Here is a 57,671-nt window from a genome sequence, read left to right on the forward strand (position 1 = left end):
TATTTTAGAACAAAATCAGCCTTTAACGAATTTGGATATTTCCAACGGTTTAAAACAAGCTTTAAATAAGGGGATTAGCCAAGAAGTTAGCAAATTAACTCAGAAAAGAGGTTTTTATAACAATCAATTGGTAAGAATTGCATTGCCAGACGAGCTAAAGAAAGTAGACGAAACACTACGAAAGTTTGGTTTGGGGAATTTAGCAGATAAAGGATTAATTGCTTTAAACGCTACTGCAGAGGATGCTGTTAAAACAGCTACTCCTATTTTTGTAGATGCTATAAAAGGAATGACATTTACAGATGCCAAAAACATTTTAATGGGGAATAACAATGCTGCTACTACTTATTTAACAAATAGCACAAATACCAAGTTATATGCATCTTTTAATCCAGTCATTAAAAAGTCTTTTGATAAGGTAGGAGCTGCTGAGATTTGGAGTCAGTTAATTACGAGATACAATCAGATTCCTTTTATTAAAAAAGTAAATCCAGACTTAACAGATTATGTAACGCAAAAAGCTTTAGATGGTGTTTACACAATGATTGCTATTGAAGAGAAAAAAATTAGAACCGATCTTAAGGAACGTACTACAGGTTTGTTGCAGAAAGTATTTGCTTTGCAGGATAGAAAGTAGTTTTTTTAAAGTATGGCAAAGACAAGTGATTTATAAAATAAACAAAACCCTCAAAGTATTTGCTTTGAGGGTTTTTGCTTACTACTAAAAACTACTATATCAATTATTAAAAAAAACTTTAGTGGTTATTTTCTCTCCATTTTTAGTGACTATAGAAATCAGGTAAATTTTAGAAATGGAAAAATTAAAGTTAAGAGCTTGTCCTGCTTTTATTTTTTGTTGGGTAATAACTTTTCCTAGAACATCAAAAATGATGACTTCAGAATCAGACTTTTTAATGTAAATACCTTCTTTAGAGATAGAAATGTTTTCTTGTAAAACTTTGCTGTTTGATAAAGTGGCATTTTTGTCAAGAACTATATCATCTACGTAAAAAATTGCATCCTGAGTTTCACTAGTTAAGATTAAATAAGCTTCGTCAGAAGTTGTTGAGCTAACTACAGGTGTTGTAATTTGTGTCCAAGAATCTCCAACAGTAGTAAAAACATCATCTCCTTTGTTTTCCGTACCATTTAGCTGTAAAGATGCTTTTACATTAACACTTTCTCCTGTGCTTGCTCTAACATACACAGAACCTTGGTAGTTTTTACCAATTTCTGCCAAATGTCTATATCCGGTTTTGGCATTAAATGTAGATTTTCCGTTGGCTGCAAATACATTGGTAAGTTTTACAGAATAGCTACCGCTATTGGCAAAATCTGTAGAGAGTTCAAAAGGGTTTATTTGATTTTTAGCATAAGGGAATGTTAACCCTTGTGACTGAGTTTGGTGGAAAAAACTAGTTTCGAAATCTCCATTAATAGTTAATGGGTTGGCAGTAACTGTTAACTCATCAAAAGACATGGTTTTATTAGCACCTCCTGGGATGGTTAAGTTGATAGTCCACAAAGAGTCGTCTGCTTGCGTTCCCGATGAAAAAACATTAGAGGAAATTAGTTGCCAAGTTCCCTGTGTTGCCGCTAAATTGATTTGTGCACTGGTATAAATCGCAGATCCGTTATTAGAAACGGTCATTTTTACTTTTTGATTGGCAACAGTAGATTTAACCCAAAGACTTACAATACAATTAGAGTTGTTTGCAATTGTAAAAGTATCGCTTGTTAATAAGTTGGTAGCGTTAGAACCTGCATCTGCTGTAAAGGAAATTGCATTGTTGGTTTGTCCACTAGCATCTATACTTGTTGATGCTGCTGTTGTTGTCCAGTTAGCAGTAGTTTCAAAAGAACTGTTGGTTACTGCAATGTCGGTTTGCGAAAATATGCTTACAGGAATAAGCAAACCTAAGAGTAATTTTGTTTTCATATGATGGTGTTTTAAAGGATTAAATCCCCTCTCATAAATAGTTATGAGAGGGGAAAGGAATTAAGGCCTAAGATTTACAGCTTTAATTGTAATGTTATCTAAATAGATTTCTACAGGTTGTACAGGACCAAATACATTGTTACGTACTCTTAATATTAGTTTAGCAGAATCACTACTAAAGCTTGCAATAACGCTACCGTATACCCATGTGTTTGTTGGGGTTGTAGAGTTTAAAATAAGCGAAGCAAAACCTGGGTCTATTGCACCAGCACCAGCATTGCTAAACGTTCTAATATTAATTTGGCTAGGTCCAAAATTATGAGTGTCTGGGATGTATGCCCATAGCCCAATTTCGTACGATTGACCACTTACAATAGGGTATTCTATATCTGTACCAGATGTAGTTGTGTTTAAAAGTGCAGCTACACCACCCTGTTGTACTGTTAATTTTAAAGATTGATTTCCTGTTTTTGCTTGTGCAGTAGAATATTCATAAGCACTGTTAGCTTCTACACAAGGACCACAAAAAGTAGTATTTCTTCTCCAGTTTTCTAAGCCTGTTCCAGATTTTTCAAAATCGAAATCATAGTCAGTACCCTCTAAAATATTAGTACCTCCTGTAAGTGCTTCTATATCTGTTAAGTTTTCTAGCAATACTCCGTCTGTAGTAGCAAAAGTTCCTTTTGTATATGTAACTGTAGCTGTATCATCGTCGTATACGGTTTCTCCGTCTAAGGTAATGTCTACTAAAGTTGCATCATCGGCTTGCACCGCTACGTTTAAGATAGGAGAAGAGATTACATTGTTGTTTTTGTCTTTTAACGTTACCGTAAAGTCGTTTTTGTCAAGTGTAGAAGCTTCCATTTCTCTACTAAATGCCAATGTAATTTTTCCGTTGTTAACAGTTGTGTTGTCTAGACTCACTGGCTCTACAGAACCTACTACAGAAATTAGATTTGTAAATTCAATACTACCACTACCAACAGGATTTAATCTAGAAGCTGTAATAGCAACACCGTAATTTTTTACTTTACTGTATTTAACATCAATAGATGCTGTATTGTTTTCTACATCTATGTTTACACTTCCTTCTACGCTGTTAGCATCACCAGAAACAGCTGTAACAGTTCCAGGTTGTCCAATTACATCAAAAGAATATCGTACTGTTTTACCTGCACTTACTTCATTTAAAGCATCGTTTGCTATGGTTAAAGTAGTCTCAGGGTTACCATCTCTATCTAAAATAGTTGCTGCTAAATTAGATAGTTCAATAGTTTTTAAAACTTCAAATACAATAGTTTCGGTAAACTCTTTTTCTCCTGAATTTACAGTGTTGTCAACTCCAACATAAGCATTTTCTTTAAAAACCTGTTGTAACGTTATTTCTTGATTACCAGCTTGTAAAAAACGGAAGTTTAAGACAGGTGCTGTAGATTCAGTATCGTTGTCAGAATCTATAATATCTGCTACTCCTTCTTGAATGGTCCATTTTCTAGTTGCTAATCCTGTAGAAATGTCTCCTAAAGAAACTTTAGTTCCAATTTCCACTCTATTCTCGTTACGTGCTGTTGAGTTTAGCAATACTTTATGACTGGGAATAGAGATAATACTGTCTTCTTTACATGCAGTGGCTATAAGCACGAAACTTAATAAGAACCACTTAAAATATTTTATGTTCATAATTGTACTATTTTGTGTTTTATGGCCTTGTTTATAGAGCACTGTTGTTTTGTAATTCTCTGTTAGGTATTGGCCAATAATTTTTAGAAGCACTGTAATTTCTTACTGCATCTTCGTAATGTCTTTGCGGTGCATTTCTAAAGAAAAATGGAGCAACATTTGTAGCAACAGGATATTTAGCAACCAGTTTTTCTTCTTGATCATCGGCATTAGCTAATGCATCTGTAACAATACCCCATCTTACTAAATCTTTCCATCTATGTCCCTCGTAACATAGTTCTAAAGGTCTTTCTACAAACTGTAAGTGTGTAAGAATAGCATTAGCATCTACAGTTACCAAAGGGAATTCTGTTAAATCGTTTGCGTGTAAACTTGTGTGTAATTCTGGAATTTTATTTCCATTGTCTGCTCTGTATGTTGCTAAAGTTTTAACACCAGCTCTTGTTCTAACCTGATCAATTAATGCAATAGCTTGGTCTACGTTTCCATTATTTGTACCTCCTTCTAACAACGCTTCTGCGTACATTAATAAAACATCGGCATAACGAATGTGTCTAAAGTTAATTCCCGACCTACTTAATTGAGGTTCTTGATCTAAATGATACCAGTTAGAGTGTTTTTTAACATAGGCACTATTTCCATAAGCATTGTAGCTTGGCGGAGCTAAATTTTCCAAATCAGACAAGTAGTAGTTTCCTTCAAAATTACTTGGAGAAATACTTGCAGATAATCTGTCTGAGTGTCCTCCGCTTCCGTCTGCTCTTTCATCGTTTACCATTAACTCGTGTAGGTAGTACGAAGCAAATATTTGGTTAAATCCATTGTTACCTTGTTTTCCAATAGGACCAGATAGCGCACTTGCTTCTGTACCTGATGCAAATTGATTGTCGTCTACATTGTTTCCTCCAATACCAGGGCTTAAATCAAAAGAAAAGTTGGTTTCTAAAATAGACTCTTCGTTGTATTCATTTAAATGTGTAAAGTTGTCCATTGGGTCTGCAACCAAACTGTATACTCCAGAATCTACTACTTTAGCAAACTCAGCAGCTGCTAAACTCCATTCTTCATCGTACAAATACACTTTTCCTAATAGGCTACTTGCAGCACCAGAAGTAATTCTACCCACATTGGTACCTGTCCAAGAACCTCTAACGTTTTCTTGAGCAAATTTTAAGTCTGGAATAATTACGCTGTTGGTAATTTCTTCCATTGTAGAAAGTCCTTTAATAGCTTCCGAGTCGCTAGCAATAGTTTCTGTATGAAGTATACCTTGTCCGTAAGTATGAACCAATTGAAAATAGAAAAATGCTCTTAAAAATCGGGCTTGTCCTTCTATTTCATTTTTGTCAAAATTGGTAAACAAAGATTCGTCTGCTGTTGCAATGTTGTTAATTACCTGATTAGCTCTATTGATACCAATGTATAATTCATTCCACTTGTTAGTTACAGAGATATCTGTATCGTTAAAGCTTAAGCTTAAGAACTGTGGAGTAAAAGGAGCAAATGTAGTTGTAATTGCTAAGTCTCCTTGTGCCATTTCTGATACGATCTGTCTACCACTTACACTAGAGAATTGTAAAGCTCCATAAACAGTAGTTAGTCCTGCATTAAAATCGTTTTCTGTTTTCCAGAATAGAGCAGAATCATAAGCGTTTGGAGTTAACTCCTCTAAGAAACTGTCCTCGTCACACCCAACTAAACCTACAAATAGGGCTAGGAGTGCATATATTTTATAGTTAAAAAATTTCATAATTATTTCTTCTTTTAAGGATTAAAAATTAGCTTGAATACCTAATAAGAATTGTCTTGTAATAGGGTAGTTACCTCTATCAACACCTCTTGTTAAAAGACCGTCTCCTCCAACTTCTGGATCGTAACCTGTGTACTTTGTAAACGTAAATGGGTTTACAGAGGTTAAGTAAACTCTTGCTTTACGTACCTTTAATTTTTGTAAGCCAGGTATGGTGTATCCAAGTGTAAGGTTTCTAATTCTTAAGTAGGTTCCGTCTTCTAAAAAGTAATCCGAACGAGATCTTACGTTTTCACTAGAAACGGTTCTTTCTGTAGGGATGTTAGAGTTAGAGTTTTGAGGAGTCCACATAGAATATAAATCTTGATGTCTTCTAGCTCTGTAAGCAAAAAGTTTTGCTCCATTGTAGATTTCAGCTCCATGTGAGTAGTAGGTTTGCGCATTAAAATCGAAATTTTTGTAATTCAATCCAATGTTCAATCCAGATTCAAAATCAGCTTGTCCAGAACCACTATATACTAGGTCATTGTCATCAATTTGAGAATCTCCATTTTGATCCTTGTACATTAAATCTCCTAATTGTGCGTTGCTGTTAATTGTTTTGTAAGCATCTAATTGCTCTTGAGTTTTAATAACTCCCTGATTTTCTAATAAGAAAAACGCTCCAGCTTCATGTCCTATAGCATAGTAGGTGGTATTATCAGCATTCTGATTTCCTTCTGTAAAAGGAACTCCACCACCGTAACCTCTTTGTAATCCGTCTAGGTTGGTTACTTCGTTTACGTTTTTAGTAAGGGTAAAAGAGATGTTGTATTTAAGGTCGTTGATTCTGTTTTTGTAGTTCAAAGCAAATTCAAAACCTTTGTTACTCATGTTACCAGCATTTACGGCAACTACACCGTATTGATTGATGGCTCCAGTTGCACTAGTACCAGCAGAACCAGGAAGTTCTTTAAGTAATAACATGTCTTCTTTTTCGTTTTGGTAGAAATCGAAATTCATGCTTAACTTATTTTTGAACAAGGCAAGATCAATACCAATGTTTTTAGAAATGGTAGTTTCCCATTTTAAGTTTTCATTTGTAATACGTCTTTGAATACTACCAACTCCTAAGCTTTCTGATGTAGCAAAAGGGTAGTTGATTCCAGATTCTACAATAGAACTTGTTGCGTAGTCTCTAGTACTTTGGTTACCTACTTCTGCATAACTAGCTCTTAATTTTAAGTTAGAAATTGCATCTATATCTTTTAAGAAGTTTTCTTCATGAATGTTCCAACCAGCAGACAATCCAAAGAAGTTTCCGAATTTGTTATCTCCTTGAAATCTTGAAGAACCATCACGTCTAATACTTCCAGAGAATAAATATTTCTCATTGTAGTTGTATTGAGCTCTTAAAAGTTTACCACTAAGTGTTCTGTTTATGTTGTTTCCAGTAGGTTTAATAGCTTCTGCTCCTCCACTTAAGACCTGAACATTATTGTTGGGTACATTTTCATCAAAAATAGCTCCAGTACCAGAGGTTTGACTTTCGAATTTTTCATAAGAAAGCACTGCCAATAAACCAAGTTTGTGTTGTTTCTTACTACCAAAAGTAGTGTTGTAATTTAAGATGTTTTCTATAGATTGTCTTTTAGAAGTAATATGGTCTTCTAACAATCTTGCATTTAACACAGAACTTGCGTTTATTTCTCCTTGCGAGTTAAAAGATAAGAACCTTGGGAAAAATCTTTTTTGAAAAGAATTAAGATTGTTTTGCCCTAAATTTACTTTGTAAGTTAAGCCTTTAAGTATTTCATACTCTAAGTTTAAAGCTAAGTTTACACGTTTTCTTTCTGTTTTGTTTGTGTTTCCAAAAAGAGAAGCAAATACACTTACAATTCCATCACCATCACCATCAATAATGGTAATATCGCTTGGGTCTGATAAAGGTCTACCATATGGCATTTGCTTAATAGCTTGCTCGTAAATGTTAAAAGGTTCTCTATCTCTCGTTTCTGTATTAAATCCTAAAGAGGTAAACATTTTAAACTTACCCTTTTTGTACTGTGCCGTTAAACGATTTGCCAATCTGTTAAAACCAGAACCTTTAAGCACACCATTTTGATTGAAGTAAGTAGTGTTAAAATTTAAATTTACCTCTTTGGTTCCTCCAGAAACATTTAGGGAATAGTTTTCGATAATGGCATTATCATTCTGAATAGACTCAATAAAGTTTGTGTTAAAGTCTAAAGCATCTGGATTTAAACTAAATGGATCAAAAGAAGTATTGTTTAAAATATTCCTTTGTTCAATTTGATACAATTGTTGGCTTGTATTCATTAAAGGAGTTCCAGAAGTAATGTTTTGCAGTCCTACATAACTAGAGAAATTAATTCTTGTTTTTCCGGCTTCTCCTTTTTTAGTAGTAATTAAAATTACTCCATTAGAAGCTCTTGTTCCATAAATAGCGGCAGAAGCACCATCTTTAAGAATATCGATAGACTGAATATGCTCAGGAGAAATATTAGGATTGTCTTCGTAAGGAATTCCATCAACTACATATAAAGGTCCTAACGCATCTGCCGTTAAAGAACCAACACCTCTAATTTGGATGTTTGCAGGTTCTCCTGGACTACCATTCTGTGCTTGAATGTTTACACCGGCTACTTTACCTTGTATAGCCGTTCCAATATCTGAGGTAGCTGTTTTGGTAATTTCATCTGCGGTAACATTTGCTACTGCTCCAGTTATTTCTTTTTTCTTTTGTTTACCATAACCTACTAATTGTACAGCTTCTAAAGATTGCACGTCTTTTTCTAGTACAATTTTAATAAGACCTGGTTTCTCGTTTGCTAGAATTACCTCTTTTGTAAGATAACCTAAATAGGAAATAACAAGTGTTTTGTTTTTTGTAGTGACGATTTCAAAATTTCCATCGAAATCTGTAATAGTTCCTTTTTGTGCACCTTTAATATTTATTTGTGCACCTAAAAGAGGTCCTTCGGTATCCGATACAATACCTTTGTAAGTGTTTTGTTGGGCATTTGCAGAAACAATGTTTAGTAGCAATACTAAAAAAGCTAGTAAACATTGTCTCTTACTGCCTAAGCGTAAGTTAATTTTCATTTGAATATAAAAGTTTTAATTGATTCACAAATTTCAATTAAAACCAAGGCAGCATGCGGGGTGTTAGGATAGACATATCCTGACAGTGCTTTTTTTTAGGGTAGACTAATACTGGGTAAACGGGGTTTCTCTCAACTTTTGTCTAGATATGGCATTAGAGTTAAAACGCTTTTGTTTTTGTGATATGCTTATAAAATGGGGTTTTTCTATATGGAATTGATAAAATAACTAAGACTTTGTTCTTTTTCTAAACCTAGCTTCTTTCTTAGTCTATATCTAGATGTATGTACACTCTCTACCGAGATTCCCATTAGAGAAGACATCTCTTTACTCGTGAAATTTAGCTTTATTAAAGCACATATTTTTAGATCTGTTTGGCTTAGGTTTGGAAATTTCTCTCGTAAGTCTTTGTAGAAATTTTGGTTGATGAGCGTAAAACGAGTTTCAAATTCTTTCCAATTACTGTTAGGGTTTCCTTGGATGGTATTGATCATTTTACTTACAACTTTGGTGTTAACACTTTCGTTTTGTTTGTTTAGTTTGTGCTGTAAGCTCTTTAGGAATTCTTCTTTCTCTATTAGTTGTAATGCAGATGTGGTTAATTCTTTGTTTTTAAGCTCTAGAATTTCGTTCTTTTTTTCTAATTCCAAACGTTGTCTTTCTTCTAGGTTTTGTTTCTCTGTTTTGTGTTTTCTTCTAATGTTAAGAATAAACACAAAAACGACAATAAGTGCAGAAACAGCTATAGTTATTGTAATAAAAAGTTTTAGAAAGGAGATGTATTTTCCTTGTTCTAAAAGTTGGATTTTACGTTTGCTTTCTAGTTTTTCTTGGGCTTCTTTGGTGGTTCTAAAGGTGTCTTTAAGTAATAATAAACCTTGGTTGCTTTCGGTTTTACTACCAAAAATTTTATCGTTCATTTCTTTAGATTTCTCAAGATAGTAGAACGCCTTTTTGTAATCGTTTTTAATCTTGTATACTTCTACTAGGTCGTCATACGTCATTATTTTATAGTCTGAATGACAGTGGTATTGATTGGAAAGAAGCAGAGATTTGTTGTAAGCATCTATGCTCTTTTTATAATCTCCCATAGCTTTGTAGGCCTTTCCTAGTAGGTGTTCTACTACTACTAGGTAGGTTTTGCTTTCTTCTGTAAAATAATCCTTGGCATTGTTTAATTTCTTAATTGCTAAACTGTATTTTTTTTCACGCATTAGCTTATAACCAAGTTCGGCTTCTAGGTAGTAGTTTTTATGGAGTCCTTGTATGTTGTTTTTTACATATAAACAGCTATCAATGTACTTTACATACATTTCATAGTCGTCACTAATTCGATAAAAGCTTGCAAAACTAAAGTAGTCGCTAAAAATGTAAATAGAGGGAACAAGGTTCTTTTTGTACAGTCCCTTGCTTATTTCTAATGAGGAATTTAAGAGTTTTAGTGCTTCTTCTTTACGATTAAAAAAACCGTATAATAGCCCTAGTTCTTGATATATTCTCCCTTGAAGCATTTTTTTATTGTGTTTGTCTGCTAATAGGAGTGCTTCCCATAAGTGATCGTAAGCTTTGCTATAGGCCACGTTGTGACTGTAAGTTTTACCTATTTCTAATAAACCCCTAATGGCTCTAGTTGTGTCCTTTTCTTTTAATGCGTCCTTGTAGTATTTAGTGTAAAGACTTATAGATTGTTCAGGATTGATAAATTTTAAATTGTAGGCTTTTGTGAATAAAGAATCTATGGGCTGTAAGTCTTGTCCGTAAGAAAAGATAGTGTTAAATAATAAGACAATAAGAAAATTTGTAAAGGCTTTTTTGCTCATTTTAAAATGTGTTTTAAATGCTTTTTAATCAAGGGATTTCTCTAAAATAAGGAATTATTAAATAGACAGAACGAGTTCTTAGGTCTTTGTTTACAAGTGTCTAGTATTGGTATTGCTATGCGAATTGTATAAGGATGTGTTTGGTGGTATTTATACGAATTTGTATAGTATGTCTAGCATCTGTCTAGGGGTTGTAAATAGGTTTTTTATGTAGGTAATAAACAGAGTGTAATTTTTTTTTAAAAGAATAAGCAGTGTTGAATGTTGTAGCTTTAATTTTTATTTTATTGTTAATCTTTATAGATTAGCAACATTATCCAATTAATAAAATAAGTTGTTATGAAAAAAATAGTATTGGTGTTTTTAGTGTTGGTTTCAGTTACTTTACAAGCTCAAAAAACACCCACCAAGTTAATAGAGGAATTCTTTGTTTCTTATAAAACCAATCCTAGTAAAGCCGTTAGAGATTTATACAAAACTAACAAGTGGATGGATAGAAAGAAGGATGATGTTGAAAAAGTAATAAGTACTATTAATGGATTTAACAAAGAATATGTTGGTGAATATTATGGTTACGAGCATATAACTACAAAGAAATTTGCTAAAAGTTTCGAATTGGATTCATATTTGGTCAAATACGATCGTCAGCCTATTCGTTTTATTTTTAAATTTTATAAACCAAACAAAGATTGGATTCTGTACGCTTTCTCTTTTGATGACAGTTTTGATGCCGAGATTCAAGAAGCAGCAAAGCTTTATTATTTAGATTTGGAAGATAAGTAAAATACCTAAAACAGGAATTTAATAGTAGTCAAAATAACGTAGAATAGGAGTATAGCTAAAACAATTTATTCATGGCAAGGGTTTCATTATAAATTAATTAATTTAGCCCACGCAAAAATGAATTCTTAAATATAGTTATATGAAAATGTTTTTTTGGATATTGTTATTAGCACCTTTGTTGGGTTCGGCACAGTCTTACAACGAGAAAATTGCGTTAAAAGCATGTGATTGTATTCAAAAAGATATTTCTAAAAAAGACAAAAGAGACGTTGTAGAAAATTGTATTGTTACAGCTAAAATTAAAGTAGACAATCAGAATTATGCTGTGCAAAAAAACAATACAACTGTAGAAAGTATAAGTGTAACCTTTAAAGAGGTGTCTAAGCTTTTAGAAAAGGATTGCTCTTCATTTAAAAGCAATCAAAACAAAGAGAATTAAAAGAAGGACTTTATTATTTCACTATTAGTAGTCTAAATTTTAAAACTTTAGGCCTTGTTATTTCTTGTCTAAAAGGACAAATTCCATGTCGTAAGATTTCCTTAGCCAGCCAGTTACTTTAAATAGTGCTATATAGTTGTCTTCTTTTTTAAGATGGTGTTCTTTGTAGAAATCCTTTATATGCTCGTTGTTGGTAAAAAACTCTAAGGCACTAATGGCCCCACAATCTTGATCGGATAAGAAAAAACGCATTTCGTTTCCTGTTGGCATGGTTAACTTAGCTACTAGGGTGTAATCTGTCATTTTATCATCGTAGGTAATTATATCTTTATAGATGGATGTCTTTTGGGTTTTAGGATCTGTTCTTTTAATTACTTGGCTGTTGTATGAATATGAAGGGAAGTTTTCTTTTAAAATTTTTTTAAAGATTCCCATAGACTTTGTTTGCCCAAAGTATACAATATTTTCTTTCCCAAGCTTAGAGACACTCCACATAGAGACTTGGTTCATCTCAAAAGGATACTTATGTTCTGCCCAAAACTCAGAAATTAATTTAGTGCAATAAGGTGCTGTCCAGCTAAAATATTGATGTCTACTAGCAGTTAGCTTTCCTTTGTGTTCTGGATGTTCTTTTATAAAGACTTCTAGTTCTTTTTCTGAATTTATTTCATAATCCCTAATAGCTCCTATATCTCTAGTGGGTATTTTTCCTTCTATGGTAAAGTAATCTCCAAAAATAACAGTGGTTGGGAATTCGTTTTCCATTAACGATTGCCAAAAATTGTTTACTGGTTTTTTGTAAAAAAAGATAGAAGTAAACAATACAATTGCACCAGCAATCAACATAGAAAGTTTTTTATAAGAAAGAGATTTGGAAGCTTTTTCTATTTTTTGATACTTTCTAAATTGAACAAGGTATTGCCCTTTAGCGATGGTAAATACAATTTCATCAGGAGTTGCGGTACTGTAATATTCCTCTAGTTTTTTTCTTAAATGATACACATATACCCTAACCTTATTGTCCGACTTGATAGGGTCGTATTTAGCACCAAAAAACTCAGTTCCAATGGTTGTTTCTTTAACATCACTTTTTTCCAAAGTAGCGTTGACTAAAAAAGTTAAAAGTCGCACGTTTACTTTGGATCTAGAAAAAGATTTGTTAGAAACAATTCTTTCTAGTTGAATTAATATTTGATCTTTTTTAAAGTCCATTAGAGGGTTTACGTACACAAAAATAAGGAATAACTAGTAAAAGACTACTAGACAAACATAAAAGTATAAATATGATCAATCCTTATAGAGTCTTTTGTTTTACAAGGGGTCTAAGTATCTTTTAAACGGTTAAAAAACGTAAATATGGCTGGTTTAATATTTAAAAGAAGAGGCATGGCGTAAATTAGGATTCACAAAAAATCAGATATAGATTGATAGATTATGAGAAAACAATTTTTAGGTTGGCTTGCTTTTGTTTGTTTGGTAATAACGACTAGTTCGTGTGCTGGAGAAAGTGGATTTTCACTATTAAAAAACGGAAAAGTGGCAAATATTTATGTCGCTACTTCCGAAGCTCCACAAGTAATAAGAGCAGTAAACGATTTGCAAAAAGACATTGAAATGGTAACGGGTTTAAAGCCTGCTATTATTCATTCGTTAGAAAATGTAGACGAGAACACCATTGTAATTGGTACGATAGAAAATATTCAAATTCAGGAGATTCAAAATAAGAATTTAATAGAAGAGGCTTATGGTATAGAAAATCTAAAGCAATCATTTTTATTAAAGACCGTAAAGAATCCAACAAAAACCCTAAAAAGAGCATTGGTTATTGTAGGAAGTGATGCTTTAGGAACCGTGTATGGTATTTATGAACTTTCCGAAAAAGTGGGGGTTTCTCCCTTGTATTGGTGGTGCGATGTTACTCCCAAAAAGAAAAAAGAAATTGTTTTTAAAGACTTAGTAGTGTTGCCTAAAGAACCATCAGTAGAGTTTAGAGGGATTTTTATAAACGATGAGGAGGCTTTAACACAATGGAGTAAAAATACATCTCCCAATAAAACCAATACACACCCAAGTCCGGAGGTGTATAAAAGAGTTTTTGAGTTGTTACTGCGTTTAAAAGCCAATACTATATGGCCTGCAATGATGCATAGGAGCTCTTACTTTTTTGAAGCCAAAGATGAGAGTGGTATTCCAGTGAATCCTAAAAATGCAAAGGAATATGGAATTTGGGTAGGTGCTTCGCACTGTGAGCAAATGGGGCGTAATAACTACGATGAATGGTACGATTGGGCAGCCGCTCATAAAGACATGTACGATGCCAAAGGAGAACCACTTTGGGATTATACAGTAAACCCTAAAGCAATTGAGGCTTATTGGCAAGAAAGATTAGATGAGTCTAAGGATTTTAATATGATTTATACCATGGGGATTAGAGGAGTGCACGATTCTCCTTTCCGATTTGATAATATGGAGAATCCTACATTGGAAAAGAAAGTGAAATTATTGCAAAAGATCATCAATCGTCAGAGAGAGATGATTAAAAATACCTTTGGAGCAGAAGATGCAGTGCCTCAGATTTTTGTTCCCTATGAAGAGACTGGAGAAATCTATAACGGAGAAAGTAAAGATGGTAAAGAAAAATGTGAAGGTGTAGATATGCCAGAAGATATTATGATGGTATGGACAGAAGATAATTTTGCACACGCACGTCAGTTGCCAAATAAGAAAGAACAAAAACGTTCTGGAGGAAATGGTATTTACTATCATATTGCTTACCAAGGTTGGCCAACGTCTTACGATTGGTTGTACACAACCCCAATGACAATAATGCAAGAAGAGTTACGTAAAGTATATGACAATAACGCGCGTAAATTTTGGATTTTAAATGTAGGAGATATAAAACCTTCAGAAATGGGCTTGCAATTTTTTATGTCCTTGGCGTATGATATTGATTCCTATGCAGAGAACGAAACAAAAACATTTTTACAAAAAAGTGCCCAGCAACAATTTGCTGTAAACGAAGCTAAGGCGAAAGAAATAGCAGACTTAATTACCGATTTTCAACAGTTTGCATGGGCTAAAAAGCCAGAGGTATACGTGCCGTTTTGGGATTGGCAATTCAAACCTACTTGGATGTATCAGTTTCATAGTTTGGTAGATTTTGGAGATGAGGCACAGATAAGGTTGCAAAAAATAAAAGCTTTAGAGCAAAAAGCAAAAGAGATTTACGATGGTTTAGATGAGTCGGCGAAAAATACATTTTGGCATTTGGCTTACTACCCAATTCGTTCTACCAACTTAATGTTTCAAAAAGCTACGTATTATCGTAAAAATGTGGCCTATGCAAAACAAGGTCGTTTTGCCAGTGTTAATGCTTATGGAGAATTATCTAAAAAAGCAGAAGAAGCAATTCAGGAAGATTTAAAACAATATAAAGAAATAGTAGACGGAAAGTGGAACGGAATTATGGATCCGTATGCAGATTATAACGATGAAGAACGTGTAATTGATGTTGCTAATATTCCAAACAATTTAGTGTATAATGAAGTTTTCTTAGAAGAAGCTGTAAAAGGAATTGGTTCTGTTTGCGAAGGACAAACGATAGGAGACGAAAAGGTAACATTACGTTTTTCTTCGTTAGAAGACAATCAGCGTTTTATTGATGTTTTTAATAGAGAAGTAGAAGCAAACTCATGGGAGTTGACAAGTACTGCAGATTGGATTCAGTTTACAAAACGTTCTGGAAATGTAAAAGTAGAAGAACGCATTTGGGCTTCTGTCAATTGGGAAAAAGTAAAAGCTGGAAAAAATAAAGCGATAATTACAGTAAAAGATGGCCAAGGTTTTTCAAAATCATATCCTGTAGAGGCTACTAAATTAGAAGTTGAGCTTAAAGAGAAAACTTATTTTGAAGGAAATGGTTTCTTAGCGGTAGAAGCAGAAAACTTTAGTGCTAAATTTGATGGAATAGAGAATGCTAAATGGAGTGTTTACAATAACTACGGACATAATGGAGCTTCTGTATTTGTAAAAGGAGGTAAGAAGGTGGCAAATGTAAAAGAATACGGTGCAAGACTAGAGTACAATGTGTATTTTGAAAGCACTGGAACTTTCTTTGGAGAACTGTATAGGTTACCTACCTTAAACGAAGGAAAAGGAAAAACATGTGAGGTAGCTTTTGGTTTAGACGATGCTGAACCAAAAGTGCTGTCGGGAGTTCGTAATAAAGGAGGTCGTAAATCTTTAAAATTATCTTCGGGTAAAACAGTGCAATGGAGTTGGTATAAAAATGTATTGGCTTTAATGGAGCGTATTCCTTTTGAAATTACGGTAGATAAACCAGGATATCATACCATTAAAATTTATCAGGTAAATACAGATATAGGAATTGATCGTTTTGTAATTTGTACAGATGCACACGCTACAAAAACACAAATGAATAGTTTGTTAGGTACAACAGAGAGTTTTAATACATTCAATTTTACAAAAGAAGCTCCTGTTAAGAGTCCAACTTTTACTGGAGATGATGTAGCGGTTAAGGCATATCCTAAACCAGCTCCTTTAACAGAGGCTAAGTTGAATTTTGCTTTGTATGCTATGGTCGACGATCATGGATTTACACCTGTGAATCAAAGGCATGTGTTTGATCCAAATAAAAATCAGTTTGGATGGAGGGCACAAGATGTAAAGCGTTTGGGAGTTCATCATGACGAGTCTAGCAATCGTGTACCGTTTTGGCAGCGTGATGGTTTAACAGGTAAAAAAGAAGCTAAGTTCTATGTGAAGTTAAAGAAAGGAACCTATAATGTAAAGTACTATATGGGAGACTCGCGTAACCGTGAGGAAGAGATTTATAGCAAAGCGAAAAAGTTTACTGTTACCTTTAAAATAAACGGTAAAACGTTGTTGAATAATGAGGATACGGTTCCAGGTATTGGTCAACAAATTATTAAAACGACTTCTGTAAATGTAGGAGAAGATGAATTATTAGAGGTGGTGATATCTGGTAAATGGATTTTAAATGCGTTAGAAATAACACGTAAATAATTTTAGAACAAGAAGTATGAAAAAAACAATAGCAACGGTTATCCTTTTAATACTGACTATTTTCCAAGTCAAAGCACAAGAGGTGTATTTAGGACAAGGAATAATGGCAGGAGAGGTAACTCCTACATCGGTTATTTTACAATCCAGATTAACTGCTTCAACCCAAAAGGTGAATGGAGATGTAAAAGGTATTACTGGTATAGGGAGTTTTGAATTGGCATTGGATACGTCTTTTCAGAATCCTATATCAACTGAATGGATTCAAGCAGTACCTAAAAACGATTATATTGTAAAGATTCAGGTGGATGAATTAGTACCTGGTGAAAAATATTTCTATCGTTTAAAATATGGTCAGAATAAAAAAGATGTGAAAACAAGTACTGTTGGTTCATTTCAAACTTTATATGGAGCAGAAAAAGAAGGTGATATTTCACTTGCATTGACAACTTGTATCAACTACTATTTTTATTATTATGGTAAGTACAATGCTAAAAAGGCATATAAAGGAAAGGATAAAGAGTTGGGTTATCCGGCTTTGGAAGTGATTAAAAATAGAAAGCCTGATTATTTTATTGGAAATGGAGACAATGTGTATTTCGATCATCCAAACAATGCGGGTTACCAAAGAGCTTTAAAAAAAGGAAAGAACCCACATCCAGGAGATTTTGGTGGGAAAGAAGTAACCGATGAAGCAGGTATGAGAAAGAAGTACCATCAACAGTTTGCCTTTCCAAGGTTTCGTAGCTTACTGAAAGAAGTTGGATCTTATTGGACAAAGGATGATCATGACTACAGAGCTAATGATGCAGATACAGTAATGAAATTTCCAATTTCTCATCAACTGGGAATTAAAAATTTTAAAGAGCAATTACCAGTAACCAACCCATTAGAAGTTAATCAGAAAACCTACCGTACGTTGCGTATGAGTAAAGATTTACAACTTTGGTTTTTAGAAGGTAGAGATCATAGAAGTCCTAATAGACAAAAACCAGGACCTAAGAAAACAATGTTGGGAGCTAAGCAAGTGGAATGGTTAAAGACTACTTTGTTAGAAAGTGATGCAGCGTTTAAATTGATTATTTCTCCAACTCCAATTGTAGGGCCAGACGATGGTTATAAGAACGATAATTTAGTGAATGATAAAGGGTTTAGGTACGAAGGAGAAGCGTTGATGAAGTGGTTTGCTGATACAGGTTTGTTAAAGAAAAATTTGTATTGGATTACTGGAGATAGACATTGGCAATACCATGCAAAACATCCAGGTGGTTTAGAAGAATTCTGTTCAGGAGCCTTAGACGATAACAATGCTCGTGCTGGTCGCTTGGCTGGAGATCCTAAATCTTCGGACCCTAACGCATTGGTAAAGCAATATTACATACAAGCTGACAGTAAATCTGTAACAGGTGGTTTCTTAATGATTAAGGTGAAGAGAAAAAAGAACAAGCCAGTAGCTTTTTTTGAATATTACGATGATGAGGGGAGATTGCTGTATAAAGTAAAAAAGAAAGCTAAAAAATAAACGATGTCTAGGATTTTATTCAATATAAAAAAGAGCCTATTTGTAGCAGGAATGTTACTCTCTATTTTGTCTTTTGGGCAGGAAAAAGTAAAGGTGCAAGTAAACCTTAATGTAAAACATACCGTAGGTGGAATCGCTGAATTTGATAGGTCTAAATTTATCACTATTCATGCAGGTATCACAGAAGGAGAATGGGAGGGCGATAATTTCACCAGTGATTTAAGAAGTGATTTTCTAGAAAAATACGATGTGTATTTGGGAAGAGCTACTGGGGGAATTTCTAGCACGTTAAGGAACGCAAAAGAGGATGCTAGTAGAAAAGGCTTTGTGGATCCTATCTATATAAGAAGCAAGGGGGAATATTCTAAAAAGAGGTATGCGACTAAGCCAGAACTTCAGGGTTTTGAATATAGAACTAAGAACTTTATTATAGCTGCTCAGTTACACCCTTTTTGGACAGGTGAAAGTCAGAAACCGACTCGTAAGGGTTGGAAGGTTGGCAGCCCAACTGCTTCTGGAGAATATATGGGAAGGTTTATAAACTCTTTTTATGGAGGAGATGGTTTACCAACACCAGAATGGGTAGAGGTAATTAATGAACCTGCGTACGAAGCTTTAGGAGGAAAGAATAATTATACCAATTCGTTACAAGAAATAGCAGATTTTCATGTAGAAGTAGCAGATGCAGTTAAAGCTCAGAATCCAAAACTAAAAATAGGAGGATACACGGTTGCTTTTCCAGATTTTGAAACTGGAAATTTCCAACGTTGGATTAATAGAGATAAGCTTTTTATAGATGTAGCTGGGGAGAAAATGGACTTTTGGTCTTGGCATTTGTATGATTTTCCTGCCATTGGAAAGAGAGTTGATTTACGTTCTGGGAGTAACTTAGAGGCTACATTTGATATGAACGATCAATATAGTATGATGAAATTAGGGCATACCAAACCTTATGTAATTTCCGAGTACGGAGCACAAGTTCATAACTACAAAAAGAAGCCTTATTCATCTTATAGAGATTGGTTGTTTTTACGAGCTCAAAACGGGATGCTAATGTCGTTTTTAGAAAGACCACAGAGTATTGCCATAGCATTGCCGTATACCATGTTAAAGCAAGGATGGGCTTTTAATAAAAAACTAAATATCCCATCAGGATCAAGGTTGTTAAGAAGGGAGAACGAACCAGAAAGTAACACAGGTCAGTGGGTGTATACAGAACGAGTTAAGTTTTATCAACTTTGGAAAAATGTAAATGGTACAAGAGTAGATTCTTATGCTAATGATCCAGACATTCAAGTAGATGCTTATGTAGATGGTAAAAAAGGATATGTAATTATCAATAATTTAGAGTTTCAATCTAAAAAGATTCAGTTAGATGTATTAGGGCTTAAAAAAAATAAGGTTACTAAAATTATTAAAAAGCATTTGTGGCTGAATGATAAGACCAAAGTTCCGGTTTTAGACAATGAGGTGCTAGATGATTCAATTTCGGAGATTGAAATAGGGGCAGGTGCGACTATGATTTTGGAATACAAATTCAAGAAAAAAGCTAAAGTAAATGAAATAGAAGAAGAGGTGAAATACTTTGCGGATTCTTACTTAAAACCGATTGAGGCAAATAAAGAGGTCATGTTTCATATCAATAAGGTTGCTAAACAAAGCGAGTTTGGGGAGGTAGTTCTTAGAGTGAGTATAGGGAGAGACCATGGAAGTGTATTGCAACCAAAAGTAACTTTTAACAATACGGAAATTGATGTGCCAGATGATTATAGAGGATATGATCAAAAGGGGAAACATCGCTTTTTTGGAACCTTAGAAATACCTATTTCATATGATTTACTAAAAGAGAATAATGAGGTGAAAGTTTCTTTTCCAGATGCTGGTGGTCATGTAAGTAGTGTTACCATGCAGGTGTTTAGTTTTAGTAAAAGAATTTTAAGAAACAAATAAAGTATGAAGCAGGTATATTTAATGTGTTTCATGCTGTTAGGAATAGCTGTAAACGCACAAAAAAAGAACATCGTTTTTTTATTTGCTGATGATTCAGGCTATCATGATTTTGGTTTTCAGGGGAGTAAAACCTTTAAAACCCCTAACCTAGACAAGTTAGCATCAGAAGGTGTTGTCTGTACACAAGCTTATACAACAGCAGCTGTGTGTGGCCCTTCTAGAGCAGGATTGTTAACAGGAATGTATCAGCAACGTTTTGGTTTTGAAGAAAACAATATAAACGCTGGAGGGCAGTATATGAGTAATTCTTCTGGTCAGTTAGGGAGCGATATGGGTTTGCCTACACATTTAAAGACAATCGCCGATTACTTACATCCATTAGGCTATAAATCTATTGTTTTAGGAAAGTGGCATATGGGGCACGATGATAAATACCATCCGTTAAAAAGAGGTTTTGATGAGTTTTATGGTTTTAGAAGTGGTGCTCGTAAATATTTTAAAATGACTCAGAAAGAAGCTGCAGATCATCCTAGCCATAGAATGGAAAGAGGTTTGGGGAATTTTAAAGAACCAGAAAAATATGTAACAGATAAATTAGCAGATGAGGCTTGTGATTTTATTGAAAGAAATAAAAATAAACCTTTCTTCGCCTATGTGTCTTTCAATGCAGTGCATGGCCCATTAATGGCTACCAAAGAAGATTTAGCAAAAGTGGAGCATTTAACAGGTAAACGAAAGATATTGGCTGCAATGGCAATTAGTTTGGATAGAGCTTGTGGTCAGATTTTAGATAAATTAAAAGAATTAGGTTTGGAGGAAAATACCTTAGTAGTGTTTTCTAATGACAATGGAGGTCCTCATACAACCAAGTCGTGTAATTATCCGTTGAGCGGATGTAAGGCGACACATTTGGAAGGAGGGATTAGGGTGCCTTTTATTTTTAAAATGCCTAATGAAATTCAACCAAATACTAAGTACGACTACCCTGTTAGTATGTTAGATATGTTACCAACGTTTGTAAACGCAGCAGGAGGAAATGCTACTAAAATAAAAGACTTAGATGGGGTTGATTTAATGCCTTATTTAACCAATAAGAATAAAAATAGGCCGCATGAAATGCTGTTTTGGAAAAAAGAAAACAGGGGTGTAGTACGTAAAGGAGATTGGAAGTTGATTCGTTATCCAGATCGTCCAGCAGAATTGTACAATATTGTTAAAGATGCTTCTGAGAGCAAGAATTTGGCATTCAAATACCCAGAGAAGGTAAAAGAAATGTTTAAGCTGCTTTTTAAATGGGAAGGAACTTTAGAGAGACCCAAATGGATGTTACAGCGTAAGTATGAAACCAGAGCATTAAAAATGTTAGATACGTACAGGACTCCTGTTTTGGATGAAGTAAATAAGTAGTTATTGTTAAATTTGATAAGTTTATAAAAGGCATTGGGAATTTTTTCTTGATGCCTTTTTTGGCTGTGTATTTGGAATTTTATAAAATAAAACCCCCAAAGCAAAACTTTGAGGGCTACTAAAACTAACTACAAAACTTAAACACTTAAGGCCTTAAGTTTATTTCTTTAACAGAAATATCATCAATATAAATGTCTATAGCTTCTGGGTTGAATTCATTAAATCCTCTAATCATAAAAGAGGTTGCTCCAGTTTCAGAAAAAGTCTGAGTAGAGGTACCGTAGACCCATTCTCCAGTAGTGTAATCAGAGCCATATGTGTGAGCTGCTGAGATAGACCAGTCTGTTTGTGTACTGGTGTAGAATCTTAAATCTGGTTGGTTGTTAGCTTCGGGAGTACTACCTACATTGTTGGCATACGACCATACACCAATCTGGTAAGATTTACCTTCTTCTACATTAAATGTGTAATAGTTCCCAAAATCGCTTGCTACTTGATGCCCAAAAATTGCTCCACCGTTAGCTTCCATTGATAATTTAAAAGATTTATCTCCAGAGTGAGCCATATCTCTAGAAATTTCACTGGTGTATTTTTCCCAAGTACCACCCCACCAAAGGTATACCCAGTTGTCTGCTGTTGAGGTTTCAAAAGTATAATCGTAAGAACTACCTTCTAATAAATTTGGTTTCCCAGATAGATCTACAATGGCTTCAGCATCAGTAATATCTTCAGAGAATACTCCATCAGAAGTAGCTAAAGTTCCAGCAGTATATCCAACATAGATAGTATCGTTGTCATAAATAGTTTCATCAGCTTCTATAACAAGTACATTATTTTCGTTAGTATCAACAGAAATTTTAGTAATGTTTGGAGTTGCAGAATAATCACCGTTTTTAATTCGTACAGAAAATTGTTCTGTTCTAATAGATGCAGCATCCATATCTCTACTAAAGTCTAAACGAACCAAACCATTCACGGTAGTTTGTTTGTCTAAGGTTACTGGCTGAGAAGATTTAATTACTTTGATGAAGTTTTTAATGTTTACAGCTCCGTATCCTGCGGGTCTGGCTCTAGAGGCTTCGAATAAGAAATCGTAGTTTCCTAGAGATTTGTATTTAATATCTGCGTATTGATTTTCTGTATCTTCTACCTCAATACTAGCTCCGTCAACATCGTAGGCTATTTCTTTAGGTTCTCCTGTAACGGTATAACTATATCTAATAATATTTCCTGCTTCTACTTCGTTTAGGGCTTCGTCTTCTAAGTTTAGAGCATCACCTAAAGAACCATCGGGGTTTAAGAAGTTAGCAGTCATTACAGGTTTAATAGAGTCTAGAATCTGAATGGTAATAATCGTATCTAGTTCTTTCCCTTTTAAAGTGGTGCCTACATAGGCATCCTTATAATAAACCTGACTTAGTGATATTTGATGCGTTCCAACTGTTTTAGCAATAGTTTGTACTACTGAACTAGTGGAGATTGTGTCGTTATTTGTGTTTATTATATCAAATGCATCTTTAGGGAAATTCCATGCTCTGGATACAACCCCTGCGGAATTGTCTCCAAAAGTAATAGAGCCATTTATTTGTACTTGATTTTGAAAGTCCATCTCAGAGTTAAAAACGGCTCTGTGACTTGGTTCTATTCGGTCTACTTCTTCTTTTTCGCATGCAGTAAAAAATACTGCTGTAGCCAAGAAAAATGTATATATATGTTTTTTCATAATGGTAATATTTTAGTTTTGTAACTCTTGGTTAGCCTGTGTTTCTTGAATTGGAATTGGAAAATAATCGTGCTGAGAAGAATTGTAATTAGCTGCTGCTAATGAAAAATCAGGACGAATTCTTTCTGCAATAAATAGAGGAGCTATACCAGGTCCAGTAAGGTCTAACGAAGCTTCATTTGCAAATCTCCAATCTTCATCAGATTTTAAATCGTCAAAAACCTCTCTTACAATTCCCCAACGTACTAAGTCTTTCCATCGGTGTCCTTCGTAACATAGTTCTAAAGGTCTTTCTACTCTTTGAATGTGGGTAAGAATTGTTTCTTTGCTTGGAGTAACCAATGGATGTGGTGTTCCTGTAACTTGTGAACTAATATGTAGTTGTGGGAATTGACCCGCGTTGTCGTCTAGGTATTGTTGAATGGTTTTAACACCAGCTCTAGCTCTAATTTGATCTATATAAGTAATTGCTGAACTAAAGTCTCCTGTGTCGTTTAAAATAGCTTCTGCATACATTAACAATACATCTGCATAACGAATGTGTCTAAAGTTAATTCCAGAACGGTTGTTGTTGTCTTCTGCAGAGTCGTTTAGCCAGTTGGCGTGCTTTTTAATGTAAGCACTTTGTCCATAAGCCCATCCTGGTTTCTCGTTAATAGGTAACCCGTAGTATAATCCCTCTCCGTTTATTGGAACGATAGAAGCTGTCATACGTTTAGATTGTGCATTTCCATCGTTTACAATGTTATTATTGTCCACTTCGTCGTTTACAAATAATTCATGTAAAAAATACGTAACTAGAACGGTGTTGTATCCTCCAAAACTTAATTGTCCAACTTGCCTACCCATAGTACTCGCCTCAGAACCTTGTCCAAAATTTCCTCCTGGTACACCAGGTGCAATTTCAGAAGAGTAGTTTACTTCGAAAATAGATTCTTGATTGAATTCATTTTCTTTAGAGAAGTTATCTATAATATTAGGAGTTAACGCGTATACGCCTGAGTCAATCACTTTTTTAAATTCAGCTGCTGCTGCTGTCCATTGCTCATCGTATAGGTACACTTTTCCTAATAAACTTGAAGCAGATCCGCTTGTTACTCTTGCTTTTTCGTCTTCTGACCAAGTTAAAGGCAAGTTTTCTTGCGCAAACTGTAAATCGGGAATTATAATACTGTTAGTAATCTCTTCTAGAGTAGACATTGGTTGGTTGTAATCTGCTTCTCCTTGGGGATCAATTACCTGAATAATTCCTTTTCCATAAGTGTGTACTAGTTCAAAATAGTAGAATGCTCTTAAAAAACGAGCTTGCCCTTCTATGTAGGCTCTTTCGTTGTCTCCAAAAGTGCTTTCGTTTACCTTAGAATCGTCTGCAATGCGCGCAATTACCTGATTGGTTCTAAAGATACCTGTATATAGGTTGTTCCATTTACCTGTAACATAAGGACTGGCATCATTATAGGTTAGGTTTCTAAAAGAAGCATGAATTCCGTACCAAGATTCCGTTCCTCCTTCGTCTGAGCGTTGAAATTCGTTCGCCAATTCTCCACCACTAATATTCTGTAATTGAGCAGCTCCGTATGCAGAGGCTAAACCAGAGTTAAATTGGTCTTTGGTTTCCCAAAAAGTTTCTTTGGTTGTTGCATTTGGGTTAATTTCTGTTAAGAACTCCTCTTCGTTACAACTAGTTGTTAGTAAGGCAGCTGAGCTTAACAATATGATTGATATTTTATTGAAGTATTTCATAATGTAATAATCTTAAGTTGTTAATTAGAAGCTTAATTGTAATCCTAACATAAATTGACGTGTAACAGGGTAATTACCTCTATCTACACCTCGGTAGAATAACCCGTCACCTCCAACTTCAGGATCGTACCCAGAGTATTTAGTAAATGTGAATGGGTTAACAGATGTTGCGTAAATTCTAGCTTTGTTAATTTTTAACTTTTCGGTTAATGTGTTAGGCAAAGTGTATCCAATAATTAAGTTTCTTATTCTAAAATAAGTTCCGTCTTCTAAATATTGATCAGACCTTGCTCTTACATTATTGTGAGAAGAGTTTCTTCTAAAAGTTGGAATGTCTGAATCGGAATTCTGTGGAGACCACTGGTAATAAATATCTTCGTGTCTACCATTTCTGTAAGCAAAATATTTAGAACCGTTAAATATTTCGGCCCCGTAAGAGTAGTAAGTTTGGATGTTTACATCGAAGTTCTTATAGTTTAAAGCAAGGTTTAAACCGGCGTTAAAATCTGCCTGACCAGAACCCATATAAATACGATCGTTTTCGTCAATTTGACTGTTTCCATCTTGATCAACATACATCATGTCTCCCAATTGAGCTCCACCATCAATAGCTTTGTAAGTATCTAATTGTTCTTGTGTTTTAATAACTCCCGCAGTTTTAACTAAGAAAAAAGCACCAGCCTCGTAACCTTCTGCTAAGAATGTTAGGTTGTCTGCACCCCAAGTAGGAGAACCATTAGCGTAACCTCTATCAATTCCATTTAAGTCGGTAATTTTGTTTTTGTTTTGAGTAAATGTTAACCCTACATTGTATTTAAAACCTCCCTTAGTTTCATCTTTGTAGTTAACTGCTAATTCAAAACCTTTGTTGGTCATGTCTCCAGCATTTAAGGTTAATGGAGTAAATACTCCAGTAGATGCTGGTAAGTTTACACCTAATAACATATTTTCTTTGTCATTTTGGTAATATTCAGCACTAATGTTTAATCTGTTTTTAAACATAGCTATGTCTAAACCAAGGTTTCTACTAATGGCAGATTCCCAAACAATATTTTCGTTTGCATAAGCGGTTTGTGTAAAACCTACTTGTAGATTCTCATCTGCACCAGAAGTAAAAGGGTAGTTAATATTTGAAGCCAAAACAGATTGGTAAGCGTAATCTGGAATATTTTGATTTCCTAATTCAGCGTAACTAACTCTTAGTTTTAAGCTGTTAATAGCATCAATGTTAAGGTTTCTAAAGAAACGCTCTTTGTGAATGTTCCAACCTGCTGATACTCCAAAGAAATCACTGTATCTATTGTCTTTAGAAAATCTAGAAGAACCATCTCTTCTATAAGAAGCAGAAAGTAAATACTTTTCATCAAACCCGTATTGAGCCCTAAAGAGTTTTCCTGCCAAGGTGTTTGTAGCAATAAAGCTACCAGGTCTTATCGCATCGCTACCAGAACCTAAACCTTGTAAGTCGTTGCTGGTAGTTTCTGCAAATAGAGTACCGAAATTACGATTGTGTGTTTCGTACTTTTCGTAAGATATAACACCTAATAAACCTATTTTGTGTCTTCCTAGTTTTACATCGTAGTTAATGATGTTTTCTAAAGTAGAACTTTCCACTCTATTGATAAACTCTTCTAGTCTAGCGTTCTTTCTTGATGCCAGTTCGCTTAAGCTACCTGTTCTGTCGTAAGCTAAGTACTGTGGTTGGTAGAATTTTCTTACAAAGTTGTAGGTGTTTTTACCGTAGTTTACTTTGTATTTTAACCCTTTTACAATTTCGTATTCTAGATTGATGGCTAAGTTCGTTTTGTCAACTTTTCTTTCGTCTGTATTAACCAGCTGAGAAGATAAGTAGCTGTATTGAATTTCATTTTGTACAGGAAGGTTTACACCGCTATCTCCGTTGCTAGTTAAGCTGCTAATAGCTGGTCTATATGAATTTTGTTGGATGGCTAAGTTGTAGATTTCCCAAGGTTCTACGGTAGAGTTTTCTGTAGTTAACCCTAAAGATAAAAAGGCTTTAAATTTTCCTTTGTTAAACTGACCGTTTAAACGGTGCGCAATTCTATCAAAACCTGAATTTACAACAACACCTTCTTGTTCAAAATAACTAGAGTTAAAGTTAAGGGATAGGTGTTCTGTTCCTCCGTTAATAGATAAGTTGTGATTTTGTACTAATTGATTGTTCTTAGTAATTTCATCAATAAAGTTCGTGTCTGTATGTAATGCATTAGGGTTAAAATAAAGAATGTCGTTAGGTACGTTTAAAGCAGCACCTACCACATCTCTAATATAGAATTCTTGCGCAGTGTTGGTTAAAGGGGTTCCAGAGGTAATGTTTTGGATACCAGCATAACTGTTTAGTTCTACTTTCATTTTCCCTTTTTCTCCTCTTTTGGTAGTAATTAATATTACCCCATTAGAAGCTCTTACACCATATATAGCAGCAGAGGCACCATCTTTTAAAATGTCCATGCTTTCAATTTGGTCTGGTGCAATATTAGGGTTTCCTTGTTGTGGAATTCCGTCTACTACATATAAGGGACCAGAAGCACCAACACTTAAAGAACCTAATCCACGAATTTGAATGTTAGAAGCTTCTCCGGGTCTACCATTTGCTGCTTGTACATCTACTCCTGCAACTTTACCTTGTATGGCCGCTCCTACATCTGCCACAGGTGTTTTAGTAATTTCATCGGACTGTACGTTTGCAACTGCTCCGGTAACTTCTATTTTCTTTTGTTTACCATAACCTACAAGTGTAACAGCATCTAAAGAAAAAGAATCTGTTTCTAGTTGTACTTTAACGTTTGTGTTGTTGGCACTAACTACAATTGTTTTGGTTGTGAAACCAATATAGCTGATTTCAATTTTTTGACCTTGTTTTGCTTTTATTTCAAAATTCCCATCAAAATCAGAAATAGTAGCTTTTTTAGTTTCTATTACGGTAATGTTGGCTCCAGGTAGAGGATCTCCATCACCACTTACATTACCTTGTATGGTAATTTGCTGTGCGTTAACAGCTCCAAAACAAAATAACAGCATAAGTGTTATTTGATGAAGCTTGTTTTTACCACTCTTACATAGTGTAATCTTCATAAGTCTATAATTTAAATTTAGTGGAGACTAAGTTCAGTTAAAGACTTTCGGAAGGGGCTTTTTTATACTAGACGATACATAAACAGGAGTATATTGCAAACTAGACGTGATATAAACTTTTGTCTTGAAAACCTAGGTGTTCTGTTGGTTTATGTGTAATGGACTTCTTTTTTTATTATGAACTTTTTTGTTTTTTGGTCTTTTTTATATGGAATTGATAAATTTAGACAAGCTATCGTTTCTGTTGAGTCCTAGTTTCTTTCTTAGTCTGTATCTAGACGTGTGAACACTCTCTACAGATATTCCTAAAAGAGATGACATTTCTTTACTAGAGAAGTTTAATTTAATTAAAGCACAAATTTTTTGATCTGTTTGCCCAAGGTTCGGAAATTGCTCTTTTAAGTTCTTGTAGAAGCTTTGATTTATTTGTGTAAATCTAGCCTCAAATTCTTTCCAGTTGCTGGTAGGGCTACTTTGAACAGATTTTACCATTCTACTAATGGTTTTTACATCTATAGTGTCTTTTTGTTTGGAAAGCTTTTGGTTTAAGTGAGATAAAAACTCTTCTTTCTCTATTAATTGTAATGCTTGTGCTGTTAGTTCTTTGTTTTTAAGTTCTAAAACCTCATTTTTTCGTTTAAGTTCTAGTTTTTGTTTTTCTTCAATTAATTTTTTCTCTGTAGCGTGTTTCATTCTTAATTGTCTAAAGAATAGAAAACCAAAAATTAATAAAAATGCAATGGAGCTTATTAGGATTACATATTTTAAGAACCAGATATAATCTTCTTGTTCTAGTTCTTTAAGTCGTTGTTCTTGTTTTTCTATTTTTTCTTTTTCTTTAGTAATTCTGTAAGAGTCTTTAAGTTCAAATAGATCATGATTGCTAGTACTTCTACTTCCAAAAACACTATCGTTAAGAGTTTTAGATAGTTTTAAATATTCAAAAGCCTTTTTATAATTATTTTGCCATTTACTTAGTTCAACTAAGCATTCGTAGCTCATTATATTATAATTAGCATGACTAGAAGATTTTTTAGAAAGTTCTATAGAGTAAAGGAATGCTTCTTCACTTTTTTTGTAGTCTTTCATTTTTTTATAAGTGTCCCCTAGTAGGTGATAAACAACAACAAGATAAGATTTGTCATACTGTTCGAAGAACTGTTTTACACTGTCTAATTTGTGCAATGCTTTTTTGAATTGATGTTTACTGGCTAAGTGATATGCGAACTCACCTTCCATGTAATAGTTTTTTCCTTTTACATCAGATATACTTTGCGAGTACATTAAACTATCAAGGTATTTCTCAAACATAGGTAAGTTTCCTCGTCTTCTGTAGAAATTTGTAAAGGAGAAATAATCGCTAGAGACATATTCTATAGGAGCTTCCTTTTTGGCGTATAGATCTTTACTAATTTTTAAAGAGTAGCTAAAGTGTTTAAGGGCTTCATTGTCTCTGTGATAAAAACTATAGAGCCAGCCAAGCTCTTGGTTAATTCGCGCTTTTTGTAGTTGGTCTTTTTGGTTTTCTGCCAACAATAATGCTTTCCAATAATTATCGTATGCTTTAGTATAGTTTACGTTATGGCTATATATATTGGCTAGTTGCATTAAACTTTCAATAGCAATTAAGGTGTCTTTTTGATGAATAGAATGTTGGTAACATTCTGTTAAACTCCTAATCGCTAAATTGGGTTGACTGTATTTGTATTTTATTCCTTTGTTGAGTAGTGTGTTTATATCGTGGTTTTGTGAATAAAACCATTGAGTAGAAAAAAAACAATACATTAATAAAAAGTAACACCTTATAGACATAATATTTCTGAATTTTGGATAGACAAAAAAGAGGTGTTACAATATACGAACTAATTGCTTGTGTTTAGTTTAGGTTTGAGTTGAAAACACGGTGTTTATTGTTTTTATGGTGTGTAAGCCCTTTGTTTACTACTTGTTTAAAAGTTTATGAGTAGTTGATGTTTAATTATTGTCTAGTTGTTAAAAGGTTAAAAAATAGTGGTTTTGTGTGTTTTTTAACCTTTTAATATATTGGTAGTTTTCGTTTTCTGTAAACGTAGTGTTAAGAGTTGAGTGTAAAATATTACAATGCGTTGATAAAAGCTGATAGGTTTTCGTTTCTTTTTAAACCAAGCTTTTTTCTTAATCTATACCTAGATGTATGAACGCTTTCTACAGAAATACCAAGTAAAGAAGCCATGTCTTTACTAGAGAAATTAAGCTTTATTAGTGCACATACTTTCTGGTCTGTTGGCCCAAGATTAGGGAATTGTTCCTTTAAGTTTTTGTAAAAGCTTTGGTTAATTTGAGTAAATCTAGCTTCGAATTCTTTCCAGTTACTAGTAGGATTACCTTGCATAGATTTAACCAATCTACTAACTACTTTGGTGTCTATATTCTCCTTGTGCTTAGAGAGTTTTACAGTTAAGCTTGCTAAGAATTCTTCCTTTTCAATTAATTGTAATGCTTGAGAAGTAAGTTCTTTGTTCTTTAATTCAATAATTTCATTTTTTGTTTTTAGCTCTTGTTTTTGTCTTTCCTTAAGAAGCTTTTTTTCGGTAAAGTGTTTGCTTTTAAGTTGTCTAAAGAATAAGAAACCAAATATGATTAGGAAAATAATAGAGCCTATAAGAATTACATATTTTAAGAACCAAATGTATTCTTCTTGCTCTAATTGTTTTAAGCGTTCTTCTTGTTTAAGCTTTTCTTCTTTCTCTTTGGTAATTCTGTAGTTGTCTTTTAACTCAAATAAATTCTGATTGCTTACACTTTTGATTCCAAATATCTTATTGTTTAAGTCGCTTCCCAAGGTTTTATACTTTAAAGCTTTCTTGTAGTCTTTTTGCATTATGGAAATATCTAAAAGTGCTTCATAGTTCATAATATTGTAATCAGTATGGCTATTCGATTTTTTTGATATTTCTATAGATTTTAAAAAAGCTTCTTCACTCTTTTTGTATTGTTTCATTCTTTTATAAACATCTCCAATTAAGTGGTGAATGACTACTAAATAGAAAGAGTCCTTTTTTTGAAAGAAAAGTTTTGCTTTTTCAAGTTTTGCTAATGCAGGTGTATATTCACCTTCTAAAGCGAGTTTATGCGCAATTTCTCCTTGAAGGTATTGACCGCTAGAAATGTTTTTTTTCTGAGCTTTAAGATTCTCATTCGTAAAACTATCCAAATAAACCTTAAACATGGGTTCGTTTTTCCTTATCCTATAAAAGTTAACAATAGAGAAGTAATCACTACCTACATAATCTTTTAAATAGCTTTTCTTTTTATCGATATCTAAAGATTTGTTGAAATATTTTAATGCCTCATCGTCACGTTTGTAAAAGCTATAAAGCCATCCTAGTCCTTGGTATATTCTTGCTCTACGAAAGTCGTCATTTGTTAAGTCGGCAAGAATTAATGCTTTCCAGTAGTTGTCATAAGCTTTGTTGTAGTTTGTATGATGACTGTATATTTCTGCTAAACTCATTAAACTTTTAATAGCAAGAGTACTGTCTCTTTGGTACAACGAATGTTTGTGGCATTCTTCAAAGTTTTTAATAGCTAAATCTGGTTGTGAGTATTTGTATAGCGTACCTCTTTTAAATAATGCATTAATATCTTTAGTCTGTGCACTTAACACGCTGTTAAAAGTCAGAAAAAATAAAAATAGAATAGAAGAGTATTTTTTTAACATAGAGGATTCTTTATATGTTAGTTACTGAATTACGTTTTACAATATACAAACAATATGGAGTAGTGTACAACCTACTTGCACCTAGATTTAGCTCATATGTTTAGAAAAGAGTTAAAAACAGATTTAATTGGGTCGGTTTAGTTCTTGTCTATGAGGTTTTTAGTCGTGTAAAAGCTCTAACTGCCTATATTTAAGTACTGTTAATAAATAATTAAACGATCATGAGGAAAATAGTTTGTTTGCTACTTTTTGTAACCACCATTACCATTGCACAAGAAAAAGTAAGTGTTCGAGTGAATGTAAACGTAAAACATATTGTTGGTGGTGTGTCAGAATTTGATCGATCAAAATTTATAACCATTCACTCCAATCAGATGGAAAATGAGTGGGATGGAGAAAACTTTACATCTGATTTGAGAGCTGATTTTTTGGAAGGATATGATGTGTATTTAGGAAGAGATACTGGAGGAATTACTTGGAATTTAAATTATATGGAGGAAGATCCTACTAGGCCAGGTTATGCAGATCCTAATAGAATAGTTGTAAAAGGGAGAAACTCAAGAAATAATTATGCTTCAAAATCGCACTTACATAAATACGAGGCAAGAAAAAATCATGTGGTTGGAGCTCAACTACATCCTTTTTGGACTGGAGAAAGTCAAATTGCAACTAGAGGTACAGGTTGGAAACTGGCGAGTCCTACTGCAACGGGTGAGTATATGGGAAGGTATTTTAATGAATTTCATGGAGATAATGGCCAACCGTTACCAAAATGGGTAGAGGTTATTAATGAGCCAGCATACGAAGCTTTGGGTGGAAAGAAGAATTACACAAATTCATTGCAAGAAATTGCAGATTTTCATGTAGAGGTTGCAGATGCAATAAAGGCTCAAAACCCCAATTTAAAAGTAGGGGGGTATACAGTTGCTTTTCCAGATTTTGAAACAGGAGATTTTCAGCGTTGGATAAATAGAGATAAGTTGTTTATTGATGTAGCTGGTGAGAAAATGGATTTTTGGGCATGGCATTTATATGATTTTCCGGCAATTGGGGGTCGAGTAGATTTGCGATCGGGAAGTAATTTGGAGGCTACTTTTGATATGCACGATCAGTATAGTATGTTGCAGCTAGGGCATACCAAACAGTATGTAATATCGGAATATGGAGCACAAACTCACGATTACAATAACCAGCCATGGGGCCCTTATAGAGATTGGTTGTTTCTAAGAGCGCAAAATTCTATGATGATGTCTTTTATGGAAAGGCCACAAGATATTGCAATTGCCATTCCTTTTACCATTGTTAAGGCAGAATGGGGGTTTAATCATGATAAGAATTTACCTTATGGTGCAAGATTAATGAGAAAAACAAATGAGCCCGCAAGTTATACTGGCGAATGGGTTTATACCGAAAGAGTTAAGTTTTACCAGTTATGGAAAAATGTAAAGGGAATGAGGGTCGATTCTTATGCATCCGATTTAGACATTCAGCTAGATGCTTATATAGATGGAAATAAGGGCTATGTAATCCTTAACAATCTGGAGTTTGTAGATAAGGAGATTGAGTTAGATGTATTTGATCATATTGGGGTAAAAGTAAATGCGATTCAGCAAAAGCATTTAAAATTATCTGGAGATGTTCCTGTGCTAGAAGATAAAAGTATTGCAACCAATACTACAAGCCTTACTTTAGGAGCCGGAGCTACGATGATTTTGGAATACGAATTTGAGAATAATATAACATTAAATGAAACTTCTAATGAGGTAAAGTATTATGCGGATAGTTATTTAAAATCAATCGTTGCAAACGAAAAAAATCAATTCAATATTAACAATGTCACTAAACCATCAGATTATGGTGAGGGAGTGCTAAGGGTAAGTATAGGTAGAGATCACGGGAGTGTAATTATTCCTAAAGTGTGGTTAAATGGTGTAGAGTTGGTGGTGCCAGAAGATTATAGGGGGTACAATCAAGCAGATAAGGGAAGGTTTTTTGGAACTTTAGAGATTCCTGTTTCTTACGGCTTGTTAAATACAGACAATGTTGTATCTGTAGCGTATCCAGATAACGGAGGGCATGTAAGTAGTGTTTTATTACAAGTATTTAATTTTAGTGCGAACATTAGAGAAGTAGATTTAGCGAATTTACCTGCTAATAATTATCAGATAAAGGCTGTTGGAACAACATGTCCTGGGGAAAGTAACGGTAAGATAGAGGTGAAAACGAGAGTAGGTGTAGCATACAAGGCAGAGATTACAGGGAATGGGGTTGATAGTGCGTATGATTTTAATACCACATTAACAGTTGCAGATTTGTCTGCAGGTGATTATACTGTTTCTATTGCTCCAAAAGATTTATTAGAAAATAAAACAGAGTTTGTAGTTAAGATAACAGAGGCTACTCCGGTATCCTTTACATCGGTGGTAGATAAAGTGCAAAAAAAAGTGATTTTAGAGTTAACAGGATCGGATAATTATAGGGTAAGTTTAAATGGTGTTGAGAAAAGAATATTTACAAATAAGGCGGTATTAGATTTAGAAGCGGGTTACAATAAAATAGAGGTTAAAACAGATAAAGCGTGTCAGAAAGAATTTGTAAGTAATGTTTTTCTAGAGGAAAAGTTTGAGACTAAATTTTTAGCAGCTGAAAAAACATTATTTGTTGCTGTGGATGAAGAGCATATAAATGCTACTGTTAAAATATATAATATGCTGGGGGTTCAGGTTAAGGCATTCAATTTATCTAAAACGGAATCTGTGTTGCCTGTAGGGAGCTTAAGTAAAGGATTGTATTTAATTACTTTATCTGATGAAGAAAGTTATTTGGGTACTAAAAAAGTCAGTTTTTTCTAATAGGAGCTTTAGCTCAGTATTTGTAAAGGTAGCAGGTAGGGTGTCTAGTCTGTATCTAGGTTTTTAAGTAAGCTTTATTGTTTTTTTATAGGTTGATTTTATTTATAGTTTAGTTTTAATATAGGTTGTTGATAATCAGTGGTTTGGTTTTTGTCTCCTGTGTTTTGAGAGTGAAACATACGTTTTTTTCTATTGTATAAATGTTTTTTGAGTTGTTGTTGGTTTTGTAAAGTGTTTGATTTGTAGTGGTTTAGGAATGTTTTCTAAGTCGAACTAACTAACAATTTAAATACTTTATTATGGTAAGAAAATTACTTGGAGTGGTTGCTTTTTTAGTAACTAGTTTGTCAATTGGGCAAACAACAACTTACACTATTTCTAGTGATGCAGCAGATCAATTAGTGGTCTCTAGTAATGGTTATTTTTTAAATAAAGATGGGGGAGGGGCTTTTACTACTGCCACAGTAACCATCACTTGTGTTACTGATTTTGGAGATCAGACAACGCTTGATACGTTTGATAATTACAATACTTTTTGGTTGCCAATAAAAGATGCAGCAAATGCTAACTATTTTGCAGTTTCGGGAGGATTAAAAGATTCTAATACTGCTTCCGATAATACGGTAGGGTTTGTTAGAACTAGGACTTGGGAATTAACCCAAATTGCAGTTAGTACAGCAAGTCCAGCTGCAGCTGATGGTGACTCTGGAACTGTTAAATCTTCTGGAGGACAAGCAAGAGATGGTTCTAATACTAATTTAGGTAGTATAACAAGATTTGCAAATTTTGCGATAGATATTGTGGCTTCTTATAGTGCTCCTGTTTCAGATTATTTAACAATTTCTAATGTGCAATCTACGCTAGCTACAGTAACAAGGGGTGGGGAGTTTACTATAACTTTTGATTATTCTACCAATGTAGATGTAGAGAATATGGGAGTTACTTTATATATGCATACTTCTACTACAGGTTATACGTTGGCAACAGCTGCTCCTCAGGTAATTGTACCTACAATTTCTGTTCCTAGTGAGGTAACAGATCAAGCGGGTTCGGTTGTATTAACATTTACAACAGAAGAAACTTTAGAGGCTACTACTGGTGGGCCGTATACTTTTAATGTAGAGCCATCTGCAGATTTAACTTCTCCAGATAAGTATATGTTAAGATTTTATAGAGATACAACGGACGGGAATAAAAAGTTTAGTAACGGAGCTGGAACTTCTCAGTTTATCTTTTCGGACCTTACAATTACTACTATAGAAGATGAGACTTTATCTAGCGGAGGTGTAAAAAATAGCTTAAATGTGTATCCAAACCCAACTACAGGAGTTATAAATATTCCAGATGTATCAGGAATCGTAAATATTCAAGTAGTAAATGTGTTAGGGCAAGTTGTAAAAACGGTAAAAGCGGCTAATCAAATTGATATTTCAGATGTAAATGCCGGAGTGTATATTTTGGTGTCTGATAATGGGAAGCAATTTAAGGTTGTAAAGAAATAAGTTGATTCAACTTATATATTCAATTATTATTAAGTGAGAGTAGCCTTTTGGCTACTCTTTTTCTTTGTTGAGTTATATGGTCTACATTTTTGGATGTATGCTTTTAAACACAAGAAAAGTTGATGAATATTTAAGGGCTGTTTAGTTCAAGTCTAGTGGGGTGCTTGGTCTTTATAGCTTGTAAATAGGGATATTTGATAGTTGATCAAAAAAAGTTTTAAAAATGAGTAAGAAGTATATCTTTATTGGTATTGTCTCTATGTTGTTTTTTTCTTGTGCTAATGTTGGTGCTAAAGAGAATGAAAAAGAGGTAGTAAGTGAGAATTTTAACCTAAACTGGAATTTCTTTTTAAGTGAAAAAGAGGTTGAATTCAAAGAAATTAAAAAGGAGCAGTACAAAAAGGTAAATGTACCTCATGACTGGGTTGTAGAAGGAGAATTTGATGAGTCTTTAGGGAAAGATGCATGGGCAACAGGATATATACCTAGTAAAGGGTATGGGTATTATACAAAGGAATTTGATAAAGAACTAGGCAAAGATGAGTTGGTTTATGTTCTTTTTGACGGAGTTTATAACAATGCGACTATATATATTAATGGACATGAGTTAGGGTTTCATCCTTATGGGTATTCCCCTTTTTACTTTGAGATTTCAAAGTACTTAAAGAACAATGGTAAAGGAAACGTGTTGGCGGTAAAAGTAGATCATTCTAGGTATGCAGATAGCCGTTGGTATACAGGTGCAGGTGTGTATAGAGATGTGTCATTAATATCGGATCATAAATTGCATATTCCTGTTTGGGGAACCTTTGTAACTACTCCAGAGGTGTCTAAAGAAAAGGCAAAGGTTGCTATTGATATTTCTGTAGAAAATGCATTTTTAAATGATAATGAAGTTGAGGTTGTTACCGTTGTGTTAGATGAGAACAAAAAAGAAGTAGCTAAAACTTCAGGAGTGTTAAAGGTGTTAAAATCGAGTAAGGCAGAAATTACTCAAAACTTAGTTGTTCCAAATCCAAATTTATGGGGGGTAGAAAATCCATCGTTGTATACTGCTGTTACTACAGTAATAAAAGATGGGGTAGAAGTGGATGTTTACGAAACTCGTTTTGGAATTAGAAATATAAAATTTGATGCAGATAAAGGTTTCTTCTTAAATGGAGAAAATATGAAGATTAAGGGGGTGTGTTTGCATCACGATGTTGGTTTGGTTGGAGCTGCTGTTCCTAAAGATGTTTGGAGAAGAAGGTTACAAATTTTAAAAGACGGAGGGTGTAATGCAATTCGTAGTTCTCACAATCCTGCATCTAAAGTGTTGTTAGAGGTATGTGATGAGATGGGGTTTTTAATGCAAGATGAATTTTTTGATGAGTGGGACAATCCAAAGGATAAGAGGTATAATAAGTGGGAAGAAAAAAGTACGGATTATATTACAAGAGGGTATGGAGAGCATTTTCAAGAATGGGCTCATAAGGATTTAGAGAATGTTATGTTAAGTCATAGAAATCACCCTTCTATTTTTCAGTGGAGTATAGGTAATGAGATTGAATGGACGTACAAGAGAAATGCAAAGACAACAGGTTTTTTTGATAAAATGACTTGGCAAGGGAACTATTTTTGGTCAGAACCACCTCACTCATTAGATCAGATTAGACATTTAATGAAAACGTTGCCTAGAGGAAAATACGATATCGGTAAAACGGCTCAAAAGCTATCTAAGTGGACAAAGGAGTTAGATACAACTAGACCTATTATTGCAAACTGTATTTTACCTTCTTCAAGTCATGAATCGGGTTATGCAGATGCTTTAGATATTGTTGGGTATAGCTATAGGAGAGTAATTTATGATTATGGACATAAAAACTATCCTAATAAAGTGATTATGGGAACGGAGAATGTTGCACAATACCACGAGTGGAAAGCTATTATGGAAAGGCCTTTTGTTTCTGGAACGTTTTTGTGGACAGGTGCAGATTATATGGGAGAGATTAGACAGAGTTGGCCAACAAGAGTTCAGCCTTCTGGTATGATAAATACTGCTAGTTTTCCAAAAGGTTCTTATTATATGATGCAGTCTTTATGGACAGAAGAACCAATGATTCATATGGCTACACAAACCTTAGAAAAGTCTTTGTATAAAATGGATGGAGAAAAGCTGGTTGAGAAAAAGAAGGATGGGTGGAAACATTATTTATGGAGATGGCAAGATGTAAATGAACATTGGAACTATAAAAAAGATGAGAATGTAGTTGTAGAAATCTATTCTAACTGTGATGAATTGGAGTTGTTTTTAGATGGAGCTTCTCTAGGAAAACAAGAGTTGGCAAAAACAGTAGGGCATATTTACAAATGGGTGTTGCCTTTTAAAGAGGGAACATTAGTAGCAAAAGGTCTTAAAGATGGAAAAGAAATAGAGTCTAGGTTAATGACTGCTGATAAACCTACAATGGTTGTATTAAGTGCCGATAGAGAAACGATACAAGCCAATAACAAAGATGTTGTGCATGTGGTAGCAGAGTTGGTAGATACTAAAGGGCATCCGGTAAAGTATGAGAATAAAGAGGTTGTTTTCTCTGTAGGTGCAGGAGCTAAGATATTAGGTGTAGATAATGGTTGGAAAAATAGTACTCAGAAATTCCAATCTAACAAAGGAACTACACACAATGGTAAAATATTGTTAATTGTTCAGGCTAAGGATAAAGCAGGTTTGCTTACAATTAAAGCAAGTGGTGCAGGTTTAGAGGGAGATGAAATTCAGGTTGCAATAAACTAACCATAAGCAGCGAGTTAAAAAAAGAGCCCTACATAAAGTAAAGTAGGGCTTTTTTTGGCACTAAACCATAAAGTGTGTAAGTTCTAAAAACAGGGTTTGAAGATGTTCAAACCCTGTTTTTTTGTTTAATTATTAATTTTACACTTTATGAAACCAGAAGACTTATTAAACGACGACTTTTTAAAGCAATTCAAAACGGGCGATGAATTGAGTAATTTTTTAGCCAAGATTCAAAAAAGAGGAATTGAAAAAATGTTAGAGGGAGAATTAGATGCTCACCTAGACTATGACAAACACCAAACTTCTCTAAGTGATAATACACGTAACGGCTACTCCAAAAAGAAAATCAAAACTAGTTTAGGGGAATCTGAAATCACAGTTCCAAGAGATAGAGACGGTAGTTTTAACCCTATGATTGTAAAGAAGAGACAAAATACTTTAGATGGTGTAGAAAACATCATTATTAGCCTCTATGCCAAAGGGATGTCCGTATCTGATATTGAACAACAAGTCTTAGAGCTTTATGATTTCAATATCTCTAGTTCTGCTATATCTCGAATTACAGATAAAATCAACTCAGATATCGTTGCTTGGAAAAACAGACCTTTAGACCCTTGCTATTTGATTGTTTGGATGGATGGAATTGTATTTAAAGTTCGAGAAAACTCAAAAATCATCAACAAGACCATCTATATAGCTGTGGGATTGAAAACCAATGGTAAAAAAGAAGTACTAGGTTTATGGTTAGGTAAGAATGAATCTTCCGCTTTTTGGATGACGGTTTTAACTGATATCAAAGCTAGAGGAACTCAGGATATTTTAATCACAGCTACGGACAATCTAAATGGATTTACAGATACTATAAAGACCGTATTCCCTGAATCGGTAACTCAAATATGTGTGGTACACCAAATTAGAAACTCTTGTAAATATGTGGTCTGGAAAGATAGAAAAGTGTTTTCTAAAGATATGAAAGAAATCTATACAGCTCCTACTAAAGAGGCAGCCAAAGCTGCTTTAGAAGACTTTAAGCAGAAGTGGAACTCTAAGTACTCCTATGCTATTAAAAGTTGGGAAAACAACTGGGATGAACTAACTGTGTTCTTTGACTTCCCTGTAGAGATTAGAACTATTATTTACACTACTAATCTTATTGAAAACTTAAATGGAAAAATTAGAAAGTATACCAAAAATAAACTCTCATACCCAACCGATGATGCAGTAATTAAATCCGTGTTTTTAGCTTTAAGAGAATCAACTAAAAAATGGACGATGCCTATCAGAAATTGGGGAGTAATACTAAACCAGTTTTTAGCTATATTTGAAAATAGGATCCAGCTATAAGTAGCTAAACCCTATTTTTAGAACTTACACAAATTAAGGGACAGTGTCCTTTTTTTAAATGTTATTTATAAAGTCTGATAGATTGTCGTTTCGTTCCAATCCAATCTTTTTTCTAATCCTGTATCTAGAGGTATGTACACTTTCAATAGAAATACCTAAGAGAGAAGACATTTCTTTGCTAGAGAAGTTTAATTTAATCAAAGAACAAACTTTTAAGTCTGTAGGGCCAAGATTTGGGTACTTTGCTTTTAATTTATCAAAGAAATTTTCATTAATATCAATAAATCTAGCTTCAAATTCTTGCCAGTTATTTGTAGGGTTGGTGGTTGCAGACTTTACCATATTTCTAATGGTTCTAAGATCTGTTTTTTCGTTTGTGTTAGATAATTTTTTTTCCAACTGGTTAATAAACTCTTCTTTCTCTATCAATTGCAGTGCAGAGGAAGTAAGTTCTTTGTTTTTTACGTCTATAATTTCTTTTTGCTTTTCTAATTCAACTTTTTGTTTTTCTCCAATCAAAACTTTTTCACTCTGGTGTTTAAGTCTAAGGTTTCTTATAAATACAAAGCCAAATAGTACTATAAAAATTAGAGAACCTAAAAGAATAACTTGTTTTAGGATATTAATAGAATGCTGATTTTCTAGTTCTTTTAATTTGTTTTGATGCGCTTCTAAAACTTGTTTCTCTTTTTCTATTCTGTAACGGTCTTTTAACGCAAAAAGATCTTTGTTACTGTTACTTTTACTACCAAATATTTTTTGATTTAAAACTTTAGCTCTATTGTTAAAAGCGTAGGCTTTTTTAAAACGATTGGTTTTTACATAAATCTGAGTTAGGTCCTCGTAGTTGTATAGTTCGTAGTTTTTGTGGTTTTTATACTCGTTTAGGTATTCTAAAGACTTTAAAAACGCGGCTTCACTTTTTTGATATTCCCTTTTTCTTTTATGTATTTTACCTATTATATTGTAGATTACAATTAGGTAGCTTTTGTTTTCATTTTCAAAAAAGTCTTTACATTCTAAAATTAATTTTTCGCCTTCCTCTAAGTCGTCTTCATGAAAGGCTAAAAAGCAAGCACGTTCTACTTCTAGATAGTAATTTTTCTTAGAATCATTTATTTTTTGATACATAATATTACAGCTGTCTAGATATTGCTTGGCTCTTTTTATGTTTTTTTGAATTCTATAAAAACGAGTTAATGCGACATAGTTTCCTAAAATATATCTGTTTTTAGCTTTGTTTGCATCAGGAAAACTTTTGTTGATATTTAAAGAAATGCTGTAGTGCTTTAAAGCCAAGCTGTCTCTCTCGTAAAAACTATACAAGAAAGCCAGATCTTGATGAATTCTAGCTTGCCATCTTTTAGAGTTTGTTTTTTCAGCAATCAGTAATGCTTTCCAGTAATTATCGTAAGACTTATTGTAGTTGGTTTGGTGATTGTAGATCTTAGACATGGCTGCCAAAGAGCGTATCATTGCAGTTGAGTCTTTCTTTTTAGTCCAGTACTCTAAGCTTTTTTGGTAATTGGTAAGAGCCCCTTGTAAATTGGTGTTCTTTAAAGTTTCAGCTATTTTAAAATAAGGATCTTTGTTTTTTAAAGATTGAGTCCATCCGTGTTGAATACTGAAAAGGGTGTAAAGTAATATAATGAATAATTTAATTTTCATTTTCTAGTATTGATAATATATAAAAAGGGAAAGAATCGTTCAAATATACTAAATGGTATCGATTATGAGCTTTTAGAAATCGAAGATTTTGTTGAAAAGCGATTGTATTGATGTTATTTTTAGTAATAAAGTTTAAAAATCCAGTTTTTATTGAGCTGCTGTCTTTTTGATTTTTTCTATTGCAAGCTACAATAGAGACTTATTGTTTGGTAAATAATCTTATTTTTGTGTTTTTACAAAATCATTTATGGCGATAGAAGAGAAGTCTGAAGGAAAACCAAATTATAGTGTACCTAACTTAGAAAGAGGGTTAATGATAATTGAATTGTTAGCTACTAAAAAGGGAGGGTTGACTTTGGCGGAGATTATAGAGTCATTAGATATTACAAAGACTTCGGCTTTTAGAGTTGTAAATACATTAATTTACAAGAACTACTTACAGAAAAACGAAACAACCAAAAAAGTAACATTATCAAGAAAGCTACTAACATTAGGAATTTCATCAATTAATGAACAAAGTATTGTAGAGGCTTCTTTAGATGTAATGCGAGCTTTAAGAGATGAATTAAAAGAGTCTGTAATGCTAGGTGCAATACTTGGAGACAATGGTACTATTTTAGAACAGGTGGCTTCATCATATCCTGTAAAACTATTTGTAGAACAAGGAACTCAGTTTACGTTGCATAGTTCTGTGGGAGGAAAGTCTATATTGGCTTATCTACCCGAAGAAGAAATGAATGAGATTGTAAACAATATGGGCTTTGAAAGTTATACAGAAAACACAGTAACCTCTAAAGAGGTTTATAAGGAGCAGTTAAAAAATGTGAAAAAAACAGGCTATGCTGTAGATTACGGAGAAGATATTCAAGGGATCAATTGTGTAGGAGCTCCAATTTTTAACGAACATGGTTATCCGGTGGCTGCTATTTGGATAACGGCACCGCATGGTCGCTTACCTTCAAAATTATTCGATAAAAAAGGAAAGATTGTAGCTAAATACGCCAAAGAGATTTCTTCAAAGCTAGGTTATGTAGTGTACTAGAATAAAACTGAACACATGCCAATAAAGCTCTTTAGAGTGGATTTTTCCATCGCTAAGGAGCTTTATTAGTTTCTTAAGGTCAGTTTGTTAGCCTAATCTATTGCGAGAACCTCATAATTTCTAATGTCTAATTAATATTTAGATTTTTTTTTAAGACTAAAAGTAAATTATTTACAATTTATTGTATATTTGTTTCAAATAAGAAACTAGTTTCGTATTTGAAACTTACATACATAGTCAAGATGAGAGCAACAGTTTATGAAGGTAATAAAACCTTTAATGTAGTCGAAAAAGAAATTGAACAACCAAAAGCAGGAGAAGTAAGAATTAAAGTAGCTTACTCTGGAGTTTGTGGAACAGATGTACACATCTATCATGGAATGATGGATAAGCGTGTAGATATTCCTCAGACAATCGGACACGAAATGTCTGGAACTATCGATGCCGTTGGAGAAGGTGTAGAAGGATTTGCAGCAGGAGATAAGGTAGTTGTTCGTCCTTTAGACGATACAAAGGCAAAGCCATCAGACAAAGGATTTAACCACATTTGTGAAGAGTTAAACTTTATTGGTATTGATAGTGCAGGTTCTATGCAACAATACTGGAATGTACCAGCTTTTACATTGCACAAATTACAAGAAACTACAGATTTAAAATTGGCTGCTTTAATAGAGCCGTTATCAGTAGCAACTCACGATGTACGTTTAAGTGGATTGGTAAAAGGTGAAACTGCTGTTGTTTTAGGTGGTGGACCAATTGGATTATTAGTAGCAATGGTTGCTAAAGAAGTAGGAGCGCAAGTAATTATTTCTGAGGTAAACCCTACTCGTATTGCCAAAGCTAAAGAATTAGGTTTTGATGCTGTAAGTCCTTTAGAAGTAGATTTAGTAGAGTACGTTAAGAGCAAGACAGAAGATAGAAGAGCAGATGTTGTTTTTGAAGTAGCTGGAGTGCAGCCTGCTTTAGATGTAATGTGCGAGGTTGCAGGAATTCGTGGTAGAATTGTAATGGTTGCTATTCACGGAGTTAAGAAAGAGATTGATTTATTTAAATTCTTCTGGAAAGAGTTAAAATTAATTGGAGCTCGTGTATACGAAAGAGAAGATTACGAAAAGTCAATCCGTTTAATTACAGAAAACGAATTACCATTCGAACAAATGATTACGGATGTTCAGCCATTAAGTAACATTCAACAAGTATTTGAAAATATAGACAATAATCCTGATGGATTAAAAGTATTAATGGACTGTCAATTATAATCATAAGAGAAAGATGAGATTGACTAAGTTCTTAGCGCTTTTGGCTATTGTTCCAGCTTTAACTTTCGCTCAAAAAGTAGAGAAGAAGTGGTTAGACACTTCTCTCTCTTTTGAGGAGAGAATCAATGCTTTGGTAAACTCTATGACATTGAGTGAGAAAATTGCTCAGTTGGATAGTGGTAGTCCAGAGATTGGGAGGTTAAATGTGCCTGAATATAACTGGTGGAATGAGGCATTGCATGGAGTTGCCAGAAATGGTAAGTCTACCGTGTTTCCTCAAGCTATTGGTTTGGCTGCAACTTTTGATCCTGAATTGGCACAAAATGTAGCAACAGCAATTTCTGATGAGGCTAGGGCTAAGTTTAATATTTCTATAGCAAATGGAAATAGAGGACAATATGCAGGTTTAACTTTTTGGACTCCTAACGTAAATATCTTTAGAGATCCAAGATGGGGAAGAGGACAAGAAACGTATGGAGAGGATCCTTATTTAACTTCTAAAATGGGAGTTGCCTTTGTAAAAGGTTTACAAGGAGATCATCCTAAGTATTTAAAGTCTGCAGCTTGTGCTAAGCATTATGCGGTTCATTCTGGACCAGAAGAATTAAGACATCATTTTAATGCAGTTCCTTCTAAAAAGGATTTGTATGAGACCTATTTACCTGCTTTTGAAGCTTTGGTAAAAGAGGGAAATGTTGAGGGAGTTATGTCTGCTTACAATGCAGTTTATGGAGTGCCTGCTGGAAGTAGTGAATTCTTATTAAAAGAAACACTAAGAAATAGCTGGGGATTTGATGGATACATTGTTTCTGATTGTGGGGCTTTAGGAGATATTTTTAAAGGGCACAAACAAGTAAAAACAATGCCAGAAGCTGCTGCAGTAGCATTAAAAGCAGGAGTGAATTTAAACTGTGGTTTTGTGTATGATAATGCTTTGGAAAAAGCAGTGAATCAAGGTTTGGTTTCAGAAAAGTTGGTAGATGCCAGATTAAAACAGTTGTTAAAAACTCGTTTTAAACTAGGTTTCTTCGATCCAAAAGATGACAATCCTTACAATGCAATTCCTACAAGTGTAATTCATTCTGATGATAATGTAGCTTTGGCAAGAAAAACGGCTCAGAAGTCTATTGTTTTATTAAAGAACGATAACAATACATTACCCTTAGATAAAAATATTAAGGTACCATATGTAACAGGGCCATTTGCATCATCTAGCGATGTGTTATTGGCAAATTACTATGGAATGACAACCAATTTAGTATCTGTTTTAGAAGGAATTTCTGATAAAGTTTCTTTAGGAACTTCGTTAAATTATAGAATGGGAGCTTTGCCATTTAATAAAAACGTAAATCCTAAAAACTGGGCACCTAACGTTGCAAAAACTGCAGATGCAGTAATAGCGGTAGTTGGATTGTCTGCGGACTTTGAAGGGGAAGAAGTAGATGCTATTGCATCGCCTAATAAAGGAGATAAAAAAGATTTAAAATTACCACAAAATCAAATAGACTACATAAAAGAAATGGCTGCCAAAAAGAAAGGGCCGTTAATTTTAGTAGTAGCTACAGGTAGTGCAGTTGCTTTAGGAGAATTGTACGATTTAGCCGATGCGATTGTCTTAATGTGGTATCCTGGAGAGCAAGGAGGAAATGCTGTTGCAGATGTTTTATTTGGAGATATTTCTCCATCTGGACACTTGCCAATAACCTTCCCTAAGTCTATAGACCAATTGCCTCCTTTTGAAGATTATAGTATGGAAGGTAGAACGTACAAATACATGGAAAAGGAACCTTTGTTTCCTTTCGGTTTTGGACTTTCTTACACCAACTTTAAGTATTCAGACATTATTGTTTCTAAAACAAAAATTAGAAAGAAAGACCAATTTACAGTTTCATGTGCTGTTGCAAACAACGGAAATATGGACAGTGAAGAGGTAGTACAATTGTACTTAGTTCCTTTAAATAAAGAAGAAGGATTGCCTAAGTACAAGTTGTTGAAGTTTAAGAGGACTAACATTCAGAAAAATACAACTACTAAAGTTTCATTTAATCTAAATGCCAAAGACTTATTCCAAGTAAACAAAGAGGGAAAGAAAACTTGGATAAAGGGGAAATATAAATTGGTTGTGGCCAATTCATTACCTAGTCAAAGGAGTCAAGATTTAGGAGCAACTGCACCAATTTCAACAACTGTAGAATTTAAATAACATCAAAATAAACAAAATCAAAAATGAGTATTTTAAATAAGTTTAGCTTAGAAGGAAAAACTGCCTTAGTTACAGGATGTAAAAGAGGTATTGGAAAAGCAATGGCTGTTGGTTTAGCGGAAGCTGGAGCAAATGTTATTGGAGTTTCTGCATCTTTAGAATTAAGCGGAAGCCAAGTAGAAAAAGAAGTTACTGCTACAGGGAGAACTTTTAAAGCTTATCAGTGTGATTTTTCTGATAGAAAATCATTATATGCTTTTATTGCAGCCGTAAAAGGAGATTTTCCACAAATAGACATTTTAGTAAACAACGCTGGAACTATTTTAAGAACTCCAGCTGCTGAACACCCAGATGAAATGTGGGATAAGGTAATTGAAGTAAATCAAAATGCTCAATTTATTTTAACAAGAGAGATTGGAAAAGAAATGGTAGCTAGAGGATCTGGAAAAGTAATCTTTACAGCATCATTATTAACATTCCAAGGAGGGATTACTGTGCCAGGATATGCAGCTAGTAAAGGAGCTGTTGGTCAGTTAACAATGGCATTTGCTAACGAATGGGCTGGTAAAGGAGTAAATGTAAATGCAATTGCACCAGGATATATTGCTACAGATAACACAGAAGCTTTAAGAAACGATGCTGTAAGATCAGAATCTATTTTATCTCGTATTCCTGCTGGAAGATGGGGAGAAGCAACAGATTTTGCAGGTCCAACAGTATTTTTAGCATCAGAAGCTGCAGCGTACATGCACGGAAGCATCACGTTGGTAGACGGTGGATGGATGGGTAGATAATCATAAATTAAGTTAACCTAAAAAAGAAAAACATGTCACAAGTAAAAGAATATCAGTTATTTATTAACGGTGAGTGGAAAACTTCAACTTCTGGAGAAACTATCGATATCGTAAGTCCATCTACAGAAGAAATAGTAGCAAAAGTTCAAAACGGAACTGCAGAAGAAGCTTTAGAGGCTTTGGAAGCTGCTGATGCTGCTCAAAAAGAGTGGAAAAAATTTACAGCTAGAGAACGTGCAGATTTATTATTCAAATTAGCAGATGAAATAGATGCTAATAACGAGCGTTTAGCAGTATTGTTAACTAAAGAACAAGGTAAATTATTAAAAGTTGCTCGTTTTGAAGTTACGGTAACAGCATCTTTTATTAGATATGCTGCAGAAGGAGCTCGTAGAATAGAAGGAGATATTTTGCCTTCAGACAATCCGAATGAACAAATTTGGATTCAAAAAATTCCTAAGGGAGTAGTAGTTGCAATTACTGCATGGAACTTCCCATTGGCATTGGCAGGAAGAAAATTAGGTCCAGCTTTAGTAACAGGAAATACTATTGTAATTAAGCCTACATCTGAAACTCCATTGGCAACTTTAGAGTTAGGAGATTTAGCAAATAAAGTTGGAATTCCAAAAGGAGTTATCAATATTTTAACTGGACCAGGTAGAGCAATGGGTAACGCTTTAGTTGAAAGTCCAATTACTAAAATGATTACAATGACTGGTTCTACGCCTGTAGGACAAAGTATTGCACGTGCAGCAGCAAACAACTTAACACACGTTCAGTTAGAGTTGGGAGGTAAAGCTCCATTTATAGCATTTGCTGATGCTGATATTGATGCAGCTGTAGATGCAGCATTACATTCTCGTTTTGACAACTGTGGACAGGTTTGTACTTGTAACGAGCGTATGTATATCCATGAAGATATTTACGATGTATTTATGGAGAAATTCTTAGCTAAGGTTGCAGATATTAAAGTGGGTGACCCAATGTTAGAAGAAACTGACATGGGACCAAAAGTAAATGCAAATGAGTTAAAGCATATGGAGCATTTAGTAGAAGTTTCTGTTAAAGAAGGAGCTACTATTGCAGCAGGAGGTAAACGTCCAGAAGGAGCTGAATTTGAAAAAGGTTTCTGGTTTGAACCAACTGTATTAACAGATGTAACTCAGGATATGACAATTGTTCACGAAGAGTCTTTTGGACCAATTTTACCAGTATTAAAGTTTAGTTCTTTTGATGAGGTAGTTGGATATGCAAACGACTGTGAGTATGGATTAGCTGCAATGGTATTTACTAACGACATGAACACGATTATGAAGTGTAACGATGAGTTAGAATACGGTGAAATCTATGTGAACAGAGGTCACGGTGAACAACACCAAGGTTTCCACAACGGATACAAATTGTCTGGTTCAGGAGGTGAAGATGGAAAGTACGGATTTGAGCAGTACTTAGAGAAAAAGACATTCTACGTAAGACACAAAGCTTAATTGGTTTTTTTTAGAGGGCAAGGGGCATTGGTTTTCTATTTTTTGGTTTATAGTTTTTCCAATGACCTCTCTGCTCTTTTTTATTTTTTAAAGAAAAGATTATGAGTACAAATATTGCAAAAATAGAAACTCAGTTGTTTACAGTGCCATTACCAGAGGTAATGTCGGATGCGAAACACGGAGATCATTATCATTTTGAATTGGTAACTGTTACCATTACATTAGAAGATGGTAGCGAAGGTACAGGTTACACATATACTGGAGGAAAAGGAGGAACTGCCATTAAAGCAATGGTGGAGAACGATTTTGGAGTATTGGTAGGAAAAGACGGAACAGATGTAGAAGGTATTTACGATTTCTTAGAGTGGCACATTCACTACGTAGGACGTGGAGGAATTGCTTCTTTTGCTATTTCTGCTGTGGATATCGCATTATGGGATATTCGTTGTAAAAAAGCTGGAGAACCTTTATGGAAAATGGCTGGTGGGCATGGAAATACATGTAAAGCATACTGTGGGGGAATTGACTTAATGTTCCCTATTGAAAAGCTATTAGGTAACATGAAAGGTTATTTAGAAGCTGGATTCAATGCCGTTAAGATTAAAATTGGACGTGAAAATCTAGAAGAAGATTTAGAGCGTATTAAAGCAGTACGTGAATATATTGGACCCGATGTAACTTTTATGGTAGATGCTAATTACTCTATGACAGTAGAGAAGGCAATAAAAGCGATTGAAGGTTTTAAACAATACGATATTACTTGGTTTGAGGAACCAATTATTCCAGACAATTACAAAGGGTTTGGAGAAATTGCAGATGCAACCGGATTCCCATTAGCAATGGGTGAAAACTTACACACAATCCACGAATTTGAGTATGCAATGGATCAGGCAAAATTATCTTTTGTACAGCCAGATGCCTCTAACTGTGGTGGAGTAACAGGATGGTTAGCTGCTGCTAGATTAGCAGATAAACATGGAATTCCTGCATGTTCTCATGGAATGCAAGAGTTACACGTAAGTTTAGTGTCTTCTCAACCTAACTCAGGATGGTTAGAAGTACATAGTTTCCCTATAGATCAATATACAACTAGACCATTGGTAGTAGAAAATCATAGAGCAGTAGCTCCAGATTATCCAGGTGTAGGTGTAATTTTTGACTGGGAGAAGCTAGCTCCTTACAAGATGTAAGACCCTTAAAAATTCTCATACAAATAACGAGGAGCTAATCTTCCTCGTTATTTGTAAATCAATACTAACCTTATTAATAACCTATGAAAATTCAATCATCAGTATTTGGAAAAATAGAAGATCAACAAATAGATCTTTATACATTAGAGAATGATAATGGAATGACTGTTAAAATCACAACTTATGGTGCTACAGTTACTTCAATTCAGACTCCAGACAAAGACGGAAATATAGAAGAAATCACTTGTGGTTTTGATACTTTAGAAGGCTATTTTTCTGAAGAATACAAAGCAAATTCGCCATACTTTGGAGGAACTGTAGGAAGATATTGTTCTCAAATTAAAGATGCAAAGTTCACTTTAAATGGAGAAGAATATTCATTGGCATCTAATTGTGGTCCTAACAACTTACATGGAGGGACTGTTGGATTTGATAAAAGTATTTGGTCTGCCAAAGCAATTGAAAACGGTGTTGAATTTTCATTATATAGTAAAGATTTAGAGGAAGGATTTCCAGGGAATGTAGAAGTAGTAGTTACTTACACTTTGTCTAATGAGAATGAATTAAAGATTGATTACAAAGCGACTCCAGATAAAGATACTCCGTTGGCAATGACAAATCATACCTACTTTAACTTGAATGGATTCAAGTCTAATGTAGAGTGTCATACAGCTCAAGTAAATGCATCAAAAAAACAAGTTTGGGACGAAACGGGTGCAGCTACAGGAGAAAATGTAAGCATAGAAGGACAAGTTGATGATTTAAGAGAACCAAAGCGAATTGGAGACGTACACGAAGCAATGGGAGATGGTTTTGAACATTTCTATGTATTGGATGAAGCGAATTTTGACTTAAAAGAATTTGCACAAGTAGCTTGTCCAAAATCGGGTCGTTCTTTAACGGTTTCTACTACAGAAGTAGGAATGTTATTATACACAGGAAAATATACTTCGGACGATTTAAAACGTGAAAACGGATTACAATACGGTAAGTATAGAGGTTTCTGTTGTGAAGCACATCGTTTTCCAAATGGACCAAATATTGATGCTCCAAAAGCAATTACTAAGGCCGGAGAAGAATTTACAAGTACAACCATCTTTAAGCTTGGATGGTAATTTTATTAACAACTAAATAATTAAAAAATGATTACAGGTGTTTTATTTGCCATATTAGCTGGTTTATTACTAGGGTTATATGCATTACCAGAAAAATTCACAAAAGACTTTGAGTTTGAGAATACATGGAGTATGTTCTTTGCTATCAACACTTTTGTGGTTCCTAACATTGCTGCCTTCTTGTTAATTGATGGATTTGCAGATATATTAGGAGAAATTCCATCTGGAGCATTAATTACAATGATTGTATGTAGTATCCTTTGGGGTATTGGTGCAATGATGTGGGGAAAAGCAATCAATTATATTGGACTATCATTAGGTTTTTCAATCTTTATTGGAACTATTATATTGGTAGGTTCTTTGTTACCATTCATTCAGGTAGGTTTACCAAAGCCAAATGTTTTAACTACAATTTTAGCTGGTTTAGCAGTAGTATTGGTTGGAGTTATGGCCAATGGTAGAGCTGGAATCATCCGTCAGAAAGATGAAGATGGAGCTGCGGCAGAAGGAGAGAAAAAAGGTGGTTCTATGATTACAGGAATTTTAATTGCTATTGTAGGAGGTTTATTAGCTACCGGATTTAGTTACGCATATGCTGCGGGTGGAGAAATTATAGATACAGCTTCACAGGCAAGAGGTAATGCTCCTTGGAAAAGTGCTATTGCAGTTATGTATGTAATTTACATGGCTGGAGGTGTTGCTATTGCTGCTTATTTTGCACAACAATTAACCGCTAAGAAATTATGGGGTAAATTTAAGACTCCAAACTTAGGTAAGAATATTGTGTTAACAACCATTATGGGAGTTTTTAACTTTGCAGCCTCTGTAGTTTTTGCTTACGCAGGATTTAAATTAGGTAAAGAATTAGGAGGAAGTGTTGGTTATGCAATATTTAACACTTCTTGTGTTGTTACAGCTATAATTAGTGGGTTAATTACTAAAGAATGGGCTAAAGCTTCTGGAAAAGCAAAAGGTTCTTTGTATTTAGGATTGGCTTGTATGGTAATTGGAATTGTTATTATTGCTTATTCTAATACATTAGCTTAATAAAATTAAAATAATACAAATAAATGAGACTGTAGTAGCAGTTGCATTGCGAACTGTCTGCTATCTTAAATAGCAGACAGTTTGGTTTATATATAAAAAAAGAAATGAAACCAACAGAAGAACAATTAGATTTTTTAGGGATTACAAATGCAGATAAGTTAAGTGCAGCATCTAAAAGAGCATTGCTTTGGGATGAGGAATTGGTAAGAGGTAACGACTGGTTTTTTACCTATAAAGAACACGAATTAAAAGGAGATTTAGCTTACGAAGAAGGTGTGGTAAGAAGAGATCCTAGTGGGGTTATAAAACACGATGGTAAATTTTACGTATGGTATTCTAAATCTGTAGGAGCTACAGATGGTTTTGCCGGTGATATAGAAAACGATAAAGTTTTTCCGTGGGATAGATGTGATATTTGGTATGCTACTTCCGAAGATGGATTAACGTGGAAAGAAGAAGGAGTTGCAGTAGCTAGAGGTGAAAAAGGTGCTTATGATGATCGTTCTGTGTTTACTGTAGAAATTATGGAACACGAAGGAAAGTACTATTTAAGTTACCAAACTATTGGAGGGCATTATACGGTAAGAGTAAAAAACCAAGTAGGATTGGCTTGGTCTGATTCTCCAAATGGACCTTGGACAAAGAGTGAGGAGCCTATTTTAAGTCCGGCTGAAAATGGAATTTGGAAAGGAGAAGAACAAGATCGATTTGCTGTTATTAAGAAAGGAGACTTTGATTCTCATAAGGTACACGATCCTTGTATTGTTCCATATAATGGAAAGTTCTATTTATACTATAAAGGAGAACAAATGGGAGAAGCTATTACTTTTGGAGGTCGTCAAATTAGACACGGAGTAGCTATTGCCGACAATCCAAAAGGTCCTTATATTAAATCTGATTACAACCCAATTTCTAATAGTGGACATGAAATATGCGTTTGGCCTTACAATGGTGGAATTGCTTCATTAATCACAACAGATGGTCCAGAAAAGAATACGGTTCAGTGGTCTCCAGATGGAATTAATTTTGATATTAAGGCTGTTGTAAAAGGAGCTCCACATGCAATTGGTTTAAATAGAACTGCGGATAATGAAAAAGAACCAACAGAAGTTTTACGTTGGGGATTAACGCATGAATATGTTTCTTATGATTACCAATGTATTAAAGGTTTTACTACCGAAAGAATGGAAAAACATACTGCTAAAGGAGAGGTAAAAGGGAAAGATATTTCTATAGACGATCAGAGATAAAATATATTTATTTTAAAAAGAGGCCTCGTATTTACGAGGTCTTTTTTGTTTGTATGATGGTCGGATTTGTTGTTTTAAAGATGTTGTGTTTATTGTAGTTTAGGGGTTGTTAAAGTCGTTTTAGTGTTTCTGTGTGGGTGATAAAAATCATTGTTTTGATTTGTCAACTTTTGAAACTTTATCTAGACGAAAAATTAAATGAATTTTCAATTACAATTATATCATATGGAACAAATAATAAAAAAGAAATTATTAGTACTGTGTTGTTTGCTGTTAGGCCTATTTGGTTACGCACAACCAGGTACTATCAACAATCATAACGAAAACAGTCAGCTGGTAAGAGATTTTAGTGGGTATCAGTGGAAGATGAAAATGATGTTGCCTGGTGAGGGAGTAAAACAAGGTTTACATGAGTTACCTCCAGAGGATATTGAAACTTTGGTATGGAATTCTGCTAAAATACCCGGAGATGTGTATACGGATTTATGGAAAGCGGGTGCTATTGAAGATCCTTATTTTGGTAGAAATAGTGTAAAAGCGCAATGGGTAATGCAATACGAATGGTGGTATTCGTATCAATTTAATGTAACTGAAGACATTGGAGATAATATAGCCCGTTTGGATTTTGACGGTGTAGATTATGCCTGTGATGTTTGGTTAAATGGAGTTTATTTAGGAAGCCATAAAGGGGCATTTTCATCGTTTTCTTTTGATGTGAATCATGCCATTAGAACCTCAAAAAAACATTTAAAAAGCAAAAACTTATTAATGATTAGATTGGCACCACCTCCGCAGGTGAATGCTAAAGTAGCTGGGAAAAAAACACCGTGGTTTGGAGATTATTGGAGAGATTTAGTTCCTTTTGGTATTTACAGACCTATAAAGCTGGTTACTACAGGACGATCTAGAATTACAGATGTATATGTAAATACAAAAATAAATAAAAATAAATCAGCATCTGCAGGTTTAGAAATAGAGGTAGAAAATACCACATCTAAACCAAAACAAATGTTTTTTGTTGGAACCATAGAGGGAAAAAACTTTAAGAGTAAGAAAATAAAGTTCGAATTTTCTAAACAGGTGTTACCAGGAAAACACGTAGTAAAAGAAAAAATCAATATAAAAAATGCTAAGCTTTGGTGGCCTTGGGATTTAGGGAAACCAAATTTATACAAAGCAAAAATATCTTTAAAAGAGAATAACATCAACCAAGATTTTTCTGAAACGACTTTTGGAATTAGAGAGGTAACCATGAAATGGAATCCAGGTTTTAGTAGAGACGAGGTTAGTTTTCCAAGGACTACAGTTATTAATGGAAAATCTATTTTTATTCGTTCTGCTTGTTGGGGTGGACCGCCAGATATTTTTGTAGGAAGAACATCAGAAGAAAAATACAAAAGATTGATAAAATTAGCCAAAGAAGCGAATATGAACAATATTAGAATCTTTGGATGGCACCCACCAGAAATTCCAATTTTTTACAAATTATGTGATGAGGCAGGAATTACGGTTTGGCAAGATATTATTCCATTAGGAACGGGGAATTTACCTAGAGAGAAAGAGGCTTTAGAAGCAATTTTTGTAGAGGGAGAAAAGGTAATTACAGAAAGAAGAAATCACCCATCTTTAATTATGATGGAAGGTGGAGAAGAAATGCTATTAAGAGCCTCTGATGCAAAGTTTACAAGAGACTTTTTAGAAACCTTGGGGAAGAGATTACAAGCAAAAGCAAACTTGCCATATGTGCCAGATTCTCCATTAACCTGTGAGGTTTCTAGAGAGGCTGGTTACAAACCGAAGGAGGCAGTACATGCATTACGATACTTTTATGGAATGGGACATTTACCAATGGAGGAATGGTATGCTGGACTAGATTTTCCAATTGTGCCAGAATATGCAATTACATCGGTACCAAATGTAGAGAGTTTGCAAAAGTTTATTCCTAAAGATGAATTGTGGACTCCTGGAGTAAGCTGGGGACACCATTGGGCAGATTTGGATAGATTAAGAATACAAAATTTCGACACTTTTGGAGAAGAAAGAACAGGTTCTTTACAAGAGTTTGTAGATGCAACACAAGATGCGCAGGGGATTATTTTTCAATTGGGGATAGAACATTTTAGAAGAAGAAAACCAGTAACAAGCGGAATAGCTTTATGTCATTTTATTACGTATTGGCCAGATATGAAATGGGGAATTGTAGACAATTATACCAAACCAAAACGTTCTTATGAGTTTGTAAAAACTGCTTATCAACCTACTTTGATCAATTTAAAATTTGATAAGAGAAGATGGAAGAACAACGAAGCGTTTAAGGGAGAAATATGGGTGGTAAATGATCTCTATAAATCTTTTAAAAATTGTAAAGGAACTTATATCTTTAAAGATGATGAAGGGAATGTTTTAAGTAAAGAATCTTTTGATGTAAATACTATTAAAGAAAATAGTTCGGCTAAAATTATTAGTATTAAAGAGGATGTCTTAAGAAAAGTAAAGAAGTATTTCTATGTTACATTGGAATTAAAAGATAAAAAAGGAGAGGTTCTTTCTACCAATGAGTATATGTTGTTAATTGGAGATCAGAAAAAAGCGGCTGCTAAATTTAAGAAGATGGGAGCAGAGGTAAGAGAGCGAAATAGAAAATATACTTACGGAAATTATTATAGATTCTTTGATAAATATTCTGGGGATAATAAAGGAGAACTAGATAGTAAAACAGATAAAATAGAAACAAGAGGTTTTAAATAAAAGGTGTAATAGATGATTAAATTTAGAGTAGTAATCTTTGGTTTTTTGTTGGTGTTAGGTGCGTGTAAAAGCCAAAATACAGCAGAAAAGAAAGAAGTTTATAAGGCAGATTGGGAGTCTTTAAAACAACATAAAACACCCAAATGGTTTTTAGATGCAAAGTTTGGGATCTACTGTCACTGGGGACCTTATTCTGTGCCAGCTTTTGAGACCGAATGGTATTCTCATCATATGTATGTAAATAAAGACAATCCAGAAGCCAAAAGTGCAAGATCAAAACGCATTCATAAACATCATGTAGAAAAGTATGGTACGTTAGATAAGTTTGGATACAAAGATTTTATTCCCATGTTTAAAGCCGAAAAATTTGACCCTGCTGAGTGGGCAGATTTGTTTGAGAAATCTGGAGCTAAGTTTGCCGGACCTGTTTCTGAACACGCAGATGGGTTTGCGATGTGGGATAGTGATTTAACGCGTTGGGATGCCAAAGAAATGGGACCTAAACGAGATATAATGGGAGAGCTTTCTAAAGAAATTAGAAAGAGAGGTATGAAGTTTATTGCTACCTATCACCGTCAGTGGTTGTTTGGTTGGTACCCTACTTGGGATGAAACTACAGATGCTAGCAACCCTGAGTTTGCAGACTTATACGGACCGAAATTAAAGAAAGGAGATTTTTTAATGCCCAATAGACCGCATCAAATAGATGCAGGGATTAAAAGGTATTATCCTGTAGCAGATCAGAAGTTTAATGATGAGTGGTTAAACCGTTTAAAGGAAATTATAAACAAATACGAACCAGATTTAGTTTGGTTTGATAATAAAATGGATGTGATTTCTGAAGAGCACAGAAAAGAATTCTTGTCGTATTACTACAATCACGCAGAAAAGAATAACAAAGAAGTAGCTTCTACTTATAAGTTTTATGATTTTGCCAAGGGAGCTGCTTTGCTTGGTTTGGAGAGATCTAGAATGAGCGAAAAACAAGATTTTCCTTGGTTAACGGATGATTCTATTGACTGGAAAGCATGGTCTCATATTAGCAACCCAGAATATAAATCTGCAAATAGATTGATAGACTTTTTAGTAGATGTGGTTAGTAAAAATGGAACTGTATTGTTAAATATTACTCCAAAGGCAAATGGAGAAATTCCTCAAGCAGTAAAAGATCGTTTGTTAGAAATAGGACAGTGGTTAAAGGTAAATGGAGAAGGTATTTATGGAACTAGAACTTTTGATATTTATGGAGAAGGGAGTTTTAAGGTTACAGAAGGTCACTTAAGTGAAAAAAAGAATGGAGATAATACTGCAGAAGACATTCGTTTTACAACCAAAGGAGATATTTTATATGCTATAGCTTTAGATTGGCCAGAAGGAGAAAGTTTTACAATTAAAAGTTTAAAAAAAGGAAACGATCTGTATAAAAAAGAGATTCAGAACATAGAAATGTTAGGAGATGGAAAGCCTTTAGAATTTGTAAGAAACAAAAAAGGGTTGACTATTCAATTGCCTAAAAAAAAGATAGGGAATCATGCTTTTACATTTAAAATAGTTCCTAAGGAATAAAGTAGGTACTTATTTAATAAGTGGTCAAAACCTCAATAAGAGTTTAAATTCTCTTGTTGAGGTTTTTTGTTTCTAGTATCTAAATACAACCAGAGGGCAAAAAAACAAAAATCACTATCACATATGATTAA

Annotated in this window: 34 protein-coding genes (1 of these 34 only partly in view); 22 read left to right on the plus strand and 12 right to left on the minus strand. The window is 34.2% G+C overall.

Translation table 11 applies throughout. The features are described 5' to 3' along the window. A protein-coding gene (locus tag ACXHHC_RS13385) for a DUF4197 domain-containing protein (RefSeq protein WP_458226880.1) crosses the window boundary here: on the plus strand, nt 1-637 show its 3' portion. 83 nt of this gene lie to the left of the window's left edge; 637 of the gene's 720 nt are visible here — the last part of the coding sequence; the start codon falls outside the window, past its left edge; it ends in the stop codon at nt 635-637. 99 nt (nt 638-736) lie between these two features. On the opposite strand, the gene ACXHHC_RS13390 is transcribed toward ACXHHC_RS13385, so the two are convergent. The 5 genes from ACXHHC_RS13390 to ACXHHC_RS13410 all read right to left on the minus strand — a co-directional run bounded on the left by ACXHHC_RS13390 (nt 737) and on the right by ACXHHC_RS13410 (nt 10,294). Further along, nucleotides 737-1,939, minus strand: coding sequence for a hypothetical protein (locus ACXHHC_RS13390; RefSeq protein WP_458226881.1), 1,203 nt, complete (start codon nt 1,937-1,939; stop codon nt 737-739). A gap of 60 nt (nt 1,940-1,999) precedes the next feature. Next, on the minus strand, nt 2,000-3,619 hold the full coding sequence (locus ACXHHC_RS13395) for a hypothetical protein (RefSeq protein ID WP_458226882.1): 1,620 nt from the start codon (nt 3,617-3,619) through the stop codon (nt 2,000-2,002). A gap of 31 nt (nt 3,620-3,650) precedes the next feature. Beyond that, nucleotides 3,651-5,369, minus strand: coding sequence for a RagB/SusD family nutrient uptake outer membrane protein (locus ACXHHC_RS13400; RefSeq protein ID WP_458226883.1), 1,719 nt, complete (start codon nt 5,367-5,369; stop codon nt 3,651-3,653). Between the two features lie 21 nt (nt 5,370-5,390). Beyond that, on the minus strand, nt 5,391-8,474 hold the full coding sequence (locus ACXHHC_RS13405) for a SusC/RagA family TonB-linked outer membrane protein (protein ID WP_458226884.1): 3,084 nt from the start codon (nt 8,472-8,474) through the stop codon (nt 5,391-5,393). Nucleotides 8,475-8,680: 206 nt separating this feature from the next. Next, entirely contained in the window at nt 8,681-10,294 is a 1,614-nt protein-coding gene (locus ACXHHC_RS13410; RefSeq protein WP_458226885.1) for a tetratricopeptide repeat protein, read from the minus strand. A gap of 339 nt (nt 10,295-10,633) precedes the next feature. Here ACXHHC_RS13410 and ACXHHC_RS13415 point away from each other — a divergent pair, with 339 nt between their 5' ends. Both ACXHHC_RS13415 and ACXHHC_RS13420 read left to right on the plus strand, forming a co-directional pair. Next, complete coding sequence (locus ACXHHC_RS13415; RefSeq protein ID WP_458226886.1) at nt 10,634-11,077, plus strand: hypothetical protein; 444 nt, start codon at nt 10,634-10,636, stop codon at nt 11,075-11,077. 139 nt (nt 11,078-11,216) lie between these two features. Further along, nucleotides 11,217-11,516 carry a hypothetical protein gene (locus tag ACXHHC_RS13420; RefSeq protein ID WP_458226887.1) on the plus strand — a complete coding sequence of 100 codons (300 nt, stop codon included), beginning with the start codon at nt 11,217-11,219 and terminating at the stop codon, nt 11,514-11,516. A 57-nt stretch (nt 11,517-11,573) separates the two neighbouring features. Here the strand turns inward: ACXHHC_RS13420 and ACXHHC_RS13425 are convergent, their stop codons facing one another. Then, nucleotides 11,574-12,728 (minus strand): hypothetical protein, encoded by a 1,155-nt coding sequence (locus ACXHHC_RS13425; RefSeq protein WP_458226888.1) that lies wholly within the window; start codon nt 12,726-12,728, stop codon nt 11,574-11,576. A gap of 222 nt (nt 12,729-12,950) precedes the next feature. Between ACXHHC_RS13425 and ACXHHC_RS13430 the strand changes: the two genes are divergently transcribed. The 4 genes from ACXHHC_RS13430 to ACXHHC_RS13445 are packed head-to-tail and all read left to right on the plus strand — an operon-like array spanning nt 12,951 to nt 21,438. Further along, entirely contained in the window at nt 12,951-16,562 is a 3,612-nt protein-coding gene (locus ACXHHC_RS13430) for a glycosyl hydrolase 115 family protein (RefSeq protein ID WP_458226889.1), read from the plus strand. A gap of 16 nt (nt 16,563-16,578) precedes the next feature. Continuing rightward, nucleotides 16,579-18,081 carry an alkaline phosphatase D family protein gene (locus ACXHHC_RS13435; RefSeq protein ID WP_458226890.1) on the plus strand — a complete coding sequence of 501 codons (1,503 nt, stop codon included), beginning with the start codon at nt 16,579-16,581 and terminating at the stop codon, nt 18,079-18,081. A gap of 3 nt (nt 18,082-18,084) precedes the next feature. Then, entirely contained in the window at nt 18,085-20,031 is a 1,947-nt protein-coding gene (locus ACXHHC_RS13440; protein ID WP_458226891.1) for a hypothetical protein, read from the plus strand. A gap of 30 nt (nt 20,032-20,061) precedes the next feature. Next, nucleotides 20,062-21,438 carry a sulfatase gene (locus ACXHHC_RS13445; RefSeq protein ID WP_458226892.1) on the plus strand — a complete coding sequence of 459 codons (1,377 nt, stop codon included), beginning with the start codon at nt 20,062-20,064 and terminating at the stop codon, nt 21,436-21,438. A 145-nt stretch (nt 21,439-21,583) separates the two neighbouring features. Here the strand turns inward: ACXHHC_RS13445 and ACXHHC_RS13450 are convergent, their stop codons facing one another. The 5 genes from ACXHHC_RS13450 to ACXHHC_RS13470 form a co-directional block, all read right to left on the minus strand. Then, nucleotides 21,584-23,161: a hypothetical protein gene (locus ACXHHC_RS13450; RefSeq protein WP_458226893.1), complete on the minus strand. Its 1,578-nt coding sequence runs from the start codon at nt 23,159-23,161 to the stop codon at nt 21,584-21,586. 12 nt (nt 23,162-23,173) lie between these two features. Further along, nucleotides 23,174-24,904 carry a RagB/SusD family nutrient uptake outer membrane protein gene (locus ACXHHC_RS13455; protein WP_458226894.1) on the minus strand — a complete coding sequence of 577 codons (1,731 nt, stop codon included), beginning with the start codon at nt 24,902-24,904 and terminating at the stop codon, nt 23,174-23,176. Between the two features lie 24 nt (nt 24,905-24,928). Continuing rightward, on the minus strand, nt 24,929-28,000 hold the full coding sequence (locus ACXHHC_RS13460; RefSeq protein WP_458226895.1) for a SusC/RagA family TonB-linked outer membrane protein: 3,072 nt from the start codon (nt 27,998-28,000) through the stop codon (nt 24,929-24,931). Nucleotides 28,001-28,204: 204 nt separating this feature from the next. Beyond that, a complete protein-coding gene (locus ACXHHC_RS13465; RefSeq protein ID WP_458226896.1) occupies nt 28,205-29,812 on the minus strand; it encodes a hypothetical protein in 1,608 nt (535 codons plus the stop codon). Between the two features lie 283 nt (nt 29,813-30,095). Further along, on the minus strand, nt 30,096-31,700 hold the full coding sequence (locus ACXHHC_RS13470; protein WP_458226897.1) for a tetratricopeptide repeat protein: 1,605 nt from the start codon (nt 31,698-31,700) through the stop codon (nt 30,096-30,098). 221 nt (nt 31,701-31,921) lie between these two features. On the opposite strand from ACXHHC_RS13470, the gene ACXHHC_RS13475 reads away from it, so the two are divergent. The 4 genes from ACXHHC_RS13475 to ACXHHC_RS13490 all read left to right on the plus strand — a co-directional run bounded on the left by ACXHHC_RS13475 (nt 31,922) and on the right by ACXHHC_RS13490 (nt 40,171). Further along, nucleotides 31,922-34,552, plus strand: a complete 2,631-nt coding sequence (locus tag ACXHHC_RS13475) for a T9SS type A sorting domain-containing protein (protein WP_458226898.1) — start codon at nt 31,922-31,924, stop codon at nt 34,550-34,552. A gap of 299 nt (nt 34,553-34,851) precedes the next feature. Continuing rightward, a complete protein-coding gene (locus ACXHHC_RS13480; RefSeq protein ID WP_458226899.1) occupies nt 34,852-36,054 on the plus strand; it encodes a T9SS type A sorting domain-containing protein in 1,203 nt (400 codons plus the stop codon). A gap of 223 nt (nt 36,055-36,277) precedes the next feature. After that, entirely contained in the window at nt 36,278-38,827 is a 2,550-nt protein-coding gene (locus ACXHHC_RS13485; protein ID WP_458226900.1) for a sugar-binding domain-containing protein, read from the plus strand. Nucleotides 38,828-38,974: 147 nt separating this feature from the next. After that, nucleotides 38,975-40,171, plus strand: coding sequence for an IS256 family transposase (locus ACXHHC_RS13490; RefSeq protein ID WP_458226684.1), 1,197 nt, complete (start codon nt 38,975-38,977; stop codon nt 40,169-40,171). 54 nt (nt 40,172-40,225) lie between these two features. Here the strand turns inward: ACXHHC_RS13490 and ACXHHC_RS13495 are convergent, their stop codons facing one another. Continuing rightward, a complete protein-coding gene (locus tag ACXHHC_RS13495; RefSeq protein ID WP_458226901.1) occupies nt 40,226-41,839 on the minus strand; it encodes a helix-turn-helix transcriptional regulator in 1,614 nt (537 codons plus the stop codon). 247 nt (nt 41,840-42,086) lie between these two features. On the opposite strand from ACXHHC_RS13495, the gene ACXHHC_RS13500 reads away from it, so the two are divergent. The 11 genes from ACXHHC_RS13500 to ACXHHC_RS13550 all read left to right on the plus strand — a co-directional run bounded on the left by ACXHHC_RS13500 (nt 42,087) and on the right by ACXHHC_RS13550 (nt 57,540). Next, entirely contained in the window at nt 42,087-42,881 is a 795-nt protein-coding gene (locus tag ACXHHC_RS13500; protein ID WP_458226902.1) for an IclR family transcriptional regulator, read from the plus strand. Between the two features lie 242 nt (nt 42,882-43,123). Then, a complete protein-coding gene (locus ACXHHC_RS13505; RefSeq protein ID WP_458226903.1) occupies nt 43,124-44,140 on the plus strand; it encodes a zinc-dependent alcohol dehydrogenase in 1,017 nt (338 codons plus the stop codon). Nucleotides 44,141-44,153: 13 nt separating this feature from the next. Continuing rightward, entirely contained in the window at nt 44,154-46,343 is a 2,190-nt protein-coding gene (locus tag ACXHHC_RS13510; RefSeq protein ID WP_458226904.1) for a glycoside hydrolase family 3 C-terminal domain-containing protein, read from the plus strand. A 29-nt stretch (nt 46,344-46,372) separates the two neighbouring features. Then, on the plus strand, nt 46,373-47,137 hold the full coding sequence (locus tag ACXHHC_RS13515; RefSeq protein ID WP_458229256.1) for an SDR family NAD(P)-dependent oxidoreductase: 765 nt from the start codon (nt 46,373-46,375) through the stop codon (nt 47,135-47,137). Nucleotides 47,138-47,169: 32 nt separating this feature from the next. Next, nucleotides 47,170-48,624: an aldehyde dehydrogenase gene (gene aldA / locus ACXHHC_RS13520; RefSeq protein ID WP_458226905.1), complete on the plus strand. Its 1,455-nt coding sequence runs from the start codon at nt 47,170-47,172 to the stop codon at nt 48,622-48,624. Between the two features lie 101 nt (nt 48,625-48,725). Then, complete coding sequence (locus ACXHHC_RS13525; protein ID WP_458226906.1) at nt 48,726-49,814, plus strand: mandelate racemase/muconate lactonizing enzyme family protein; 1,089 nt, start codon at nt 48,726-48,728, stop codon at nt 49,812-49,814. A gap of 83 nt (nt 49,815-49,897) precedes the next feature. Next, the gene (locus tag ACXHHC_RS13530; RefSeq protein WP_458226907.1) at nt 49,898-50,929 is read left to right on the plus strand and encodes an aldose epimerase family protein; all 1,032 of its coding nucleotides are present in this window, start codon (nt 49,898-49,900) and stop codon (nt 50,927-50,929) included. A 27-nt stretch (nt 50,930-50,956) separates the two neighbouring features. Continuing rightward, the gene (locus ACXHHC_RS13535; RefSeq protein WP_458226908.1) at nt 50,957-51,976 is read left to right on the plus strand and encodes an L-rhamnose/proton symporter RhaT; all 1,020 of its coding nucleotides are present in this window, start codon (nt 50,957-50,959) and stop codon (nt 51,974-51,976) included. A gap of 104 nt (nt 51,977-52,080) precedes the next feature. Then, nucleotides 52,081-53,226, plus strand: a complete 1,146-nt coding sequence (locus ACXHHC_RS13540; protein WP_458226909.1) for a glycoside hydrolase family 117 protein — start codon at nt 52,081-52,083, stop codon at nt 53,224-53,226. A gap of 225 nt (nt 53,227-53,451) precedes the next feature. Then, the gene (locus ACXHHC_RS13545) at nt 53,452-55,974 is read left to right on the plus strand and encodes a glycoside hydrolase family 2 protein (RefSeq protein ID WP_458226910.1); all 2,523 of its coding nucleotides are present in this window, start codon (nt 53,452-53,454) and stop codon (nt 55,972-55,974) included. Nucleotides 55,975-55,986: 12 nt separating this feature from the next. Then, on the plus strand, nt 55,987-57,540 hold the full coding sequence (locus ACXHHC_RS13550) for an alpha-L-fucosidase (RefSeq protein WP_458226911.1): 1,554 nt from the start codon (nt 55,987-55,989) through the stop codon (nt 57,538-57,540). Nucleotides 57,541-57,671: the final 131 nt, after the last annotated feature.

This window comes from Wenyingzhuangia sp. IMCC45574 (assembly GCF_054182685.1).

What these genes read in the sequence shown, in the direction of transcription:
- ACXHHC_RS13390 (WP_458226881.1), bottom strand. Translation starts at nt 1,939, where the DNA reads ATGAAAACAAAATTACTCTTAGGTTTGCTTATTCCTGTAAGCATATTT.
- ACXHHC_RS13395 (WP_458226882.1), bottom strand. Translation starts at nt 3,619, where the DNA reads ATGAACATAAAATATTTTAAGTGGTTCTTATTAAGTTTCGTGCTTATA.
- ACXHHC_RS13400 (WP_458226883.1), bottom strand. Translation starts at nt 5,369, where the DNA reads ATGAAATTTTTTAACTATAAAATATATGCACTCCTAGCCCTATTTGTA.
- ACXHHC_RS13405 (WP_458226884.1), bottom strand. Translation starts at nt 8,474, where the DNA reads ATGAAAATTAACTTACGCTTAGGCAGTAAGAGACAATGTTTACTAGCT.
- ACXHHC_RS13410 (WP_458226885.1), bottom strand. Translation starts at nt 10,294, where the DNA reads ATGAGCAAAAAAGCCTTTACAAATTTTCTTATTGTCTTATTATTTAAC.
- ACXHHC_RS13415 (WP_458226886.1), top strand. Translation starts at nt 10,634, where the DNA reads ATGAAAAAAATAGTATTGGTGTTTTTAGTGTTGGTTTCAGTTACTTTA.
- ACXHHC_RS13420 (WP_458226887.1), top strand. Translation starts at nt 11,217, where the DNA reads ATGAAAATGTTTTTTTGGATATTGTTATTAGCACCTTTGTTGGGTTCG.
- ACXHHC_RS13425 (WP_458226888.1), bottom strand. Translation starts at nt 12,728, where the DNA reads ATGGACTTTAAAAAAGATCAAATATTAATTCAACTAGAAAGAATTGTT.
- ACXHHC_RS13430 (WP_458226889.1), top strand. Translation starts at nt 12,951, where the DNA reads ATGAGAAAACAATTTTTAGGTTGGCTTGCTTTTGTTTGTTTGGTAATA.
- ACXHHC_RS13435 (WP_458226890.1), top strand. Translation starts at nt 16,579, where the DNA reads ATGAAAAAAACAATAGCAACGGTTATCCTTTTAATACTGACTATTTTC.
- ACXHHC_RS13440 (WP_458226891.1), top strand. Translation starts at nt 18,085, where the DNA reads ATGTCTAGGATTTTATTCAATATAAAAAAGAGCCTATTTGTAGCAGGA.
- ACXHHC_RS13445 (WP_458226892.1), top strand. Translation starts at nt 20,062, where the DNA reads ATGCTGTTAGGAATAGCTGTAAACGCACAAAAAAAGAACATCGTTTTT.
- ACXHHC_RS13450 (WP_458226893.1), bottom strand. Translation starts at nt 23,161, where the DNA reads ATGAAAAAACATATATATACATTTTTCTTGGCTACAGCAGTATTTTTT.
- ACXHHC_RS13455 (WP_458226894.1), bottom strand. Translation starts at nt 24,904, where the DNA reads ATGAAATACTTCAATAAAATATCAATCATATTGTTAAGCTCAGCTGCC.
- ACXHHC_RS13460 (WP_458226895.1), bottom strand. Translation starts at nt 28,000, where the DNA reads ATGAAGATTACACTATGTAAGAGTGGTAAAAACAAGCTTCATCAAATA.
- ACXHHC_RS13465 (WP_458226896.1), bottom strand. Translation starts at nt 29,812, where the DNA reads ATGTCTATAAGGTGTTACTTTTTATTAATGTATTGTTTTTTTTCTACT.
- ACXHHC_RS13470 (WP_458226897.1), bottom strand. Translation starts at nt 31,700, where the DNA reads ATGTTAAAAAAATACTCTTCTATTCTATTTTTATTTTTTCTGACTTTT.
- ACXHHC_RS13475 (WP_458226898.1), top strand. Translation starts at nt 31,922, where the DNA reads ATGAGGAAAATAGTTTGTTTGCTACTTTTTGTAACCACCATTACCATT.
- ACXHHC_RS13480 (WP_458226899.1), top strand. Translation starts at nt 34,852, where the DNA reads ATGGTAAGAAAATTACTTGGAGTGGTTGCTTTTTTAGTAACTAGTTTG.
- ACXHHC_RS13485 (WP_458226900.1), top strand. Translation starts at nt 36,278, where the DNA reads ATGAGTAAGAAGTATATCTTTATTGGTATTGTCTCTATGTTGTTTTTT.
- ACXHHC_RS13490 (WP_458226684.1), top strand. Translation starts at nt 38,975, where the DNA reads ATGAAACCAGAAGACTTATTAAACGACGACTTTTTAAAGCAATTCAAA.
- ACXHHC_RS13495 (WP_458226901.1), bottom strand. Translation starts at nt 41,839, where the DNA reads ATGAAAATTAAATTATTCATTATATTACTTTACACCCTTTTCAGTATT.
- ACXHHC_RS13500 (WP_458226902.1), top strand. Translation starts at nt 42,087, where the DNA reads ATGGCGATAGAAGAGAAGTCTGAAGGAAAACCAAATTATAGTGTACCT.
- ACXHHC_RS13505 (WP_458226903.1), top strand. Translation starts at nt 43,124, where the DNA reads ATGAGAGCAACAGTTTATGAAGGTAATAAAACCTTTAATGTAGTCGAA.
- ACXHHC_RS13510 (WP_458226904.1), top strand. Translation starts at nt 44,154, where the DNA reads ATGAGATTGACTAAGTTCTTAGCGCTTTTGGCTATTGTTCCAGCTTTA.
- aldA (WP_458226905.1), top strand. Translation starts at nt 47,170, where the DNA reads ATGTCACAAGTAAAAGAATATCAGTTATTTATTAACGGTGAGTGGAAA.
- ACXHHC_RS13525 (WP_458226906.1), top strand. Translation starts at nt 48,726, where the DNA reads ATGAGTACAAATATTGCAAAAATAGAAACTCAGTTGTTTACAGTGCCA.
- ACXHHC_RS13530 (WP_458226907.1), top strand. Translation starts at nt 49,898, where the DNA reads ATGAAAATTCAATCATCAGTATTTGGAAAAATAGAAGATCAACAAATA.
- ACXHHC_RS13535 (WP_458226908.1), top strand. Translation starts at nt 50,957, where the DNA reads ATGATTACAGGTGTTTTATTTGCCATATTAGCTGGTTTATTACTAGGG.
- ACXHHC_RS13540 (WP_458226909.1), top strand. Translation starts at nt 52,081, where the DNA reads ATGAAACCAACAGAAGAACAATTAGATTTTTTAGGGATTACAAATGCA.
- ACXHHC_RS13545 (WP_458226910.1), top strand. Translation starts at nt 53,452, where the DNA reads ATGGAACAAATAATAAAAAAGAAATTATTAGTACTGTGTTGTTTGCTG.
- ACXHHC_RS13550 (WP_458226911.1), top strand. Translation starts at nt 55,987, where the DNA reads ATGATTAAATTTAGAGTAGTAATCTTTGGTTTTTTGTTGGTGTTAGGT.